Source organism: Kitasatospora sp. NPDC058063 (assembly GCF_042885395.1).
In the GTDB taxonomy this organism is placed as follows: domain Bacteria; phylum Actinomycetota; class Actinomycetes; order Streptomycetales; family Streptomycetaceae; genus Kitasatospora; species Kitasatospora lactacystinica.
Genome location: NZ_JBHVSD010000002.1, coordinates 227195 through 283119, shown reverse-complemented (window position 1 = coordinate 283119; position 55925 = coordinate 227195). Strand labels below are relative to the sequence as shown.

Annotated in this window: 49 protein-coding genes (1 of these 49 cut by a window edge); 26 read left to right on the top strand and 23 right to left on the bottom strand. The window is 73.7% G+C overall.

The annotated features are described in order from the left end of the window. Positions 1-206: 206 nt before the first annotated feature. Both ACFVUY_RS04975 and ACFVUY_RS04970 read right to left on the bottom strand, forming a co-directional pair. Positions 207-578, bottom strand: coding sequence for a hypothetical protein (locus tag ACFVUY_RS04975; RefSeq protein WP_387727415.1), 372 nt, complete (start codon positions 576-578; stop codon positions 207-209). 85 nt (positions 579-663) lie between these two features. Continuing rightward, positions 664-1851, bottom strand: coding sequence for an acyl-CoA dehydrogenase family protein (locus tag ACFVUY_RS04970; RefSeq protein ID WP_359900452.1), 1188 nt, complete (start codon positions 1849-1851; stop codon positions 664-666). A 173-nt stretch (positions 1852-2024) separates the two neighbouring features. Here ACFVUY_RS04970 and ACFVUY_RS04965 point away from each other — a divergent pair, with 173 nt between their 5' ends. Then, positions 2025-2351: a hypothetical protein gene (locus tag ACFVUY_RS04965; protein WP_387727413.1), complete on the top strand. Its 327-nt coding sequence runs from the start codon at positions 2025-2027 to the stop codon at positions 2349-2351. A gap of 121 nt (positions 2352-2472) precedes the next feature. On the opposite strand, the gene ACFVUY_RS04960 is transcribed toward ACFVUY_RS04965, so the two are convergent. Both ACFVUY_RS04960 and ACFVUY_RS04955 read right to left on the bottom strand, forming a co-directional pair. Further along, positions 2473-2781 (bottom strand): AzlD domain-containing protein, encoded by a 309-nt coding sequence (locus ACFVUY_RS04960; RefSeq protein WP_387727791.1) that lies wholly within the window; start codon positions 2779-2781, stop codon positions 2473-2475. Beyond that, on the bottom strand, positions 2781-3518 hold the full coding sequence (locus ACFVUY_RS04955; protein WP_387684831.1) for an AzlC family ABC transporter permease: 738 nt from the start codon (positions 3516-3518) through the stop codon (positions 2781-2783). Before ACFVUY_RS04955 ends, ACFVUY_RS04960 begins: the two co-directional genes overlap by 1 nt. 161 nt (positions 3519-3679) lie before the next feature. Here ACFVUY_RS04955 and ACFVUY_RS04950 point away from each other — a divergent pair, with 161 nt between their 5' ends. Continuing rightward, the gene (locus ACFVUY_RS04950; protein WP_387727411.1) at positions 3680-4360 is read left to right on the top strand and encodes a helix-turn-helix domain-containing protein; all 681 of its coding nucleotides are present in this window, start codon (positions 3680-3682) and stop codon (positions 4358-4360) included. Positions 4361-4391: 31 nt separating this feature from the next. Here the strand turns inward: ACFVUY_RS04950 and ACFVUY_RS04945 are convergent, their stop codons facing one another. Next, positions 4392-6395 (bottom strand): cholesterol oxidase substrate-binding domain-containing protein, encoded by a 2004-nt coding sequence (locus ACFVUY_RS04945; RefSeq protein WP_387727409.1) that lies wholly within the window; start codon positions 6393-6395, stop codon positions 4392-4394. 363 nt (positions 6396-6758) lie between these two features. Here ACFVUY_RS04945 and ACFVUY_RS04940 point away from each other — a divergent pair, with 363 nt between their 5' ends. Both ACFVUY_RS04940 and ACFVUY_RS04935 read left to right on the top strand, forming a co-directional pair. After that, a complete protein-coding gene (locus ACFVUY_RS04940) occupies positions 6759-7604 on the top strand; it encodes a carbon-nitrogen hydrolase family protein (protein ID WP_387727407.1) in 846 nt (281 codons plus the stop codon). Between the two features lie 193 nt (positions 7605-7797). Further along, positions 7798-9204, top strand: coding sequence for a class II fumarate hydratase (locus tag ACFVUY_RS04935; protein ID WP_387727405.1), 1407 nt, complete (start codon positions 7798-7800; stop codon positions 9202-9204). A gap of 154 nt (positions 9205-9358) precedes the next feature. On the opposite strand, the gene ACFVUY_RS04930 is transcribed toward ACFVUY_RS04935, so the two are convergent. Then, a complete protein-coding gene (locus ACFVUY_RS04930; protein WP_387684821.1) occupies positions 9359-9832 on the bottom strand; it encodes an SPW repeat protein in 474 nt (157 codons plus the stop codon). Between the two features lie 185 nt (positions 9833-10017). On the opposite strand from ACFVUY_RS04930, the gene ACFVUY_RS04925 reads away from it, so the two are divergent. Both ACFVUY_RS04925 and ACFVUY_RS04920 read left to right on the top strand, forming a co-directional pair. Continuing rightward, positions 10018-10590 (top strand): PadR family transcriptional regulator, encoded by a 573-nt coding sequence (locus ACFVUY_RS04925; RefSeq protein ID WP_380348343.1) that lies wholly within the window; start codon positions 10018-10020, stop codon positions 10588-10590. Positions 10591-10711: 121 nt separating this feature from the next. Continuing rightward, the gene (locus tag ACFVUY_RS04920; protein WP_387727403.1) at positions 10712-12427 is read left to right on the top strand and encodes an acyl-CoA dehydrogenase family protein; all 1716 of its coding nucleotides are present in this window, start codon (positions 10712-10714) and stop codon (positions 12425-12427) included. A gap of 98 nt (positions 12428-12525) precedes the next feature. Here the strand turns inward: ACFVUY_RS04920 and ACFVUY_RS04915 are convergent, their stop codons facing one another. From ACFVUY_RS04915 to ACFVUY_RS04900, 4 genes are all read right to left on the bottom strand, one after another. Further along, positions 12526-13218 (bottom strand): response regulator, encoded by a 693-nt coding sequence (locus ACFVUY_RS04915; protein ID WP_387727401.1) that lies wholly within the window; start codon positions 13216-13218, stop codon positions 12526-12528. Between the two features lie 309 nt (positions 13219-13527). Further along, positions 13528-14214 (bottom strand): hypothetical protein, encoded by a 687-nt coding sequence (locus tag ACFVUY_RS04910; protein ID WP_387727399.1) that lies wholly within the window; start codon positions 14212-14214, stop codon positions 13528-13530. Positions 14215-14326: 112 nt separating this feature from the next. Then, positions 14327-14737 carry a hypothetical protein gene (locus ACFVUY_RS04905; protein ID WP_387727397.1) on the bottom strand — a complete coding sequence of 137 codons (411 nt, stop codon included), beginning with the start codon at positions 14735-14737 and terminating at the stop codon, positions 14327-14329. Further along, a complete protein-coding gene (locus tag ACFVUY_RS04900; protein ID WP_387727395.1) occupies positions 14734-15126 on the bottom strand; it encodes a hypothetical protein in 393 nt (130 codons plus the stop codon). The genes ACFVUY_RS04905 and ACFVUY_RS04900 overlap by 4 nt, the downstream gene beginning before the upstream one ends. 374 nt (positions 15127-15500) lie before the next feature. Here ACFVUY_RS04900 and ACFVUY_RS04895 point away from each other — a divergent pair, with 374 nt between their 5' ends. The 5 genes from ACFVUY_RS04895 (at position 15501) to fahA (ending at position 21827) form a co-directional block, all read left to right on the top strand. Then, positions 15501-16862, top strand: a complete 1362-nt coding sequence (locus ACFVUY_RS04895; protein ID WP_387727393.1) for a phosphoribosyltransferase family protein — start codon at positions 15501-15503, stop codon at positions 16860-16862. Positions 16863-17093: 231 nt separating this feature from the next. Next, complete coding sequence (gene hppD / locus ACFVUY_RS04890; RefSeq protein ID WP_359900421.1) at positions 17094-18308, top strand: 4-hydroxyphenylpyruvate dioxygenase; 1215 nt, start codon at positions 17094-17096, stop codon at positions 18306-18308. A gap of 164 nt (positions 18309-18472) precedes the next feature. Next, on the top strand, positions 18473-19675 hold the full coding sequence (locus tag ACFVUY_RS04885) for a homogentisate 1,2-dioxygenase (protein ID WP_387684808.1): 1203 nt from the start codon (positions 18473-18475) through the stop codon (positions 19673-19675). Next, the gene (locus tag ACFVUY_RS04880; protein ID WP_387727391.1) at positions 19672-20598 is read left to right on the top strand and encodes a hypothetical protein; all 927 of its coding nucleotides are present in this window, start codon (positions 19672-19674) and stop codon (positions 20596-20598) included. The genes ACFVUY_RS04885 and ACFVUY_RS04880 overlap by 4 nt, the downstream gene beginning before the upstream one ends. After that, the gene (gene fahA / locus ACFVUY_RS04875) at positions 20595-21827 is read left to right on the top strand and encodes a fumarylacetoacetase (RefSeq protein WP_387727389.1); all 1233 of its coding nucleotides are present in this window, start codon (positions 20595-20597) and stop codon (positions 21825-21827) included. Before ACFVUY_RS04880 ends, fahA begins: the two co-directional genes overlap by 4 nt. 150 nt (positions 21828-21977) lie before the next feature. Here fahA and ACFVUY_RS04870 read toward each other — a convergent pair whose 3' ends face one another. Continuing rightward, positions 21978-22757, bottom strand: a complete 780-nt coding sequence (locus ACFVUY_RS04870; RefSeq protein ID WP_387727387.1) for an SDR family oxidoreductase — start codon at positions 22755-22757, stop codon at positions 21978-21980. Positions 22758-22855: 98 nt separating this feature from the next. Here ACFVUY_RS04870 and ACFVUY_RS04865 point away from each other — a divergent pair, with 98 nt between their 5' ends. The 5 genes from ACFVUY_RS04865 to ACFVUY_RS04845 all read left to right on the top strand — a co-directional run bounded on the left by ACFVUY_RS04865 (position 22856) and on the right by ACFVUY_RS04845 (position 29501). Continuing rightward, positions 22856-23524 (top strand): TetR/AcrR family transcriptional regulator, encoded by a 669-nt coding sequence (locus ACFVUY_RS04865; protein ID WP_387727385.1) that lies wholly within the window; start codon positions 22856-22858, stop codon positions 23522-23524. Between the two features lie 281 nt (positions 23525-23805). Next, a complete protein-coding gene (locus ACFVUY_RS04860) occupies positions 23806-24879 on the top strand; it encodes an enoyl-CoA hydratase/isomerase family protein (protein WP_387727789.1) in 1074 nt (357 codons plus the stop codon). A 56-nt stretch (positions 24880-24935) separates the two neighbouring features. Beyond that, complete coding sequence (locus ACFVUY_RS04855) at positions 24936-25631, top strand: GntR family transcriptional regulator (protein WP_387727383.1); 696 nt, start codon at positions 24936-24938, stop codon at positions 25629-25631. A 203-nt stretch (positions 25632-25834) separates the two neighbouring features. Further along, on the top strand, positions 25835-28573 hold the full coding sequence (gene aceE, locus ACFVUY_RS04850) for a pyruvate dehydrogenase (acetyl-transferring), homodimeric type (RefSeq protein WP_387727381.1): 2739 nt from the start codon (positions 25835-25837) through the stop codon (positions 28571-28573). A gap of 142 nt (positions 28574-28715) precedes the next feature. Further along, positions 28716-29501 (top strand): enoyl-CoA hydratase, encoded by a 786-nt coding sequence (locus ACFVUY_RS04845; RefSeq protein ID WP_359900403.1) that lies wholly within the window; start codon positions 28716-28718, stop codon positions 29499-29501. Between the two features lie 205 nt (positions 29502-29706). Here ACFVUY_RS04845 and ACFVUY_RS04840 read toward each other — a convergent pair whose 3' ends face one another. Beyond that, a complete protein-coding gene (locus ACFVUY_RS04840; RefSeq protein ID WP_387727379.1) occupies positions 29707-31527 on the bottom strand; it encodes an NAD-binding protein in 1821 nt (606 codons plus the stop codon). Positions 31528-31761: 234 nt separating this feature from the next. Here ACFVUY_RS04840 and ACFVUY_RS04835 point away from each other — a divergent pair, with 234 nt between their 5' ends. Beyond that, a complete protein-coding gene (locus ACFVUY_RS04835) occupies positions 31762-32361 on the top strand; it encodes an HdeD family acid-resistance protein (protein WP_387727377.1) in 600 nt (199 codons plus the stop codon). A gap of 123 nt (positions 32362-32484) precedes the next feature. Here the strand turns inward: ACFVUY_RS04835 and ACFVUY_RS04830 are convergent, their stop codons facing one another. The 3 genes from ACFVUY_RS04830 to ACFVUY_RS04820 are packed head-to-tail and all read right to left on the bottom strand — an operon-like array spanning position 32485 to position 35399. After that, entirely contained in the window at positions 32485-33165 is a 681-nt protein-coding gene (locus ACFVUY_RS04830; protein WP_387727375.1) for a DUF6461 domain-containing protein, read from the bottom strand. A gap of 46 nt (positions 33166-33211) precedes the next feature. Further along, positions 33212-34747: a CoA transferase gene (locus ACFVUY_RS04825; RefSeq protein WP_387727373.1), complete on the bottom strand. Its 1536-nt coding sequence runs from the start codon at positions 34745-34747 to the stop codon at positions 33212-33214. Between the two features lie 22 nt (positions 34748-34769). Then, positions 34770-35399 (bottom strand): LysE family translocator, encoded by a 630-nt coding sequence (locus ACFVUY_RS04820; protein WP_387727371.1) that lies wholly within the window; start codon positions 35397-35399, stop codon positions 34770-34772. A 247-nt stretch (positions 35400-35646) separates the two neighbouring features. Between ACFVUY_RS04820 and ACFVUY_RS04815 the strand changes: the two genes are divergently transcribed. Next, positions 35647-36105 carry an Lrp/AsnC family transcriptional regulator gene (locus tag ACFVUY_RS04815; RefSeq protein WP_316524654.1) on the top strand — a complete coding sequence of 153 codons (459 nt, stop codon included), beginning with the start codon at positions 35647-35649 and terminating at the stop codon, positions 36103-36105. A gap of 58 nt (positions 36106-36163) precedes the next feature. Then, positions 36164-36871: an N-acyl homoserine lactonase family protein gene (locus ACFVUY_RS04810; RefSeq protein WP_387694509.1), complete on the top strand. Its 708-nt coding sequence runs from the start codon at positions 36164-36166 to the stop codon at positions 36869-36871. Between the two features lie 128 nt (positions 36872-36999). Here the strand turns inward: ACFVUY_RS04810 and ACFVUY_RS04805 are convergent, their stop codons facing one another. After that, positions 37000-38187: a cytochrome P450 gene (locus tag ACFVUY_RS04805; protein ID WP_387694523.1), complete on the bottom strand. Its 1188-nt coding sequence runs from the start codon at positions 38185-38187 to the stop codon at positions 37000-37002. A gap of 804 nt (positions 38188-38991) precedes the next feature. On the opposite strand from ACFVUY_RS04805, the gene ACFVUY_RS04800 reads away from it, so the two are divergent. Next, on the top strand, positions 38992-39927 hold the full coding sequence (locus ACFVUY_RS04800; protein ID WP_387727369.1) for a hypothetical protein: 936 nt from the start codon (positions 38992-38994) through the stop codon (positions 39925-39927). Between the two features lie 310 nt (positions 39928-40237). On the opposite strand, the gene ACFVUY_RS04795 is transcribed toward ACFVUY_RS04800, so the two are convergent. Then, positions 40238-40504 (bottom strand): zf-HC2 domain-containing protein, encoded by a 267-nt coding sequence (locus ACFVUY_RS04795; RefSeq protein ID WP_387727368.1) that lies wholly within the window; start codon positions 40502-40504, stop codon positions 40238-40240. Positions 40505-40559: 55 nt separating this feature from the next. Between ACFVUY_RS04795 and ACFVUY_RS04790 the strand changes: the two genes are divergently transcribed. The 4 genes from ACFVUY_RS04790 (at position 40560) to ACFVUY_RS04775 (ending at position 45414) form a co-directional block, all read left to right on the top strand. Beyond that, positions 40560-41123, top strand: coding sequence for a sigma-70 family RNA polymerase sigma factor (locus ACFVUY_RS04790; RefSeq protein WP_387727366.1), 564 nt, complete (start codon positions 40560-40562; stop codon positions 41121-41123). Between the two features lie 317 nt (positions 41124-41440). After that, on the top strand, positions 41441-42814 hold the full coding sequence (locus tag ACFVUY_RS04785) for an MFS transporter (protein ID WP_387727364.1): 1374 nt from the start codon (positions 41441-41443) through the stop codon (positions 42812-42814). Between the two features lie 104 nt (positions 42815-42918). After that, the gene (locus tag ACFVUY_RS04780; RefSeq protein WP_387727362.1) at positions 42919-44274 is read left to right on the top strand and encodes a cytochrome P450; all 1356 of its coding nucleotides are present in this window, start codon (positions 42919-42921) and stop codon (positions 44272-44274) included. Positions 44275-44412: 138 nt separating this feature from the next. Further along, a complete protein-coding gene (locus tag ACFVUY_RS04775; protein WP_387694503.1) occupies positions 44413-45414 on the top strand; it encodes an L-tyrosine/L-tryptophan isonitrile synthase family protein in 1002 nt (333 codons plus the stop codon). 18 nt (positions 45415-45432) lie between these two features. Here the strand turns inward: ACFVUY_RS04775 and ACFVUY_RS04770 are convergent, their stop codons facing one another. From ACFVUY_RS04770 to ACFVUY_RS04760, 3 genes are read right to left on the bottom strand one after another with little or no spacing between them, the layout of a single operon-like run. Further along, complete coding sequence (locus tag ACFVUY_RS04770; RefSeq protein ID WP_387727360.1) at positions 45433-46233, bottom strand: ABC transporter ATP-binding protein; 801 nt, start codon at positions 46231-46233, stop codon at positions 45433-45435. After that, a complete protein-coding gene (locus ACFVUY_RS04765; protein ID WP_387727358.1) occupies positions 46230-47318 on the bottom strand; it encodes a FecCD family ABC transporter permease in 1089 nt (362 codons plus the stop codon). The genes ACFVUY_RS04770 and ACFVUY_RS04765 overlap by 4 nt, the downstream gene beginning before the upstream one ends. A gap of 3 nt (positions 47319-47321) precedes the next feature. After that, positions 47322-48458 carry an ABC transporter substrate-binding protein gene (locus tag ACFVUY_RS04760; protein ID WP_387727356.1) on the bottom strand — a complete coding sequence of 379 codons (1137 nt, stop codon included), beginning with the start codon at positions 48456-48458 and terminating at the stop codon, positions 47322-47324. Between the two features lie 238 nt (positions 48459-48696). Between ACFVUY_RS04760 and ACFVUY_RS04755 the strand changes: the two genes are divergently transcribed. Next, entirely contained in the window at positions 48697-49521 is an 825-nt protein-coding gene (locus tag ACFVUY_RS04755; RefSeq protein WP_387694499.1) for a helical backbone metal receptor, read from the top strand. 174 nt (positions 49522-49695) lie between these two features. Here the strand turns inward: ACFVUY_RS04755 and ACFVUY_RS04750 are convergent, their stop codons facing one another. The 3 genes from ACFVUY_RS04750 to ACFVUY_RS04740 all read right to left on the bottom strand — a co-directional run bounded on the left by ACFVUY_RS04750 (position 49696) and on the right by ACFVUY_RS04740 (position 55316). Continuing rightward, entirely contained in the window at positions 49696-52155 is a 2460-nt protein-coding gene (locus tag ACFVUY_RS04750; protein ID WP_387727354.1) for a hypothetical protein, read from the bottom strand. A gap of 265 nt (positions 52156-52420) precedes the next feature. After that, positions 52421-53995 (bottom strand): lipase maturation factor family protein, encoded by a 1575-nt coding sequence (locus ACFVUY_RS04745; protein ID WP_387727352.1) that lies wholly within the window; start codon positions 53993-53995, stop codon positions 52421-52423. A 247-nt stretch (positions 53996-54242) separates the two neighbouring features. Next, positions 54243-55316: a GAF domain-containing protein gene (locus tag ACFVUY_RS04740; RefSeq protein ID WP_387727350.1), complete on the bottom strand. Its 1074-nt coding sequence runs from the start codon at positions 55314-55316 to the stop codon at positions 54243-54245. A gap of 411 nt (positions 55317-55727) precedes the next feature. Here ACFVUY_RS04740 and ACFVUY_RS04735 point away from each other — a divergent pair, with 411 nt between their 5' ends. Further along, positions 55728-55925, top strand: partial view of an acyl-CoA dehydrogenase family protein gene (locus ACFVUY_RS04735; RefSeq protein WP_380348387.1) — the 5' end (the start) only. The gene runs 1080 nt beyond the window's last position; the window shows 198 of its 1278 coding nt (coding positions 1-198); its start codon is at positions 55728-55730; its stop codon lies beyond the right edge, outside the window.

Genomic DNA, 55925 nt, shown 5'->3' with positions numbered 1-55925 from the left:
CCCACCGCCGAACGTCAGGTGTCCACGAAGTGTCGGACGGGCGTTCCCGCGCCCCGGGCGGAGCTCCGCCGCTGCCGTCCGGGGCGGGCACGGGGGCCAGGACTGCCGTCCGGGAGCGGGTCAGGAGGGTCCGGTGCGCGGCAGCCTGGAGCCGTCCGGGCAGACCGCGGGCGGCAGCGACTTGTCGGCGGGCGGCCGTCTCACGGCTACGGGCGGAACTCGTGGACGACCTCGATGCGGCCGACGATGTGCCGGTTGAACTCGTCCAACTCCTCGGCTGGAACCCAGAGTTCGAGGATCGTCCGGCCGCCCGCCCGCTGGACGGGGTAGCGCGCGAGAAAGGCGGTGTCGACCTCGAAGTGGGTGACGTAGCCGACGCCCGAGGCGGGCACGTTCCAGTCCCGGGCGATCCGGATCGCGTAGTCCTCGTTGAGGACGGGGTAGAAGATCGGCTGCTCGGGAAGGCGGGGCGGCCAGGCCCACCGGTCCGCGGCCTCGACCAGGGCGAGCTCCTCGGGACCGGTGGGGCGCCAGAGGGTGGTGGTCGGGGGCTGCGTCGGGACGAACCGGCTGGTCATGGCAGGGACGGTAGCCGGGCCACGACGGCCCGGCCACCGGTTTTCCCGGGCCGTGAGGGACGACGAGATGCGGCGAGGGCGGCCGTCAGCGGTAGGCGGACTCGCCGGTGATGGCCTCGCCGAGCACCAGGGTGTGGATCTCGCTGGTGCCCTCGTAGGTGAGCACCGATTCCAGGTTATTGGCGTGCCGCAGCACCGGGTACTCGGTGGTGATGCCGTTGGCCCCGAGGACGGTCCGGGCACTGCGGGCGATCTCCAGAGCGGTGCGGACGTTGTTGAGCTTGCCGAAGCTGATGTGCGGCGGGCGGGCGGCGCCCTGCTCCTTGAGCCGCCCGATCCGCAGGGCGACCAGGTACGCCTTCTCGACCTCCAGCATCATCTCGACCAGCTTCTGCTGGGTCAGCTGGAAGCCCGCGATCGGACGGTCGAACTGGATCCGGCTCTTGGCGTAGTCCAGGGCGGAGGTGTAGCAGTCGCGAGCGGCGCCGACGGTGCCCCAGAGGATCCCGTAGCGGGCCTCGTTGAGGGAGGAGAGCGGTCCGCGCAGGCCGACCACCCCGGGCAGCACGGCGTCGGCGGGCAGCACCACGTCGTCGAAGGCCAGCTCGCTGGTGACGGAGGCGCGCAGCGAGAGCTTGCCGTGCACATCGGTGGCGGTCAGGCCGCGGGCGCCGCGCTCGACCAGGAAGCCGCGCACGCCCTCCTCGGTCTGCGCCCAGACCACGGCGACGTCGGCGATGCTGCCGTTGGTGATCCACATCTTGCTGCCGGACAGCACCCAGTCGCCGCCCTCACCGCCCTTGCGCACCGCCCGGGTGCGCATGTTGGCCGGGTCCGAGCCGAAGTCCGGCTCGGTGAGGCCGAAGCAGCCGATCAGCTCACCGGCGGCCATGCCTGGCAGCCAGCGCTGCTTCTGCTCCTCGGAGCCGAAGGCGTGGATCGAGCGCATGGCGAGTGAGCCCTGGACGGAGACGAAGCTGCGCAGCCCGGAGTCGGCCGCCTCCAGCTCCATGCAGGCCACCCCGTACGCCACCGCGTCGGCGCCGGCGCAGCCGTAGCCGTCGAGGTGCATGCCGAGCACGCCCAGGGCGCCGAGCTCGGGGGCGAGTTCGCGGACCGGGAAGACCCCGCGCTCGAACCACTCGCCGATGTGCGGGCGGATGCGCTCCTCGGTGAACCGGCGGACGGTGTCGCGGATCAGCCGCTCCTCGTCGGAGAGCAGATCGCCGACGGCGAGCAGGTCGGACGGGTCGATCCGGGTCGGCTTCGTCACTGAAGCTCCTTGTACTCTCGGCGGGACACCGGCGGAACACCGGCGAGTATTCCGCACCCGGCCGGGTGGTGGGCGGGCGTGAACGAGTGAGGATGGCGACACGTTCGACGGCGCGCCCGAGGGCGCGTACGGCCGAGCGGAAGCGAACCGGAGGGGAAGGGGCGGGGCAGGACATGGCACGTTGGGCGCTGGTCGTCGAGGAGACGGTGGGCATGGGCCAGGATCGGATCTGGGGGAGCAAGGTGCTCGCCGAGGTCGAGGGGACCCGCGAGGAGGCCGTCGAGGAGCTGAGGCGGCTCGTCCCCTCCTACACCCCGGAGCACCCCTTCAACAGCCGACGGCGGACACTGCTCCGCGACGGGGACACCTACCTGCTGATCGCCCAGGGGAGCATGCGCGACTACCACTGCGTGTTCAAGGTGTGGGAGCTGCTGTGGGACAGCAAGCGGCCGGAGGTACAGGCGGAGCGACTGGCCGAGGGGCGCGAGGAAGGCCGCTGACGGCGAACGGGCGGCGGCCGACGAGCACCGGATCGCGGATCACAGCCGACGGATCACAGCCGACAGCCGACGAATAACAGATAACGGATAACAGCTGACAGATTTCAAACTCTGTCAGCTGTCACCCCACCCCGCAGAGCCGCAGCAGCGCCGTGGTCGCCGCACCCGCGACGACCACCAGCGGGAACGGTGCCCGGCGCAGCGCGAGCACTCCCGCGACCAGTACGCCCGCCGGACGGGCCCACCCCGCAAAGCCGTGCCCCTGGGTCAGCGCGCCGGTCGCGACCAGGGCCACCAGCAGCACCGCCGCCGCGACGGCCAGCAGGTGCCGCAGCCGCTCCGAGAGGGCGAGCCGACCGGCGAGCAACGGCCCGGCCAGTCGGTAGGCGTACGTTCCGGCCGCGAGCAGCAGAACGGCATACAGCGGCATCATCGGACCTCCTCCTTCTCCGCGTCCGCGGCGTTCGGTCCGTCCGCCGCCTTCCGACCCGATTCCCCGGCCGCCGACCGACCGGCGAACACCAGCCCGACCAGGGCGAGCAGCACCGGCAGCCCGGCGGGGACGAACGGGGTCGCCGCGACCGCGACCACCGCACCCGCCACCGCCGCCGTACGGGTGCGGCGGTCCGCGAGCGAGGGCAGGACGAGCGCGAGCAGCACCCCGGGGAAGGCCGCGTCCAGTCCGAACGCGTCCGTGTCACCGATCAGCCCGCCCGCGAGGGCGCCGAGCAGCACCGAGACGTTCCAGACCACGAACAGGGCGACCCCGCAGAGCCAGTACACGGCCCGGCGCCGACGGGGATCGCTCTGCTGCAGGGCGAAGGCGGCGGTCTCATCGGTGAGCAGTTGCGCTCCCACCAGCCGCCGCCACCACGGGCCGTCGGGCACGTCGGCCACGGTGAAGCCGAAGGGCAGCAGTCGGGCGTTGAGCACCAGTCCGGTGGCGACCGCGGCGAGGGCGCCGCCGCCGGAGAGCACCACGCCGACCGCCGCGAACTGGGAGCCGCCGGCGAAGACCAGGACGGAGAGGGTGATCGGCACCCAGAGGGGCAGGCCCCCGGAGACGCTGATCGCGCCGAAGGACACGCCGACCAGGGCATCGGCCAGGCAGACCAGGGCGACGTCCCGGAGGGTGGAACGCTCCAGTGTTCGAAGTAGCGAACGCATGTTCATTAGAGTGAACCGACTCGGCGTCGTTCGTCAAGGCGAACACTCGGACCGATCGGGCGAACTGCGGCCGATGCGACCGGCCGTGGCAGCATGAACGGCGACATCGGCCGCACCGGCGAGCCGTGGAAGGGGCCAGGAGGAAGCGTGAGGAAGCGTGAGTGGCGAGCATGAGTGACCAGAGCACCCCGGCCACGGACTCCGGCGGCTCCGACGGTTCCGGCAGCTCCGGTGACTTCGGCCGCTCCAGCAGCAGCGATAGCAGCGGCAGCACCGGCAGCGGTGCCAACGGCGGCGGCGAGCTGATCGGCCAGATCGCCGTCTCGATCAGGCGCGAGCGCGAGCGCAGCGGGCTGTCGATGGCCGAGCTGGCCCGGCGCGCGGGCATCGCCAAGTCCACGCTGTCCCAGCTGGAGTCCGGCGCGGGCAACCCCAGCGTGGAGACACTCTGGGCGCTCGGCGTCGCACTGAACGTGCCGTTCAGCCGGCTCGTCGACCCGCCGCGCCCGGTGGTCAAGGTGATCCGGGCCGGCGAGGGCCCGGTGACCCACTCCGAGCGCGCCGACTACGCCGCCACCGCGCTCTCCTCCTGCCCGCCCAACGCCCGGCGCGACATCTATCGGATCGAGGCGCAGCCGGGTGAGGCCCGGGCCTCCGATCCACACATGCCCGGCACCGTCGAGCACGTGCTGATCGGTGCCGGGCGGGCGCTGGTCGGGCCGACGGAGGCGCCGGTGGAGCTGGGCCCGGGCGACTACGTGAGCTACCCGGGCGACACTCCGCACGTGTTCCGCGCCCTGGCTCCGGACACCCTCGCGGTGATCGTCATGGAGCACATCTGACACCTCGCCGGCTCTGGCAGGGGGGCGCCTCCTACTTCAACAGTCCGTCCAGGAAGGGATTTCCGAAGACCCGGTGCGGGTCGTGGCGGTCCAGGACGGCGACCGCCTCGTCCCAGCCGGGCCCGCCGCCCGCCCGCAGACTGTCCGGAACGACCCGGCCGAGCAGGTCCGGATCGGACCAGGCGGCGGCGTCGGTGTACGCCCAGCCCTTGGACCACTCGACCCGCAGGCCCGCCCGGGAGCCGTCGAAGGTGCGCAGCAGCCACTGCTCCAACTCCCGTGCGAAGCGCTCCAGTCCGGGGGTGCCGGGGAAGGCGAGGACGTCCAGCCAGACGGCCGTGTCCCACTCCGGGCGGTCGGCGCGCGGTCGCAGCGCGGACAGCAGCGGGGGCCGGGCGCCGGGGACGCCGGAGGAGGCCGGGTCGTCCAGGCCGGTGACCCGGATCTCCACCGCGCCATTCACCGGGAACTCGCCCCGGGCCTGGTAGGAGGCGAGCAACTCCCGGTAGTAGGCGGCGAATTCACTCACCGCCCACTGGAGGTCGGAGCGCTTGAGGAGGATCGCGTAGCCGTTGGCGGTGACCCGCAGGGTGGTCGGGCGGACGTACTGGAGCAGGGTGCGCGAGGGTCCCCAGAGGTCGGACCGCAGTCCGCCCGCGAGCAGGTGGGTGAGCACCTCTCCGCTGAGCAGTCGGCGCAGCAGGGCTCCGGAGAGCAGGACTTCGGTGATGTCACCGGTGAGTCCCACCTTCGTGACCAGGTACTGGAGTTGGCCGAACAGCGGGGCCGAGGCCCAGGCGCCGGTGACGATCTCGCCGGCGAGCCGGGCGACCGGTTCCGGAACGCTGTCCGAGAACGGGTAGTTGTACGGGTGGTCGACGGACAGGGAAGCGAGCGGCTTGCTCGGGGTGACGCTCCAGGTCTTGAGCCACGGGTACTCGGTGTAGGCGAACCAGATCGCCTCGACCCGACCGTCGCGTTCCACGAAGTCGGCGAGGGTGCGCGGGCCTCCCCCGCTCCCGAGGACACCGCCGAGAACACCGCCCAGCACTCCCCCGAGCACTCCGCCGAGACCCCCGCCCCCGCCCCCGCCGGTACCCGCACCGGCCCCGGTGCCGGCGCCTGTTCCGGTTCCCGTCCCGGCCCCGGGGCGGGCGAAGAGCTCGCTCGCCGGGATGTCGAGTCGGCTGACGCAGCGCAGCGGCCGGTCGGCACCGGCCCGCAGCACCACCTCGGTCAGGAAGGCTCGGCCGAGGTGGACCAGGAAGGCGGCGCTGTCGGCCTCGGAGCGGTCGAAGGTCCGCAGCGTGTAGCGGCCGGTGGCCGGGTCGAGGACGACGGCGGTGAGCCGGACGACCTGGTTGCTGACCGATCCGTAGCCGTGCCCCTCCGGTCGCACCTCCCCTGCGGCCGGGACGGCGGTGCCGTGGCCGCCGATGGCTAGTACACCGCCTACGGTAATCTCGCCGGGGGCCGGGCAGGCGGTCAGGCCGAGGCCGCGGTCGGCGAGGTGGGCGAGCAGGGCCTCCATGGTGGCGCCGGTCTGCACCCGGACGGTGTCGGGCGAGTCGGCGCCGATCGCGGTGAGGTGCCGGGTGGTGTCCACCAGCAGCACCCTGGCGCTCTCCGGGGTCCCGGCGGCGACGGTGAGCGGTGCCCAGGTGTGCCGGTACCCGGAGGCGCGCAGCCGCCAGCCGTTGGCGTGCGCCCAGTCGGCGAGGGCCGGGACCTCCTCGGGGGTGCGGGGCGCGCAGGTCCACAGCTGGTCGGTGCGGATCTCGCCGGACCAGTTCTGGAAGACCCGCTGGTAGAGCTCGGTGCCGGGGGGCAGCGCGGGCGGTACCGGCGCGGCGGCCTCGGCGCTGTCCGGGCCGACGGTGCCGCGCAGCAGCCAGGCCGCGCCGCCGAGCGCCGCCGACGCACCCAGCAACTGCCGCCGGGTGAGGCCACCGGGGGCGGTCCTCGCCGAGGTCTTCGCCGGAGCGTCGGTCGGGGCATCGGTCGGGGCGTCCACCGGGGTATTCAGTGGGGTCATCCCCTCCCGTGCCGCTCCGTCACCCGTTCCGCCCATCGGGCCGTGTCCTGTGGTCATCCGTCCGTCCGCCCCCTCGTCCTGGTCCCCCGGGCCGAGCTGCGCCGATCCGGGTCCGGCCGGAGTCCGCCCGGCCCGGTCTGGAGCGTATGAAGGGGCGCACGGCAGTTTGAAGCGCCCGGCGGGGATCTCACTCCTTCGAGTGAGATCGGCCCGATCGGCCCCGGGCGCCCCGTCCACCTGCACCGCTCCTCGTCCCGGCTCCGTTGCCCACGTCCTCGACGGGCGCATAGGTTGATCACGGTCACGGTTGATCACGATCACCCCGCCTCACCTCACTCCACCCCGCCAGCCGGAGGCTTCGCCATGCCCTCGTCCACGCCCTCACCCGAGTCCTCGCGCGCCAACTCGCGCGCCAACTCGCCCGCGGACTCGCGGCCGGACTCGGCTACGGCCTCGGCCTCCGCCCCGTCCGCGAACCCGCCCGCCCGCGGAGCCCTGACCGTCGCCGTCGCCCAGCCCGTCTGCGCCGCCGCCGGCCGTCCGGACACCGTGTCCGAGAACGTCGCCCTGCACGCCGAGGCGGTACGGAGGGCGGGCACCCGGCTGGTGGTGTTCCCCGAGCTGTCGCTGACCGGCTACGACCTGACCGCACCGGCCGTCGACCCGGCGGACGCCCGGCTCGCGCCGCTGGTGGCCGCCTGCGCCGCGACCGGCGCCGTCGCCCTGGTCGGGGCACCCGTCACCGAGACCGACGGCCGCGAGTCCATCGCCACGCTGGTGGTCACCGGGCAGGGCGCCGAGGTCGCCTACCGGAAGATGCGCCTGCACGGCGCCGAGGTCGAGCGCTTCGCCCCCGGCGGGAAGCCCGGCGTCCTGGAGCTGGACGGCCTGCGGCTCGGCCTCGCCGTCTGCGCGGACGCCGCCGACCCGGCGCACGCCGAGGAGACCGCCGCGCTCGGCATCGACGCCTACGTCGCCTCTACCCTCTACGGGCCCGGCACCGCCCAGGCGGAGCGCCGGGACGGCCACGTCCGCGACCGGGCCGCCGCCCACGGGGTGTGGTGCGTGCTCGCGACCTGCGCCGGGGCGACCGGCGAGTACCCGGAGAGCTCGGGCGGCTCCGGCGTCTGGGCCCCGGGCGGCGAGCTCGTCGTCCAGGCCGGTACCGACCCGGGCGAGCTGGTCCGCGCCGAGCTGCCCCGCCGGTAGGAGCCGAGCCGGGGCCGGAAACCGGGCCGCACCGGCCGCGGGCACCCGCCCCCGCACCGAGACGGAACGGAACGAAACGGAAGGGAACGGAACCGGATCACCCCGACCGGAAATACCCGGGCCTCGTTCGCGGCTGTGCTGACCGAAGATCCGTTCCGGGCCGGTCGGGCCCGTACAGGAGGTGCAGCGCGCGATGGGTGGCGAGCAGGAGAAGGCGCAGTGGTACCGGATCGAGCACGACTCGATGGGCGAGGTCCGGGTGCCGGCCGACGCGAAGTGGCAGGCGCAGACGCAGCGGGCGGTGGAGAACTTCCCGGTGTCCGGCCAGCGGCTGGAGCGGGCGCACATCGCCGCACTGGCTCGGATCAAGGCCGCCGCGGCCCGGGTGAACGCCCGGCTCGGAGTGCTGGACGAGGAGACGGCGGAGGCGGTCGCGGCCGCCGCCGAGGAGGTCGCGGAGGGGCACTGGGACGACCAGTTCCCGGTGGACGTGTTCCAGACCGGCTCGGGCACCTCGTCCAACATGAACACCAACGAGGTGATCGCCACCCTGGCCGGGGAGCGGTTGGGCCGACCGGTCCATCCGAACGACCACGTCAACGCCAGCCAGTCGTCCAACGACGTCTTCCCGTCCTCGATCCACATCGCCGCGACCGCCGCCGTCACCCATGACCTGGTCCCGGCGCTGGAGCACCTCGCGGAGTCGCTGGAGCGCAAGGCCGCCGAGTTCGCCCGGGTGGTCAAGTCGGGCCGCACCCACCTGATGGACGCCACGCCCGTCACGCTCGGCCAGGAGTTCGGAGGCTATGCGGCCCAGGTGCGGCACGGGCGGGAGCGGCTGCTGGCCACCCTGCCCCGGGTGGCCGAACTCCCGCTCGGCGGGACGGCGGTGGGCACCGGCATCAACACCCCGCCCGGTTTCCCGGCGGCCGTCATCGCGGAGGTCGCCCGCGCCACCGACCTGCCGTTGACCGAGGCCAGGAACCACTTCGAGGCGCAGGGGGCACGGGACGCCCTGGTCGAGTTGAGCGGTCAGCTGCGCACGGTGGCGGTGGGCTTCACGAAGATCGCGAACGACCTGCGGTGGATGGGCTCCGGTCCGCGCACCGGGCTCGGCGAGATCAACCTGCCGGACCTCCAGCCCGGTTCGTCGATCATGCCGGGCAAGGTGAACCCGGTGCTGCCCGAGGTGGTGCTGATGGTCGCCGCCCAGGTGGTGGGCAACGACGCGACGGTCACGCTGGCGGGCGCGAGCGGCAACTTCGAGCTGAACGTGATGCTCCCGGTGATCGCCCGCAACGTCCTGGAGTCGGTGCGGCTGCTCGCCAACAGCGCCCGGCTGCTGGCCGACCGGACGGTGGACGGCATCACCGCCAACGTGGACCGGGCCCGGGAGTACGCGGAGTCCTCGCCCTCGGTGGTGACCCCGCTGAACCGCTACATCGGATACGAGGAGGCCGCGAAGGTCGCCAAGCAGTCGCTGGCCGAGCGCAAGACGATCCGTCAGGTGGTTCTGGAGCGCGGCTACGTCGAGCAGGGCAGGCTCACCGAGGAGCAGCTGGACGAGGCTCTGGACGTGCTGCGGATGACCCACCCCTAGCGGGTCGGAGTCGGGTCGGAGTCGGGTCGGAACGTGCCGGGCCCGCGCCCGGGTCACGCCTCGGGCGCGCGCCTTGGGTTCACGCCTCGGGCTCGCGCCGGGGCGCGGGGGGCACTCGCGCCCTCCGCGCCCCGGTCACGGGCTGCGGGGAAGATCAGCCCTTCGCGCGGCCGGCCCGGCCGCGCCGCATCGACGCCCCGTTCGACGTCATGGTCGCCATCGAGATCGCCGCGAGGCCGAGCAGGAACATCACGGCGCCCACGATGATGCAGGTCACGATGTTCTTGCCGTGCGCGACGGACCCGGAGACGACCCACGGGGAGATGATCGTCCAGACACCGAGCGCAGCGGCCGCCCAGGCCCGGGCGTGGGTGCGTTCGTAGGCCGATCCGTAGCCGGCCATCAGGGCCGTGTAGGCCAGACCCACGATCAGGCAGGTCACGGTCAGAGTGTTGTACGCGGTGAAGCCGACGATCCATGGCGAGGCCGCCAGGAAGAGACCGGCCAGGACGGCCAGGGCTTCGATGCCCTGGGCACGGGGGGTCGAGGTGACCCGCTCGTAGCGTTCGCGGAGTTCGACGATGTCCGGATGGTGCTCCATGCCCGTCGTCGGGATATGGGTTGCCACCGATACCACCTCCTGTGGTCGGAACCGGTAAGGCGCTTGCCCCGTACCCATTCTGGCGCTTATCCAACGTTTTGCACCCGATAGTCCGGAATGACCGATAACCATCCGGTCACGCCGGTGACCTGCGTCTCAACCGTCCGGGCCGCCATTGCCTATGCAACTCGTTGCATAGCAGGATGCGGGCCATGGCACTGGAGCACGCGATCCTCGTCTCGCTGCTGGAGCAGCCCGGCTCCGGCTACGAGCTGGCCCGGCGCTTCGACCGCTCGATCGGACGCTTCTGGACCGCCACCCACCAGCAGATCTACCGGGTGCTGCGGCGGATGGAGGCGGACGGCTGGGTGGCCGCGCAGGAGGTCCCCCAGGACGGGCGCCCGGACAAGAAGGTCTACTCGGCAGCCGGGGCCGGACGGGCCGCGCTGGCCGGCTGGCTGCGCGAACCGGTCGAGCCGGAGACCGTCCGGCACGAACTCGCGGTCAAGATCCGGGCCGCCGCCTTCGACGACCCGGCCGCGCTGGTCTCCGAGGTGGAACGACACCGCGAGAGCCATGCCGCCCTGCTCGCCCGCTACCTGCACGGCGAGCAGCGCGACTTCCCCGACACCACCGCACTCGATGCGCACGAGCAACTGCAGCACGTGGTGCTGCGCGGCGGCATCGAGTACGAGCGGATGACCCTCGCCTGGCTCGACGACGTGCTCGCCACCCTGCGCCGCCTCTCCGCCGACGGCGGACGGCGGCCGACGGATGACGACTGACGACTGACAGATGACGGCCGACGGATGACAACTAACAGAGTTTGAAATCTGTCACCCGACTCCTGTCACCCGACCCCTGTCACCCGCCCTCTTCACACCCTCGACCCCCGGGAGCCCCTCGATGCTCTTCAACCCGCGCAGCTACGACCCCGCACAGTTCGACGAGCCGACCCGCCGACTGCTGCGCGCGACGGTGGACTGGTTCGAGTCCCGCGGCAAGAAGGCGCTGATCGACACCTACATCGACCGCAGCTGGTACGCCGACTTCCTGGACTTCGCCGCGAAGGAGGGCCTCTTCGCGGAGTTCCTGACCCCCGCCGCGGCCGACCCCGACAAGCGCTGGGACACCGCGCGGATCGCCGAGCTGAACGAGATCCTCGGCTTCTACGGCCTCGGCTACTGGTACACCTGGCAGGTCACCATCCTGGGCCTCGGCCCGGTCTGGCAGAGCGAGAACGAGGCCGTCCGCGCCCGCGCCGCCCAGCTCCTCGCGGACGGTCACGTGATGGCCTTCGGCCTCTCCGAGCGCACCCACGGCGCCGACATCTACTCCACCGACATGATCCTCACCCCGGACGGCGAGGGCGGCTTCACCGCGACCGGCTCGAAGTACTACATCGGCAACGGCAACGTGGCCGGCCTGGTCTCGGTGTTCGGCCGCCGCTCGGACGTCGAGGGCCCGGAGGGCTACGTCTTCTTCGCCGCCGACAGCCGCCACGACGCGTACCACCTGGTCAAGAACGTGGTGAACGCGCAGATGTACGTCAGCGAGTTCCGCCTGGAGGACTACCCGGTGCGCGCCGAGGACGTGCTGCACACCGGCCAGGCCGCCTTCGACGCCGCGCTCAACACCGTGAACGTCGGCAAGTTCAACCTCTGCACCGCCTCGATCGGCATCTGCGAGCACGCGATGTACGAGGCCGTCACGCACGCCCACAACCGGGTGCTGTACGGCAAGCGGGTCACCGACTTCCCGCACGTCAAGCGGGAGTTGACCGACGCCTACGTCCGCCTGGTGGCGATGAAGCTGTTCAGCGCCCGGGCGGTGGACTACTTCCGCAGCGCCTCCCCCGAGGACCGCCGCTACCTGCTGTTCAACCCGATGACCAAGATGAAGGTCACCACCGAGGGCGAGAAGGTCATCGACCTGATGTGGGACGTCATCGCCGCCAAGGGCTTCGAGGCGGACACCTACTTCGACAAGGCCGCGAAGGACATCCGCGGCCTGCCGAAGCTGGAGGGCACCGTCCACGTCAACCTGGCGCTGATCCTCAAGTTCATGGGCAACTACCTGTTCGCCCCTGCCGACTACGCCCCGGTGCCGAGCCGGGTGGACGCCGCCGACGACGCCTTCCTCTTCCGGCAGGGCCCGGCCCGCGGTCTCGGCGCGATCCGGTTCCACGACTGGCGCACCGCCTACGACCGCCACGCCGAGCTGCCCAATGTCGCCCGCTTCCGCGAACAGGCCGACGGCTTCTGCGAGTTGCTGCTCCAGAACGCGCCGAGCAAGGAGCAGCAGGCCGACCTGGACTTCCTGCTGGAGATCGGCCAGCTGTTCGCGCTGATCGTCTACGGCCAGCTGGTGCTGGAGCAGGCCGAGCTGACCGGCCTGGCCGCCTCCGAGCACGGCGGCGACGTGCTGGACCGGGTCTTCGACGCGCTGGTCCGCGACTTCTCCGCGCACGCCACCGAGCTGCACGGCAAGGCCTCGGCCACCGAGCAGCAGGCGGCCTGGGCACTCGCGAACGTGCGTCGCCCGGTCGCCGACCCGGCGCGGGACGCGCGGGTGTGGACGCAGGTCGAGTCGCTCTCCGGCGCGTACGAGATGCGACCGTGAGCGGGACGCAGCCGTAGGGCGGGGACGGCAGGACTCCGGGGGTGCCGGTCGGCGGACCGGCACCCCCGGTTCACAGCTCCCCGCTCACGACACCCGATTCACCTCTCCGGGGTGGTCCGGTCGTCGCCGAGGCCCATGTCGCGGGCCCGGGCGACCGCCTCGGCGCGCGTCGCGACGTGCAGCTTCTCGAAGATGTGGGTGATGTGGTTGCGGACGGTCTTCTCCGCGACCACCAGCTCCCGGGCGATTCGCCGGTTGTCCAGCCCGCGCGCGACCAGGTCCAGCACCTCGGCCTCGCGGGCGGTGAGTTCGGGGAAGAGCTGTCCCGCCTCGCGCATCTTCGCCCCGGCGAGCAGGGCGGTGATCCGTCCCGCCACCTCGCCGCCGAACACCGCGCCGCCCGCCGCGACCGTCCGCACCGCGTGCAGCACCTCCTCCCGCCCCGCTCCCTTGACCAGGTAGCCGCGCGCGCCCGCCTGGAGGGCCGCGAGCAGGTTTCCGTCGTCGTCCGACATGGTCAGCATCAGCACCGGCGGCGGCGCCTCCTGGCCGGCGAGCTGCCGGACGGCCTCCAGCCCGGAGCCGTCGGGCAGCGAGAGGTCCATGATCACCACGGTCGGGCGGTGCCGGGCGACCGCCTCCGGGACATCGGCGACCCGCTCGGCCTCGGCCACCACGAGGACACCCTCGGCGCTCTCCAGTGCCGCCTTGAGCCCCTCCCGGAAGAGGGGGTGGTCGTCGACGATCAGCACACGGACGGCCGGAGTGCCACCCGGACCCACAGGTGCCAACGGCTGTTCTTCATCCACCCGGCCGACACTATCAGCGGCGATCGCGTGACTTTCCGTGACGTGCTCGTGAAGTCCTCAGCGTGTCGGGGCCGGGAGGAGCCCGGAGGGGCCCGGAGGAGCTGGGAGCAGCCGGGGCCGACCGCTCCGGCTCACGTCGGGACGGGATTCGAGACCGGACCCCGGCCACCCGGGACACCCGGGACACCCGGGACACCGGGCCGTCGAAACCGGATCTCACCCGGTACACGCTGCGGGCCGGCGTCCGCACTCGCGGACGCCGGCCCGTCGGCATTCCTTTCGCGCGGCCGATCACGGTCGATCGCTCCGGTCCCAACCCTGCGGACCGGTCCGCCCCGAGCGCACGGGCCGGCCCTCCCATTCCGGCCCCAGAGCGGCGCCGGGTGCGCCGACGCGGCCCAGCACGACGGTGACCGGTCCGCGCCGGCCGGCCCGCAGACCGTACCGCTCCCCCGCCCGGACGTAGACCAAGTCGCCGGAGAGCAAGAGGACTTCACCCAGCTCTCCGAGGAAGGCCGCGGCCCCGGTGAGGACCACCAGGAAGGCGTCGGCGGCGCGGTCCGTGTACGGTCCGCAGGTTCCGCACGGGTCGAGCCGTGCGGTGCCCACCTCCACCTGCCGCCGGCTCGCGGCGGGCGCGGAGTCCGACCGCTGGGCCGGGATGGCAGCCCGGGGCGGAACGGGCCTGACCGTGAGCACGGTGGTCGGCGTGCCGCGGACGGCGGCGATCCGGCAGGAGGTTCCGGGGCGGTGGTGCAGCGCCTCGCCCGGGGAGAGGATCCGGCCGGCCGCGAACAGCCGCCCGGAGAGCACCACGGTCACCGACTCGACCGATTCGTAAGGGAGTTGCTCGATCCGGACGCCCGGCGGAAGCGCCTCGACGGTGAGTCCGGCGCGGACGGCCGGCCGCTGCTCCGGGTCGATCAGCCGCTGGAACGCGGGCGCGGTGCGGGGGACGGCAGCGGGGACGAGGATCACGAGTGGTCACCTCCGAGGGGAACTGGAGGACAGGCAGGATTGGCAGCGCCGGTCGGCCCGGGTCAAGGCCGGTCAGCGCCGGTCAGGGACTGTCGGCGCCGGCCGGCCCGGGTCAGGGCCGGTCGCGGCGGGCGGCACGGCGCCGGGCCAGGGCTGCCCGGGTGCCGGCGGTGTGGCGGGGAACGGCGAGCGTCAGGCAGAGCAGTTCCGCGCCGAGCGGCCCGGCTTCCAGGTGCAGGGCGCGGCCGCGGCGGGCCAGCAGCAGGTCTCCCGCGGAGGCCAAGTGATCCGGCTCATCGGACAGTCGGCCGACGACGGCGGCGCCGCGCAGCACGTGCAGGACGGTCTCGGTGTCGGGCCGGCCCGGGAGGACGTGGTGGGCGCCCGGGCTCAGCCGCAGGTGGTCGAAGGCCTCGCAGGCGCTGGCGAGCATCGGGCTCCGGGCGAGGGAGCGGATCCGTACGCGCTCGCCGTTCGGGCCGATGACGACCATGGCCGCGCCGGTGTCGGTGGTGACGATCACCTGGGGTCACCTTCTTCGGGAGAGGCTTCGGTGCGGTGGACGGAGGGGGCGGGGACGGTGAGCAGGGCGTGGAAGTACTCCAGCCCGGCCGTCCCGGCGGTCAGGACGGTCCGCGAACCGAGCGGCAGCACGACCGCGGTGCCCTCGACCAGCGGCAGGCCGGCGTCGGCGCGCTCCGGGTGGTCCGGGTGCACGGCGCCCTCGGGCAGTTCGGCGAGCCCGGAGCCGGCGGTGACGTAGAGCGCGTGCTCGATGCCGTCGGCGGCCAGTTCGGTGCGGTGGCCCGGGTCGAGTCGTTGCAGGCCGACACCGCGCAGCGGTCCGGCGAGCAGGCGGCCGGGGTCGACGGCGCCTCGGCGGCGCAGGTCGGTGATGACGGTGCCCGACATGACGGGCTCCTTCCGGTCGCGGGCGGGCTCTGCGGTCCGCCTCTGCGATCCACGGTGCGCCGCCCGCTGTCCCGGCCACACGGGGGTGTCGTCCCGTCCGGCTCCCGATCCGATCCCGGCCTGATCCCGCCCCGGTTCCCGGCCCGATCCCGACCTGGATCCCGGTCCGATCCCGACACCGTCCCGGCCCGCCCCACCTGCGGTCCCCGCCCACCGTCCGGACCCGCGATTCCGTCCTGCTCCTGTCCTGGTCCGGGCCGGTTCCCGCCCCCGCGCGCCGCCCCGCGCGGTGACCTGCGCACGCACCCGGAGCCCCCGCCCGCGAACGCCCCGCGCCGACCGGAACGACGTACGGTGGAACCGGAGGCCGTGTCATGCACGTCACCGGAACCCACTTCACCCACTTCGCCGACCGCACCGAGGCGGGCCGTCGGCTGGCCGCCCGCCTGGGCCACCTGGCCGGCCCCGACACCGTGATCGTGGCGCTGCCGAGGGGCGGCGTGCCGGTGGCCGCCGAGGTCGCCGCGGTGCTCGGCGCGCCGCTGGACATCTGCGTGATCCGCAAGCTCGGCGTGCCCCACCAGCCGGAGCTCGGCATGGGGGCGATCGGCGAGGGCGGCGTCCGGGTGCTGAACGACCAGGTCATCCGGTTCTCCGCGGTCACCGACGAGCAACTGGCCGAGGTGGAGCGGCGCGAGCGCGCCGAGCTGGCGCGCCGGGCCCGCCGCTACCGGGGCGACCGGCCGCCCGCCGATCTGCGCGGGCGCACGGTGGTCGTGGTGGACGACGGCATCGCCACCGGGTCCACCGCCCGGGCGGCCTGCCGGATCGTCCGGGAGCGGGGCGCGGCCCGGGTGGTGCTGGCGGTGCCGGTCGCGCCCGCGGACTGGGCCGAACGGCTCGACGAGGTCGCCGACGAGCTGGTCTGCGTCGGCACGCCGTCCCCGTTCTACGCGATCGGCGAGTTCTACGCCGACTTCACGCAGACCGGGGACGAGGAGGTGCTGCGGCTGCTGACCGAGGCCGGCGGCGACCCGTCCTCGGCCTCCGCCGGGGTCGACCGCGAGCTGCTGCTGCCCGTCGCCGGGGTCCGCCTCGCGGGCCGGCTGACCGTCCCGGCCGGCGCGCGCGGGGTCGTCGTCTTCGCGCACGGCAGCGGCAGCGGCCGGCACAGCCCGCGCAACCGGCACGTCGCCGAGTACCTGAACCGCACCGGGCTGGCCACGCTGCTGTTCGACCTGCTCACCGAGGCCGAGGAGCCCGACCGGCGGAACGTGTTCGACGTGGCGCTGCTGGGCGGCCGGCTGACCGCCGTCGCCCGGCGGCTGGGCGCGGCACAGGACGGCCCGGACGCCGCCGTGCCCGAGACCCTGGGCCTGCCGCTCGGGCTGTTCGGCGCGAGCACCGGCGCCGCGGCCGCGCTGCACACCGCCGCCGAGCTGGGCCCGGCGGTGCGCGCCGTGGTCTCCCGGGGCGGTCGCCCGGACCTCGCCGCGCCCGACACGCTGGCCCGGGTCCGCGCTCCGACGCTGCTCGTCGTCGGCTCCCTGGACCCCACCGTGCTCGACCTCAACCGGCGGGCCCGGAGCCGGCTGCGCTGCGAGACCGGGCTCGCGGTGGTGCCGCACGCGAGCCACCTGTTCGAGGAACCGGGGACGCTGGACCGGGTCGCCGAGCTGGCCTCGGACTGGTTCCTCCGCCATCTCCCCCATCCCGTCGGCCCCGGAAGTACGTGACCGTCCCATTGCGCAGACTTCGGGCATCGTCCCCGGTCAGCAGCACATTTTGCGCAGCCGACAGCGGGATTTTCTGATCAGCTTGTACACATTGAGCAGTCAAAATCCGACCTGTTGCCCAACCACCCCGACAGGAGCAAGCTCTCCGCAACCACACCGCCCACCCGTACGCGGTGCGGTCGCGATCCAGCGGAAGCCTCGACGGCGAGGCCCGAAGTGGAGGAACGAGCGATGACCCCGCAGACCCACGCCCTTGAGCTGACCCCCGAGGAGCGCGAGGCCGGTCTTGACGCCGACCAGCTGCGCCGCCTCGTCGGCCTCGTCGAGCACGACGCCGCCGCCGACCCGTTCCCCGTGACGGCCCAGGACGCGGTCGTCTTCGTGGTCGGCAACGCCACCCAGACGGCCCATTTCTACCAGGTCGTCTTCGGCATGGAGCTGGTCGCCTACTCCGGCCCGGAGACCGGCCGTCGGGACCGCAAGGCGTACGTGCTCCGCTCCGGTTCCTGCCGCTTCGTGATCAAGGGCGGTGTCCAGCCGGGCAGCCCGCTGCTGGACCACCACCGCCGCCACGGCGACGGCGTCGTCGACCTCGCCCTGGAGGTCCCGGACGTGGACAAGTGCATCGAGCACGCCCGCGCGTCCGGCGCCACCGTGCTGGAGGAGCCGAACGACGTCTCGGACGAGAACGGCACCGTGCGCCGCGCGGCCATCGCCACCTACGGCGAGACCCGCCACACCCTGATCGACCGCTCCCGCTACCACGGCCCGTACCTGCCGGGCTACGTCGTCGCGGCGAGCAGGGTGACCCACCCCGAGGGCTCGCCCAAGCGCCTCTTCCAGGCCCTCGACCACGCCGTCGGCAACGTCGAGCTCGGCCGGATGGACGAGTGGGTGTCGTTCTACAACCGCGTCATGGGCTTCGTGAACATGGCCGAGTTCGTCGGCGACGACATCGCCACCGAGTACTCCGCGCTGATGTCCAAGGTCGTCGCCAGCGGCAACCACCGAGTGAAGTTCCCGCTCAACGAGCCGGCCGTCGCCAAGAAGAAGTCCCAGATCGACGAGTACCTGGAGTTCTACACCGGCCCCGGCTGCCAGCACATGGCGCTCGCCACCAACGACATCCTCACCACCGTCGACGTGCTGCGCTCGCGCGGCGTGGAGTTCCTCAACACCCCCGACGCGTACTACGACGACCCGGAGCTGCGCGAGCGGATCGGCAAGGTGCGCGTGCCGATCGAGGAGCTGAAGAAGCGCGGCATCCTGGTCGACCGCGACGAGGACGGCTACCTGCTGCAGATCTTCACCAAGCCGGTCGGCGACCGCCCCACCGTCTTCTACGAGTTCATCGAGCGGCACGGTTCGCTCGGCTTCGGCAAGGGCAACTTCAAGGCGCTCTTCGAGTCCATCGAGCGCGAGCAGGACCGACGCGGCAACCTGTGAGCGTCCGACGGCTCCGGCGAGCCGGCTCCCGACGGGCCGGCCTCCGACGGGCTGGCCTCCGACGGACCGGCTTCCGCCCGGCTCCGACGAGCGGGCCTTCGGCGGGCTCCGACGAGCTCTGACGAACACGGATCTCTGCCAGACGGTCGAGGAGGACCACGGAGATGGCGTACTACCGGCAGCTGGGCAGCATCCCGCCCAAGCGGCACACCCAGCACCGCACTCCCGAAGGCGGGCTGTACTACGAGGAGTTGATGGGCGAGGAGGGGTTCTCCTCGGATTCCTCGCTGCTCTACCACCGGGGCATCCCCTCGGCGGTGGTCAACGCGGTGCCCTGGGAGCTGCCGGACCAGTCCACGGTGCCCAACCACCCGCTCCTCCCCCGGCACCTCAAGCTGCACGAACTGTTCGCGGACCAGGACTGGAAGTCCGCGGACGTCGTCGGCAGCCGCCGGCTGGTCCTCGGCAACGGCGACGTGCGGATCTCGTACGTCGCCGCCGGGGCCCCGAGCGAGCTCTACCGCAACGGGCTCGGCGACGAGTGCGTCTACGTGGAGTCCGGCTCCGGCACGGTCGAGACGGTGTTCGGCTCGATCGAGGTCGGCCAGGGCGACTACGTGATCATCCCGCGCGCCACCACCCACCGCTGGGTGCCGGCCGGGGACGAGCCGCTGCGCGCGTACTGCATCGAGGCGAACAGCCACATCACCCCGGTCAAGCGCTACCTGTCGAAGTACGGGCAGCTGCTGGAGCACGCGCCGTACTGCGAGCGGGACTTCCGCGGACCGGTCGGCCCGCTGGTCGTCGACGCCCCCGGGGACGTCGACGTGCTGGTCAAGCACCGTGGCCCGAACGGGGTAGCGGGCACCCGCTACACCGTGCCGCACCACCCCTTCGACGTGGTCGGCTGGGACGGCTGCCTGTACCCGTTCGCCTTCAACATCAAGGACTTCGAGCCGATCACCGGCCGGATCCACCAGCCGCCGCCGGCCCACCAGGTCTTCGAGGGCAACGGCTTCGTCATCTGCAACTTCGTTCCGCGCAAGGTGGACTACCACCCGCTGGCGATCCCGGTGCCGTACTACCACGCCAACGTGGACAGCGACGAGGTCATGTTCTACTGCGGCGGCGACTACGCGGCCCGCAAGGGCTCCGGCATCGGCCAGGGCTCGATCTCGCTGCACCCGGGCGGGCACACCCACGGTCCGCAGCCCGGGGCGTACGAGCGCAGCATCGGCGCGGAGTTCTTCGACGAGCTGGCCGTCATGGTGGACACCTTCCGCCCCCTGGAGCTGGGCGAGGGCGGCCGGGCCAGTGAGGACGCGAACTACGCCTGGACCTGGGCCGGTCGGGGGCCCGGGCGATGAACACGCTGCCGCCGGGGGGCGTGATCCCCGAGCTGTTCCACGGGCTGTTCGACGACGCGGCGGTGTTCCCGCCGGGGAACCTGCCGCTCGTCGACGCGGTGCCCGCGCACCGGCTGCACCGCGCGGCCTGGTACGCCGAGGCGGTCGGCCCGCTCCTCTGCGGGGCGGGCCGGCTGGACGAGTTGGCCGCGGCGGTCGCGAACTCCCCGGAGACCGCCGCGATCCAGGGGCGCGCAGCGGGGGCGGACGGCTCGGTGGCGGCGGGCGGCCGGCCGCTCAAGGTCGGGCTGGTGCTGCCGGGGGGCAGCACCGAACTCGCCCCGGCGCTCGCCGCCGCCGCGCCGTTCGAGCTGGCCGGCGTCGAGCTGGCCACCCGGGACGCCGCGGAGGCGGTGGCCGCGCTGGACCGGCTGCTGCCACCGGACGTCCCGGCCGCCGTCGAGCTGCCGCGCGAACTCCTGCGCGGGGACGGGCTGGACGCCGTCCTGGACGTGCTGGTGGACAGCCCGTACCGGGCGAAGTTCCGCACCGGCGGGCTGGTGGCCGAGGCGTTCCCGGACGAGGACGAGCTGGCCGCCTTCCTCACCGGCTGCGCGCGGCGCGGGCTGCCGTACAAGTGCACGGCCGGGCTGCACAACGCCGTCCGGCACACCGACCCGGAGACCGGGTTCGAGCACCACGGCTTCCTGAACGTGCTGCTGGCCGCGCAGGAGACCGACCGGACGGCGGCCGCGGCGGTGCTGGCGGAGCGCGACGGCGAGGTGCTGGCCAAGGCGGTGCGTTCACTGACGGACCGTCAGGTTACGGTGATCCGCAACTCGTTCACCGCGTTCGGCACCTGTAGCATCGCCGAGCCCCTGGGCGACCTGGCCGCGCTCGGCCTGCTGTCGTCGCCCAGTCCACTGCACCAGGAGGACCGTTGAGCACCACCCCCAGCAGCCCCAGCAGCTGGCTCGCCAGCGCCCAGGACTCGCCGTTCGGCGTGCACAACCTGCCGTACGGTGTCTTCACCGCCGCCGACCGGCCCGGGCGGCGCCGGATCGGCGTGCGCGTCGGGGACTTCGTGCTGGACGCCGGGGCGGCCGCCCGCGCGGCCGGCGCGCCGTCGGCGCTGCTGGACGCGGACTCGCTCAACCCGCTGATGGCGGCGGGGCGGCCGGCCTGGACCCGGGTTCGGGCGGACCTCACCACCTGGCTCACCGACGAGTCCTTCCGCGAGGCGCTGTCGCCGTCCCTGCTGCCGGCCGGCGAGGTGGAGCTGCACCTGCCGTTCGAGGTCGCCGACTACGTCGACTTCTACGCCTCGGAGCACCACGCCACCAACCTGGGCCGGATCTTCCGCCCGGGCTCGGAGCCGCTCACCCCCAACTGGAAGCACCTGCCGATCGGCTACCACGGGCGGGCGGGCACGGTCGTGGTGTCCGGCACGCCGGTGGTGCGGCCGTCCGGGCAGCGCAAGGCGCCCGCCGACGCCGCGCCGACCTTCGGGCCGTCGCGCCGACTCGACATCGAGGCCGAGGTCGGCTTCGTCGTCGGCGCGCCGTCGGAGCTGGGCCGCCCGGTCGCACTGGACGACTTCCGCGAGCACGTGTTCGGCGTCTGCCTGCTCAACGACTGGTCGGCGCGCGACATCCAGGCCTGGGAGTACGTGCCGCTCGGCCCGTTCCTCGGCAAGTCCTTCGCGACCTCGATCTCGCCGTGGATCGTCCCGCTGGAGGCCCTGGAGCACGCCCGGGTCACGCCGCCGGAGCGCGACGTCGAGCCGCTGGCGTACCTGGACGACCGGGGCGGCGAGCCGTGGGGCCTGGACCTGGCGATGGAGGTCCGGCTGAACGGGCACCCGGTCTCCCGGCCGCCGTTCGCCACCATGTACTGGACGGCGCAGCAGCAGCTGACCCACATGACCGTCAACGGTGCTTCGCTGCGCACCGGCGACCTGTTCGCCTCCGGCACGGTCAGCGGGCCGGAGCGGGACACCCGGGGCGCGCTGATCGAGCTGACCTGGAACGGCGAGGAGCCGCTGAAGCTCCCGGACGGGACGACCCGGACGTTCCTGGAGGACGGCGACGAGGTGACCATCACCGCCACCGCGCCCGGGCCGGACGGCACCGTGGTCGGGTTCGGCGAGGTCATCGGGCGGGTTCGGGGCTGAGGGCCCGGACCGGAGGCCGGGGAGCCACGGCGAACCCGACCACGGACAACAGATCACCGATAACGGATGACGGATGACGGATGACGGATAACAGCTGACAGATTTCATCATCTGTCAGCTGTTATCCGTTTCCCGTTCGCCCGCCTCCGTCTAGAGCCCGGCTCCGCCCGTGGCGTCGACGACCCGCCCGGTCACCCAGCGAGCGTCGCCGGAGGCGAGGAAGGCGACGATGTCCGCGATGTCCTCCGGCTGCCCGACCCTGCCGAGCGCGGCCACCGAAGCCGCGTACGCCTCCGCCTCCGGGTTGCCCCGCAGCCAGCCGGCGTTGACGTCGGTGTCCACGATGCCGGGCGCGACCGAGTTCACGGTGATCCCGCGCGGGCCGAGCTGCTTGGCGAGGTTGAGGGTGAAGGTGTCCAGCGCCCCCTTGGTCGCGCCGTAGGCGATGATCTCGGGCATCGCCAAGCGGGCGGCCCCGCTGGAGACGTTGATGATCCGGCCGCCGTCCCGCAGCCGCTTCAGTCCGTACTGCACCACGAAGAACGGCGCCCGGACGTTGACCGCGAACACCTCGTCGAAGCCCTCCTCGGTCAGCGCTTCGAGGTCCGAACTGCGTCCGATCCCGGCGTTGTTCACGATGATGTCGACGCCGCCGTCCGGAGCGTGCGCTCCGATCCCGGCATCGAAGGCCGCCCAGAGCGCGGCCGCGTCGCCGTGCCGGCCGAGTTCGGCGCGCAGCGCGAACGCCCGCCCACCGTCGGCCCGGATGCCCGCCACCACCTCCTCCGCCGCGACCCCGTCCCGGGCGTAGCCGACGGCAACGGTGGCTCCGTCCCGCCCGAGCCGCCGGGCGATGGCCCGGCCGATCCCCCTGCTGCCGCCCGTGACCAGCGCCACCTTGCCCTGAAGCCCGTACGTGCCCGCACCCATGGCCGACTCCCCTCTCACCGCATCCGATAATTATTGAGTCATCGCTCAAGAAAGACGCTAGCACACACTTCTTGAGCGACTGCTCTAAAATTCGGGGCATGAGCGAGGCACAGCAGACGACCGGGACACCCGCGAAGGCAGCACCCGCAGGCGCAGCACCCGACGCCCCACCCCGCCCCCGGCGCGGCCGCCCGCCGGCCTTCGACCGTGCCGAGGCCCTGGCCGCGGCCACCCGGCTGTTCTGGCAGCTCGGCTACGACGCCACCTCCGTCTCCGACCTCACCACCGCCATGGGCATCCGCCCCGGCAGCCTGTACGCGGCCTTCGGCGACAAGCGCTCGCTGTTCGAGGAGGTGGTCCGCCAGTACGGCCGTTCGCCCGTCGGCGCGTTCGCGACCGTCGCGCTGACCGAGGAACCCACCGCGTACGGCGCCTTCGCCCGCATCCTGCGCGAGGCCGCCGCCATCTACCCCGACCCGTCCCATCCGGCCGGCTGCCTGGTGATCTCCGCCGCCACCAACGTCGCCCCGCAGGACGCCGGCGTCCAGGAGCTGCTGCGCGAGCTGCGCAACGCGAACCTGCGGACCTTCGAGGCCCGGCTGCAGCAGGCCCGGCAGGACGGCGAACTGCCGCCCGACGCCGATCCGAAGGCCCTGGCGGGATACCTCGGTACGGTCCTCCAGGGCATGTCCCAGCAGGCCCGGGACGGCGCCACCGCCGCCGACCTGGCCCGCACCGCCGAACTCGCCCTGCGCGCCTGGCCCTGAACCCCGGCCCCTGCCTCCCGGCCGCGCGCCCCGAACCTCGCTGTCCTCCCTGCCCACCCCTGCCCACCCTTGTGCGCCCCGCCCCGCCCCGGCCCGTACCGGTGATCGGGACACCTCCCGACCCCCGGTACGGTGGACGCCAGGATTCCGACGGGAACGAACGGCGGACGACGGCAACGGACGCCGACGGGCGGGGCGTCGACGGGCCGCAGCCGGGCCCGGCGGACACCGAACGGCGTCGACATCACCGAGGGACGGGAGCGGGCCCGATGAACGCAGAGGTGACGGAGGTCCAGGCCTTCCTGGACGGCAGTGTCGGACGGCTCGTGCTGAACCGCCCGAGGGCGCTCAACTCGCTGACCCACGGCATGGTCACCGCCCTGCGCACCGCCCTGGACGACTGGGCCGGGGACGACCGGATACACGCCGTCGTCCTGACCGGCGCGGGCGAGCGCGGACTGTGCGCGGGCGGCGACATCCGCGCGATGCACGACGACGCCAAGGCGGGCGGAGCAGGCACCCGGGCATTCTTCCGCGACGAGTACCGGCTGAACGCCCTGATCGCCCGCTACCCGAAGCCGTACGTCGCGGTGATGGACGGCATCACCATGGGCGGCGGCGTCGGCGTCTCCGCCCACGGCGCGGTGCGGATCGTGACCGAGCGGTCCACCGTCGCGATGCCCGAGACCCGGATCGGCATCGCCCCGGACGTCGGCGGCAGCCGGCTGCTCGCCCACGCGCCGGGCGAGTTGGGCACCCACCTCGGGCTCACCGCCGCCTCGATGGGCCCGGGCGACGCCCTGCTCTGCGGATTCGCGGACCACTTCGTGCCCTCGGCGCGCATCCCGGACCTGCTCGACGCCCTGAGCCGGGGCACCGCCGCGGCGAGCGGGAGCAGCAGCACCGAGGTCGCCGCCCTCGTCGCCGCCCTCGTCGCCGCGCACGCCGAGCCCGCACCGCCCGCCGCACTGGCCGACCGGCGCACCTGGATCGACGCCTGCTACGCGGCCGACACGGTCGAGGAGATCGTCGACCGGCTGCTGAACTCCGGTGTCCCGGAGGCGAAGGAGGCCGCCGTCGCCGTCCTGGCGAACTCCCCCACCGCCGTCAAGACCACCCTGGCCGCGCTGCGCCGCGCCCGCACGCTTCATTCGCTGGAGGCCGTGCTCGACCAGGAGTACCGGATCTCCTGCGCCGTACTGGAGGGCCACGACATGGTCGAGGGCATCCGTGCGCAGGTGGTCGACAAGGACCGCACCCCCCACTGGAAGCCTGGCACGCTCGCCGAGGTGGCGGAGGCGGACGTCGCCCGCTTCTTCGCCCCGCGCGAGGGCGACGAGCTGGGCCTGGCCTGAACCCCGTCCCGCCTCCATCCCCTCCATCTCCTCCACCGGCACGTCTGGAGCCCGTCATGAACCACCCGGTCCCGCCGCCGACCCCGGCCGGGGACACCGACCCGCTGTCCCGGGTGCCGCTGGGCGAGCAGGTGCGCGGGCTGCTGCTGGAGGGCCTGTTGAACGGCCGCTGGCAGCCCGGGGACCGGATCGTCGAGCGGCGCCTGGCCGCCGAGTTGAACGTCAGCCAGGCGCCGGTCCGCGAGGCGCTGCGCGCACTCCAGACGCTCGGGCTGCTCGACGCCGAGCCCAACCGGGGCGTGCGGGTGCGCGAGATCGGCCCGGCCGAGCTTCGCGAGGTCTACCAGGTGCGGGCCGCGCTGGAGCTGCTGGCAGCCGAGTCGGCGGTGGTCCGGCTGGCCGGGGACACCACCGCCCTGGAGCGGCACGCCGAACGGATGGCGGCGGCCGCGGCGGCGGGCGACGCGCTCGGCCAGGCCCGGCACGGGGTGGCCTTCCACCGCGAGATCGTGGCCGCCGCGGGCAACGGGACGCTGCTGCGGACCTGGGAGGGCCTCGGGATCGAGGTGTGGACGGTGCTGTCGCTGCACGAGGTCCGGCCGGAGCTGCACGAGAACGCCGCCGACCACCGGCCGCTGATCGAGGCCTTCCGGCGGCAGGACCCGGCGGTCGGGCGGATGCTGGCCGAGCACGTCCTGGAGTACGCCCGACACGAGGACGGCCGGCGCGAAGACGGCCGACGCTCCGACTGAGGCCGCCCTCGTCGGGGTGCCGACTCATCGCGCTCACATAAAGTGCGCACAAAGATGATCGATCATCGCTCAAACTACCCACCAGTAGCGGTTGACGCGCCACCCCCTTGCTCCCTACCGTCCAAGTAGTTCCATGGAGAGGAATACTATTCCGCATCCCGGAATATGAACCTCTGAAGCGCACCGACGAAGGGGAACGACCCGTGTCCCAGCTCGACCAGCTTCCCGACCAAGACCCCGAGGAGATTGCGGAGTGGCGCGCGTCCCTCGACGCCGCCCGCGACTTCGGCGGCCCGAACCGCGCCGCCCACCTGCTGCGCCGCCTCGTCGAGCACGCCGAACTGCAGCGGCTCGACGTCCCTCCGCTGCTGGACACCCCGTACGTCAACACCATCCCCACCGCCGCCGAACCGGAGTTCCCCGGCGACGAGGAGATGGAGCGCCGGATCACCGCCTGGAACCGCTGGAACGCCGCCGCCATGGTGACCAGGGGCAACCACCGCGGCGGCCTGGGCGGGCACATGGCCACCTACGCCTCCGCCGCCTGGCTGTACGAGGTGGGCTTCCAGCACTTCTTCCGCGGCAAGGAGGCCGACGGCTCCGGCGACCAGCTGTACGTCCAGGGCCACGCCGCCCCCGGCATCTACGCCCGCGCGTTCCTGGAGGGCCGGATCTCCGAGGCCCAGCTGGACCGCTTCCGCCAGGAGGCCGCCGGCGACGGCCTGCCCTCCTACCCGCACCCGCGCAGGCTGCCCTGGTTCTGGGAGTTCCCGACGGTCTCGATGGGCCTCGGGCCGCTCTCGGCGATCCACCAGGCCCGGTTCAACCGGTACTTGGGCGCACGCGGGATCAAGGACACCTCCGGCTCGCACGTGTGGGCCTTCCTCGGCGACGGCGAGATGGACGAACCCGAGTCCACCGCCGCGCTCGCGCTGGCCGCCCGGGAGAACCTGGACAACCTCACCTTCGTGGTCAACTGCAACCTGCAGCGCCTGGACGGGCCGGTGCGCGGCAACGGCAAGATCGTGCAGGAGCTGGAGCGCCGGTTCCGGGCGGCCGGCTGGAACGTGGTCAAGTCGCTGTGGGGCGAGGCCTGGGACGAGCTGCTGGCCCGCGACACCACGGGTGCGCTGGTCCGCCGGCTGGGCGAGGTGCCGGACGGGCAGTTCCAGACCTATGCCGCCTCGGACGCCGGGTACGTCCGCGAGCACCTCTTCCACGGCTCGCCCGAACTGCGGCTGCTCGCCGACACCCTGGACGACCGGCGGCTGATCGAGACCGTCGCCACCTCCCGGGGCGGCCACGAGCCGCGCAAGGTGTACGCGGCCTACCGCGCGGCGCTGGAGCACCGGGGCGCACCCACGGTGGTGCTGGTGCAGACCGTCAAGGGCTGGACACTCGGCCCCGGCTTCGAGTCCCGCAACGCCAACCACCAGATGAAGAAGCTCTCCGGCGCGGAGTTCCGGGCCATGCGCGACCTGCTCGAACTCCCGATCCCGGACAGCGCGTTGGCCGGCGAACTGCCCCCGTACGCCCATCCCGGCCCGGACTCGCCGGAGGCCCGCTACCTGCGCGAGCGCCGCGCCGCACTGGGCGGACCGGCACCCGCCCGCCGGGTGCGCTTCGCCCCGCTGCCCACCCCGCCCGCGAAGCCCTTCGAAACGCTGTTCAAGGGCTCCGGCAGCCAGGAGATCGCCACCACCATGGCCTTCGTCCGGCTGGTCAAGGACCTGATGCGGGACAAGGCGACCGGCCACCGCTGGGTGCCGATCGTCCCGGACGAGGCGCGCACCTTCGGCATGGAGTCGCTCTTCCCGACCGCCGGGATCTACTCCCCGCTCGGGCAGACCTACGACCCTGTCGACCGCGACCAGCTGCTCCACTACAAGGAGTCGGCGACCGGCCAGATCCTCAACGAGGGCATCACCGAGGCCGGTTCGATGGCCTCGCTGACCGCCGCCGCGACCGCGTACGCGACCCACGGCGAGCCGGTCGTCCCGTTCTACATCTTCTACTCGATGTTCGGCTGGCAGCGCACCGCCGACCAGATGTGGGCGCTGGCCGACCAGTTGGGCCGCGGCTTCCTGATCGGCGCCACCGCCGGACGCACCACCATGACCGGCGAAGGACTTCAACACGCCGACGGACACTCCCAGTTGATCGCCTCCACCAACCCGGCCGCGCTCTGCTACGACCCGGCGTTCGGCTACGAGGTGGCCGTGATCGTCCGCGAGGGCCTGCGCCGGATGTACGGCAGCAGCGCTCAACACCCGTATGGCGAGGACGTGTTCTACTACCTCACCGTCTACAACGAGCCGCTCCGGCAGCCCGCGCTCCCGGCCGGCGAGGAGGTCGCGGACGGCATCCTGCACGGCCTCTACCGCTACCGCACGGCGGACGCCGCCGCCCTGTCCCCCGCCCTGCCCACCGCCGTGCCCACCGACCCGGCCGCCGACCCACCGCGGCTCCAGCTGCTCGCCTCCGGCACCGCCGTGCGCTGGGCGCTGGCGGCGCAGCGGCTGCTCGGCGAGGAGTGGGGCGTGGCGGCCGACGTCTGGTCCGCCCCCTCCTGGACGGAACTGCGCCGCGAGGCGCTGGACTGCGACGCGGCCAACCTGGCGCGGGCGGCGGCCGGAACCGACGGGGCGGCCCGCGTCCCCTATGTGACCCGGGCGCTGGCCGGGGCACCCGGGCCGGTGCTGGCGGTCAGCGACTGGATGCGCGCGGTGCCGGACCAGATCAGCCCCTGGGTGGAACAGGACTGGACCTCGCTGGGCACCGACGGCTTCGGCCTCTCGGACAGCCGTACGGCGGCGCGGCGACACTTCGGGGTGGACGCCGAGTCGGTGACGGTCGCGGCGCTGGCCGCACTGGCCCGCCGGGGCGAGGTCGAGGCGGAGACCGTACGGCGGGCGGCGGAACGTTACGGCGTCCGCTTCTGACGGCTCGGCGTCCGCCCGCTCCACCGCCTGGTGACCGGCGTCTCGCATACCAAGACTGGCGCGAGGCGGGGCGCGTCGTAGATCGTTGGGTGGTCAGGGCGCGCCCACGGGCGCCGAGCAGCGGAAATGGGAGTCGACGGCGATGACCGAGACCGAGACCTACGAGACGATCCTGGTCGAGCGCAAGGGACGGGTGGGGCTGATCACGCTCAACCGGCCCAAGGCGCTCAACGCGCTGAACACCCGGCTCATGAACGAGGTGGTCGCCGCCGCGACCGCCTTCGACCGGGACCCGGAGATCGGCTGTCTGGTGATCACCGGCTCGGAGAAGGCCTTCGCGGCCGGCGCCGACATCAAGGAGATGCAGGGCAACCGGTTCCCGGACGTCTACCTGGACGACTGGCTGGGCCCGTGGGACCGGCTCGGCGCCGTGCGCAAGCCGGTGGTCGCGGCGGTGGCCGGGTTCGCACTGGGCGGCGGGTGCGAGCTGGCGATGCTGTGCGACATCCTGCTGGCGGCGGACACCGCGAAGTTCGGACAGCCGGAGATCAAGCTCGGGGTGATCCCCGGCATCGGCGGCTCGCAGCGGCTGACCCGGGCGGTCGGCAAGGCGAAGGCCATGGAGCTGTGCCTGACCGGGCGGATGATGGGCGCCGAGGAGGCCGAGCGGGCCGGACTGGTCTCCCGGATCGTCCCGGCGGACCAGCTGCTCGCCGAGGCGCTCGCGACCGCCGAGACGATCGCGGCGATGTCCACCCCGGCCGCGATCATGATGAAGGAGAGCGTCAACCGCGCCTTCGAGACGACGCTCGCCGAGGGCGTGCGCTTCGAGCGCCGGCTCTTCCACGCGGCCTTCGCCACGGCGGACCAGAAGGAGGGCATGGCGGCCTTCGCCGAGAAGCGCCCGCCGGAGTTCCAGAACCGCTGACAACGGAGGACGTCCGGCAGGCGACAACAGGCCGCGGACGACGGACAGAGGACGGCGGACAGCGGACAGATTTCAGATGATGAAATCTGTCCGCTGAACTCTGTCCACTGAAAGCCGTCGGCTGTCATCTGTCGGCTGTCATCCGTCCCCCGAACGCCCGCCGCCTGTTCGCCGAAGGCAGGCCGTTCGCGACCGGCCGCCGCGCTCAGTCCTCCTCCACCGCCACCGTGTTCAGCCGGGCGAGCCCACTGCGGGTGGCGGCGACCACGATCTCGTCGCCCGGGGCGAGCTGCCGGGTCCGGTCCGGGAAGTTCCACAGCAGCTGCCCGCCGTGGGCGAAGCGCACGGCGATCACCCGGACGCCGCCCGGGTCCTCCAGGTCGTGCCGGTTCAGCCCGATCAGCCCGCTGCCGTCCTCCACCTTCAACTCGGCGATCAGCAGCACGTGCCGGAGCACCGACAGCGTCCCGCGCACCTCGCGCCCCATCAGCGCCGCCGCGAAGGCCGGCGCGGCCAGGTAGGACACCGACCGGGAGGCCGCGTTGTCCAGCGTCTTGTAGAAGTGACTGGCGAAGTCGTCCTCGAACAGCCGCACCACCACCCGGACGTCGGGATTGCCGTGGCGCGCCTCCAGGGCTGCCTCCAGGTTGGTGGCGTCGTCCCCGCTGACGGCGACCAGCGCCCGGCTGTGCTTCAGCCGGGCCCGGCGCAGCTGCTGCTCGAACGGACCGTCGCCCATCACCACCGGGATCCCCAGCGCCCGGACGGCGGCGATGCCGCGGGCCTGCGGGTCCCGCTCCATGCAGACCACCGGCACACCCATGTCGTGCAGTTGGATCGCGACGCGGGTTCCGACGTTGCCGAGGCCGACGACGATCACGTGGTCCCGGGTGCCCGCCCCGGGGTTGCGCGGCTGCCCGCGCCGCCCGGAACCCAGGACCTCCACCGCGATCGCGGTGGCCACCGGCGCGAAGGTGATCCCGCAGATGGTGATCACCACCTGTGCGACCCGCTGCCAGAACCCGCCGGTGCCCGTCCCGGAGGAGATGTCGGAGAGCTGGTCCGGCTGGGCCGCGCCGGCCAGGTCGAGCAGCGCGATGTAGACGGTCCAGCCGAAGTTCCGGTTGAGGTACCAGAGCACCCCGAAGGCCAGCAGCACCGCCGCGAGGGCGGTGAGCAGCACCAGCCGCATCCGGGCGCTGGTGAAGAAGCGCATGGTGTCGAGCAGCCGCCAGCGCAGCCGTCGCTTCCAGTCGATCGGCTCCCGGGGTTCGATCCGCAGCACCTGGAGCGCCGCCCTGCCGCCCGGCTCCTCCTCCTGATCGGGGTCGGCCGCGGCCACCGGTTCGCGCCGAACGCCTCCAGGTCGGATCGGCCCGTCGCCGCCGAACTCGCTGGCGAGCCAGACGAATTCGGCCGAGTCGCCCTGCTGCTCGGGCAGCAGTCGGATCCTGCCGAGGTCCTGCCGGTCGATCTGGTCGGCGACCACGCAGATCCGGTCGGAGGTGATGTCGTCGTCGAACGCGATGTGCAGGTAACGCCCTTCGATCTCCACCGAGTTGGGCCGTCCGAGCGCCGCGGAGGCGAAGGCCGGGGCGGCGGTGGCGGAACCGGAGAGCGCGGCACCGTTCTTGAGCAGCCGTTCGATGTTCTCGCCGAGCCGTTGGTTGAACATCCGGAACACGATGCGGATGTCCGGGTTGTGGTTCTGGGCGCTGAGCGCGGCGTGGATGTTCTCCTGGTCGCTCCCCTCGACCAGGGCGAGACCGCGCGCGGTGCCGATGGACACCGCGCGCAGCGCCTCCTCGGTGATGCCGGCGTACTCCACGACCGCCGCGACGCCGGGCAGCTGCTCGATCTGCGGCGCGTGGTCGCGGGTCCGGTCGGCGACCAGGACGACGACCGGCACCTCGTAGTGCTCGACGAGTTCCAGGATCAGTCGATGGGCCAGCGCATTGCCCCCGCAGACGATGTAGTGCTGGCTGATCGGCTCGACCGGAGGGGTCCCCCACCCTTCAGAAGTCATACCGCCGGATGATATCGACGGGAAGTGTCCGGAGGGTGACGTTCCGGCGACCGCGGCGGATCCCCCGAACGGCCGTATCCGACGCGCGGTCCGGCCGTGGCGCGGAGATGCTGGGGTTCGTTCCCTGCCCGTCAGCCGGCCGACCCGACCCCACCCGTCCTGCGTCACACGACCAGGCAGGACACCGGTCACCGGTCACCCGTCGCCCGGCGTCAGCCCGAGGAGTACGCCACCGTGGCCCCTCCGATCATCACCCCCGACGGCAGCCCGGTCCAGGGCCCGCTCGGACTGCTCGCCAAGGCCGCCTGGCAGGTCCTGCTGGTCGCCGGACTCGCCTCGCTCGCCCTCGGGATCGTGGTCTTCGCCTGGCCCGAGGAGACGCTCCTGGTGGTGGGCGTGCTGTTCGGCCTCTATCTGCTGGTGATCGGCATCGTGCAGCTGATCGCCGCGTTCGGCATCCACTCCACCGCGGCGCTGCGGGTGCTGGCCTTCATCAGCGGTGCGATCTGCGTCCTGCTGGGCCTGCTCTGCTTCCGCAGCGCGGCGCAGTCACTGCTGCTGCTCGCGATCTGGATCGGGATCGGCTGGCTGTTCCGCGGCATCACCCAGCTCGCCGCCGCGATCTCCGACCCGCTGATGCCCGCCCGCGGCTGGCAGGCCTTCGCGGGCGCGGCCAACACCCTGGCCGGCGTGCTGCTGATGGTGTGGCCGGTCGGGTCGATCACCGCGCTGGCCGTGCTGGCAGGCTGCTGGCTGGTGATCCTGGGCCTGGTCGAGATCGTGACGGCGATCCAGGTCCGCGGCCGGGCCAAGCAGATCCCCTCGGGGGTCTGACCTCCGTCCGGTGCTGTGAGGCCGTGTCCCGCCGGGGCACGGCCTCACGGCTGGGCGGGGGCGCGGCAGGGCGCGGCACGGACCGGGCCCGTCACGGGCGCGGGGTGCCACCGGTGCGGGGCGTCACGGGCGCGGGGCGTAGCCGATCCGGAAGGTGGCGGCCTCCAGCCGATCCGGGGTGAGCCGGACGTCGGTCAGCCGCTCGGCGAGCGCGAACGCGGCCTCGGTGTGCTGCGCGTAGTCCTCCGTCTCCAGGTCGAAGCCGCAGGCGGTCAGCAGCTCGGGAATGCCGCGGGCTTCGGCGTCCGAGCCGTCCCGCTGACCAGGGAAGAGCGGCTCGAAGTGCAGCCGCCGGACGCCGTGTTCCCACCAGTGGAAGTGGTCCACGGCGTTGACGTTGCGGAAGTGCGAGACCAGCCGGGTGCCCTCGCCGAGCCGCGGGATCACCGTGTCCAGGGTGCCGAGGTAGCCGTTCGGCTCGATCGCGAGGGCCCAGCCGTCGAGTTCGGTGACCGCGACGAGCAGCCGGTCCTCGGCAGGGTCGAACAGCGCCCCGTCCCCCTCGTCCCTGCCGGCCGCTTCCTCGTCCTCGTTGTCGTCCTCGTCGCCGTCCGCTCCGTCCTGGTAGGCGTCCCAGCGGGCCATAACCGCCGTCAGGCCGACGGCGTCGCTCGCCGGCAGGGCGTCGAAGCGACTCAGCAGCTCGTCGGCCGCGAGGCCTTGGACCTGGGTGAGGCAGTAGGCCTCGCCCAGGTCGGGGTAACGGTCCTCGAACCAGGTGTAGTCGGTGGCGTGTGCGGTCATGACGGCGATGCTGTCAGACGCCTCGGACAGCGCTTGCCCGGGGCCGTCAGAGCCAGACCGGTTCGTCCGTCCCCCAGCGCCCCGGCGGGCGCGACCAGTCGGCGGGCGCCCCCTCGTACCCGATCGGCGGCAGGGCGTGACGCAGCCGCCCGTACGCGGAATCGGTCTCGGCCAGCCATCGGGAGGGGTCGTACGGCTCGGGCGAGGCTCCCTGCGGGGTTTCCGGTTCGATGCCGTGCAGCAGCCAGGAGGCCGTGCCGGCGAGGGAGAAGCGCAGGTGGCGGCCACCGGGGCGGCGGGTGCGCTGGTCGGTGAGGGCGCGCAGGACGGCGGCGGCGATGAGGTAGCCGGTGCCGTGGTCGAGGGCCTGGGCGGGCAGCACGCCGGGACGGCCGGCCGGGGCGGCCTCGTGCCCGGAGCCGGAGCCGGAGCCAGAGCCAGAGCCGGATGCTGAGTCCGAGGCGGAGACGGGAGCGGGAGTGGACTCGTGGGCGGCGATGCCGACGCCCGCCTGGACCAGGCTGTCGAAGCCGCGCCGTCCGGCCCAGGGGCCGGTCCAGCCCCAGGCGCAGAGCTGGGCGAGGATCAGGTCCGGGCGGCGGGCGAACAGCGCGTCGGGGCCGAGGCCGTGGGCGTCGAGGGCGCCGGGGCGGTAGGCCGTGACGACGACGTCGGCGGTGGTGAGCAGTTCCTCGAAGACCGCACGGTCGGCCGGCACGGCGAGGTCGAGCCGGGTGGAGCGCTTGCCGAAGCCGGTGTCGGCGTGGGCGTCGTCGGCCTCCGGCAGGCGGGGCGAGTCGACGCGCAGGACGTCGGCACCGAGCAGGGCGAGGGTGCGGGTGGCGACCGGCCCGGCGATCACCCGGGTGAGGTCGAGGACCCGTACCCCGGCGGCGGGCCGGTCCACGGGGGCCTCGCCGAGCGGACGGACCGGCGCGGTCCTGGCGGCGGCACCGAGGTCCCGGTGTTCCACGAGGGGGTGCACGGCCGGGCTCACCGGCGCGACGGCAACCGCGAGCGCTCCCGCCTCGTACGCGCGCTCCTGGATCCGCTCGGCCGGCAGTCCGCCGAGCGTCTCGGCGAGTTGCTCGGGCCCGGCATCGGCGGCGAGGCCGAGCGCGGAGAGCAGCCGGGTGCGGTGGTGCGGGTAGTTGGCGTGGGTGCGCACCCAGCCGTCGGCGGTGCGCCAGAAGCCGGAATGCGGGGCGAAGGTGACGGGCGTACGGCCGTCGACCGTCAGGTGCCGCTCGCTGACGAAGGCGGTGGCGACCGCGCCCTGGTCGACCCGGACCGCGGGGACGGCCGGGACCGCCGGGGCGACCGGAACCGCCGCGCCACCGCGGTGGGCGGCGAGCTCGGCGGCGGCCAGCGAGCAGACCGCCACGGTCGCACGGGCGAGCCGGCGCACCGGCAGACCGGAGGGCAGGACGTCGTCCGGCCCGTGGAAGGTCACCCGTTCCAGCAGTTCGGGCGGTCCGCCGAGAGCCGCCCAGGCGTGGGCCGTGGGGCCGTCGACGGCACCGGAGGTTCCGGTGGGTCCGGTGGGTCCGGTGGGTCCTGCTGGCAACGGACGATCGGTCATGCCCCGCATTGTGCTCCGGTTTTCAGGCGGTCGCCGTGACGCCCGCCACCAACATCAGCAGGACCGCCGAGACCACGGTCATCCGACGGGCCGCCTGCGGGGTGCCACCGAACCGGCCGCCGAGCCGTCCACTGGCGTGCGCGACCAGCCCGTACACCACCGCGCAGGCCAGCACGTTGAGCGAGCCGAGCGCGAGCACCTGCCCGCCGACCGGCAGTGCGGCGCCCGGATCCACGAACTGCGGTACCAGGGAGAGGTAGAGCAGCAGGCCCTTGGGGTTGAGCAGCGCGGTCAGCATGCTCTGGCGCAGCACCGTCGCGGTGGGCTGCGGCTTGGGCGCGGCCAGGGCGGCGGCGCCCCCGCCCTTGCGCAGCGCCAGCAGCATCATGACGGCCAGCACCAGCAGGTACGCGGCGCCGGTGAGGCGCAGCACCGGCAGGGCGGCCGGGACGGCGCGCAGCGCGGCGGCCAGGCCGGCGCTGGAGAGCAGGGTGTGGACGGCGTACCCAGTGCAGACCCCGCCGACCGCGATCAGTGCGGCATGGCGTCCCTGGCCGAGGCCTCGGGCGGCGATGTAGAGCCAGTCGGGGCCCGGGGTGCAGACCAGCAGCAGGTCGACTCCGAGGAAGAGGAGGAGGGCGTGGGTGTCCATGGGCGTGGCGTGGCCTGTCGTGCTCGTCGCGGTGTGGGCCCGGCGGGTCGGCCGGGAGGTGCCCCGGCGATCGGCCGGGGTTGTTCCGGCGATCGGCCGGAGGACTCCCGGCGGTCGGCCGGAGTGCGCCGGTGGTGGGCCGGGAAGGCCCGGTGGCCGGTGCGGTCACTGAAGGTAGCCGGGCAGGGCTGGCACGCGATGGCGACTTCCCGCTGGTCGGAGCCGCCTTTTGGCAGAATGTTGCGCCATGGACCGAATCGACCGCAGAATCCTCCGCGAGCTCCAGCAGGACGGGCGTCTGACCAACACCGAGCTGGCCTCCCGGGTGGACCTCACCCCCTCCCCCTGCCTGCGCAGGGTGCGCCAACTGGAGCAGGACGGCGTGATCCGCGGCTACCGGGCGGTGCTGGACGGCGCGGCGGTCGGACGCGGATTCCAGCCCTTCGTGACGATCACCATGCGTCACGAGGACCAGGTGACGGTCGCCGAGTTCGAGCGCCGGGTGGCCGAACTGCCGGAGGTGGTGGAGGCCCACCGGCTGTTCGGCGAGCCCGACTACCTGCTGCGGATCGCCGTGGCCGACATCGCCGCGTACGAGCGCTTCATCACCGACGTGCTCTCCGGCCTGCCGGGCATCGCGCAGGTCAACTCGCACCTGACGATGAAGCAGGTGAAGGCCGACCGGGGGCTGCCGGTCGGCGGGTAGGGTGCGAACCGGGGGCCCGTACGACCGTCCGTACGGGGGCAGAGCGACGCACCGCGACATGGGGGCTGAATTGCGCGTGATCCGCCGTCTCGACCTGGGCTACATCGTCCGGCCGGCCGCCGAGGCGGGCGGCCCGGAGCCGCGCGTGGAGCCGGTGCTCGCGTACCTGGTCCGACGCCCGGAGGGGCTGCTGCTGTTCGACACCGGGATCGGTGGCGGCGAGCCGGAGACCGAGGCGCACTACCGCCCGGTCCGCCGCCCGCTGCCGGAGGCGCTCGCCGCGGCCGGGGTCGCCGTCGGCGACATCGACCTGGTGGTCAACTGCCACCTGCACTTCGACCACTGCGGCGGCAACCCGCTGTTCGCCGGCACCCCCGTCCTGGTCCAGGCGGAGGAGCTGGCCACCGCCCGGCGCGGCGGGTACACCATCGACGCGCTGGTCGACTTCCCCGGCGCCGAGTACCGCGAGCTCGACGGCGAGGCCGAGGTCTGGCCGGGCGTGCGGGTGCTGCCCACCCCCGGCCACACCGGGGGCCACCAGTCACTGCTGATCGACCGCCCGGGCGGCGGCCCGGTCCTGCTGGCCGGGCAGGCGTACGACTTCGCCTCCCAGTACGGGCAGGCGATGCTCGCCCGGCGGGCGGCGCGCGAGGGCCTGGCCGCACCACTGCCCGGGTACCTGGCCTGGCTCGACCGGATGGCGGAGCACGAGCCGCACCGCGTGCTGTTCGCGCACGACCACGCGGTCTGGGAGGCGACCGACTAGCCGGGTGCGGGAGCGCCGGCCGCTCCAAGGGGGGGTCGGATCGATCGGAGGATTCGGGTCGACCCGAAGGTTCAGGTCGGCCTGAAGGTCCAGGCCGACCTGACGGACGGGTCGGGGCCGCCCGGGGATCAGAAGGTGAAGCGCAGCGAGCGGACCCGGTGGTCGAAGCTGGACGGCACGAGCTGCGGCTCGCCGACCGACCGCACCTCGGGCAGGCGGGTGAACAGCTCGCGGAACAGCGCCGTCATCTCCTGCCGGGCCAGGTGCGCGCCGAGGCAGTAGTGCGGACCGCCGCCACCGAAGCCGAGGTGGGGATTGGGCGTGCGGGTGATGTCGAAGGCGTCCGGGTCGGGGAAGACCTCCTCGTCGCGGTTGGCCGAGCCGTAGAACAGCGCGACCTTCTCGCCGGCGCGCAGCAGCGGCCCGCCGGATCCGCCCAGTTCGTGGTCGACGGCGAGGGTCCGGTTGAACTGGATGATCGGCGTGGAGTGGCGGACCATCTCGTCCACCGCGCCGCCGAGCAGCCCGTCGAGGTCGGCGAGCAGCAGGGCGCGCTGCTCGGGATGGACGGTCAGCAGGTGCAGGCCGTGGGCCAGCGCGTTGCGGGTGGTCTCGACCCCGGCGACCAGCAGCAGGCTGAAGAAGGCGCCGAGCTCGCGCCCGGTGAGCCGACGGCCGTCCACGTCGGCGGTGACCAGCGCGGAGATCAGGTCCTCCTCCGGCCGGCGGCGGCGCCGGCGACCGATCCCGGCGACGATGCCCTGCATCCGGGCGAGCGCCCGCAGCCCGCGCCCGGGCACCCGCAGGCGGCGGCGCAGCGGTCGGGCCACGCCGATGTCCTCGGAGGTGCGGTTGACCAGGTCGAGGATGGTGCGGCGCGGCCGCTCCGGGATGCCCATCATGGTGCAGATCACCTGGAACGGGAGCTCGGCGGCGACCGCGGTCACGAAGTCCTCCGGCCGCTCCCGCTCGATCCGGTCGACCAGCTCGGTGCTGATCCGCCGGACGTCCTCCTCGACCCGGTCGAGCAGCCGCGGGGTGAACGCCCGCGAGACGATCCGGCGCAGCTGGGCGTGACGGGGATCGTCCAGGTTGACCATCGAGTCGCCGAACAGCAGCCGGACCCAGCGCGCCGGGACGGGGGTGGTCACGCCGGGACCGCTGAGGAAGACGGCGGGGGTGCGGCTGGCCTCGACCACGTCGGCGTGGCGGACCAGGGCGTGGAAGCCCCGGCCGGACGCTCGGTCGCCGAAGAACACCGGGGCGGGGCGGCTGCGCAGCTCGGCGAAGGCGGCGGCGCGGTCGGGGGCCGGCAACTGCCAGAAGCGGGCGTCGGCGAGGTCTGTGGACCCGGGTGCGGCAGCGACCTCGGCCGGGGCGGGGGACTCGGCCGCGTCCGCGGAGCCGGGCGGAGTGGAGGGCTCGGCCGAGTCTGCGGGGTCGGACGCGTCGGCGGGGTCGGCGACCTCCGGCGAGTCGTTCTGCTCGGCGGGTTCGGCGAGTTCGGCGGGGGCAGCGGGTTCGGCGGGGGCAGCGGCCTCGGGCTGCTCGGCGGCTTCGGCCGGTTCGGCGGCCTCGTTCTGCTCGGCGGCCTCGGCGCGCTCGGCAGGCTCGGTCGTCCCGACGCGCTCGGCAGGCTCGGTCGTCTCGGCGGGGGCGACGGATTCAGCAGGTTCGGCGGTTGCGGCCGATTCGGCGGCTTCGGCCCGCTCGGCGGGTTCCTCGGCTTCGGCCGGAGCCGCCTCGGTCGGCGCCGCCCCTCTCGGGGCCGTCGCCTGCTGCGGGACGGTCGGCTCCGTGGGGGCAGCGGACTCGGCACTGTCGGCAATGGGCGCCGAGGTATCCGTCGGGGTCTCCAAGGCCGGACCTCCCTGCTTCTGAACGACGTCGTCCCGATACGCACCGTACTGGGTGCTGCACATTAAGTGAGTATGGAATGGGCGCTGTCAAACCGCCCCGATGGTCGTACGAGTGATGGCTCGGTTCGGCGCGCCGGGCCGATGGGCCGGGCCGGGCGGCGGTCCGGCGGGCCGCGGGGCGAGCGGCCGGGCATGGTCTCACGGCACAGAACCGGCCATGACCGGAGGGTGCGGTACGGGCCGGGCAGGGTGGGTGCGACGATGAGTGCCATCGTGATGACCGACCGGATCCGCCTGCTGCGCGCCGTGGTCTTCGCCGCGCTGTGCGTAGCGATGGCCGCCACCGCGCACGTCGCCATGGCCGGGCCCGGGGTCTCGCCGAGGGTGCTGGCCGGTGGGTTCGCGGCGGTCCTCGGGCTGACCTGGCTGCTCGCCGGAAAGCGGCGCGGACTCGGGGTGATCAGCCTCTGGATGGTCGTGGCGCAGACCGCGCTGCACCAGCTGTTCGAACAGGCCGGGGCGTTCTCCCGAGGGGGCGGCGGCCTCGGCCGACTCGCCACCACGGATTGGGCCGCCCTTCTGCTCTGCAACCCGGACCGGGCGCCCGGCGGGCTCTCCCCGGTCGAGCTGGCACGGATGGCCGGCATCGACCCGGACGTCCCGCCGCTCACCGGCAGCCTGCGGCCGACGGCGGGAACGCACCACGGGGCGCCGGGCCCGACGGGCGTGCACCCCGAGCTGTCCGGGACGACCGGGATGGCAGGCACGACCGGCATGCCCGCGGGGCCGCACGCGATGCCGGACGGAACATTCCACGGTGACGGGTCGTACGACGCGGCGCAGGTTCTGGTCGGCGGGTCGACGCAGGGGCCGGCGCACGACATGGCGCACGGGATGTCCCACGGCATGTCGCCGGGGATGACCGCCGCCCACGTGCTCGCCGCGCTGGCGTGTGCGCTCCTGCTCTGGCGCGGCGACGCGGCACTGGTCCGGCTCTTCGAGCTGCTCGGCGCGCTCGGCTCGGTGGTCGCGGGGGCCCTGCTGCTCCCGCTGCTGGCACTGTTCGCGCGCCCCTTCGGCCACCGGGCCCCGGCACCGCCCCGCCCGGTCGACGACCGGGCCCGGCCGCCCCGGGCGGTGCTGCTCACGCATGCCGTGGTCCGGCGTGGGCCGCCGGCGTTCGCCCTCGCCTGCTGACGCGCCCGCCGCACCCCTTCCCACCCCGGCCGCCTCCCGGCCATCGGGACTCTCGCGACGGGCAGGTCGCCCTGCCGTACGGCCAGGCCTTGTGCCGTCGTGCCGCCAGGGCGCGGGCCCGCGTCCGCCGCCGCGCCCCCTCAGGGCCGGCGTGCCGCGCGGCTGCCCCCGGACGCCGACGGTGCCGCGCTGCGCGGTGCCGCCCCCGCCTTCCCCTCGGGACCTTCCCATGCCTCACTTCGACGGCGCACCGGCTCCGGCCGGCGCCCCCGTCCCGCCGTTCCCGCCCCTCCGGGCGCCCTGGCCGCGCCTACCGCTCGACGGCCCGCGGACCGCTCGGAGCACGATCTCCCGGCCGGTCCTCGCCGAGGCCGGCCAGCAGCCGGGCCGACCACTCGGGCGAGGGCCCGTCGGCAGCGCCCGCCCGTACCCGAGCGCGCAGCTGTTCGGCCCGGGCCAGCCACTCCCGGCAGCCGTGGCAGCGCGCGACGTGCTTGTCCAGCCGGGCCTCCGGCAGGCCGCTCGGTTCGCCGTCGAGCCGGGCGGACAAAGCTGTCCGAAACTGCGCGCATCTCATATGACCATCGTCCCGCACGGCCGTGATGCCGGGACCGGCCGGGTGGGGGGCCACCGTGGATGACGATCAGCTCACCGCGCTGGCACTGATCGCCCGCTCCGGACGGGCGGCCGACGTCGAGGCCTTCGTCCGGGCGACCCAGCGGGACGTCTGGCGCTTCGTCGCCCACCTGACCGACGTGCAGTCCGCCGACGACCTCGCCCAGGAGACCTTCCTGCGCGCCCTGCGCGGCCTGCCCGCGTTCGCTGGGCGCTCCTCGGCCCGGACCTGGCTGCTGTCGATCGCCCGGCGCGCGGTGATCGACCGGTACCGGATGGCCGCCGCCCGGCCGCGCTGCGCGGCACTGCCGGACTGGCAGGAGGCGGCGGAGCGGCAGGGTGGCACACCGACGGCCGGGTTCGAGGACGGCATCGCGCTCGGCGACCTGCTCGACCGGGTGCCCGCCCAGCGGCGGGAGGCCTTCGTGCTGACACAGGTCGTCGGCCTGAGCTATGCCGAGGCGGCCGAGGTCGCCGGCTGCCCCGTCGGGACGGTCCGCTCCCGGGTCGCCCGCGCCCGGGAGGAACTGGTTGCCCGCCTGCGCGCCGCCGAGGCCGGGGAACTCGCGACCGCCTGCTGAGCGGCGGGAGGACGACGGGCCGTCGGCGGGCGGGCGAGCGGCGAACGATCGACGGCCGACGGCGAACAACCGACAGCGGACAGATAACAGCGAACAGATGACAGATTTCGAAATCTGTCATCTGTTCGCTGAAAGTTGTCACCCGCCACCGCCCTGCGCCGCACCCGCACCCGCACCCGCACCCGCACCCGCACCCGCACCCGCACAAGAAATCCCCCAGGTGTTCGGAACCGGAGCCCCTGCGCCACCGACTGCTGTACCGGACCCCGCCGCCGAGGCGGTGTCCGGTCCGGCAGCACGGGAGACGGAGGGACTTCATGACAGTGCAACCACCCCCGACCACCCAAAATCTGACGAACCATCAACGCGAGCCGGTGGACCGCTGGAGCCTGGTGGTGGCCGCCGGCCTGCTGTCCTTCGTCGCGATGCTCGACATGAACGTGGTCAACCTCGCGCTCACCGACATCGCGGCCGGCCTGCACGTCTCCCCCGGAGTCGCCCAGTGGGCCGCCCTGGGGTACCAACTCCCGCTCGTCGCACTACTGTTGCCCGCCGGGCGATGGCTGGACCAGGTCGGCACCCGCTCGGCCCTGCTGCTCGCCGTCGGCTGCTTCGCCCTGTGCAGCGTGCTGGCGGCCTGTGCCCCGTGGGCCGGGTGGCTGATCGCGGCACGGCTGTTCCAGGGCGCCTTCGGAGCCGTGCTCTTCGTCCTGATGCCGGTGCTCGCCGCCACCTCCGTCCGGCCCGAGCTGCGCGGCCGGGCGATGAGCGTGCCCGCGACGCTCGGTCCGCTCGGCGCCGTCACCGGGCCGGTGCTCGGCGGACTGCTGCTCGACCACCTGGGCTGGCGGGCGATCTTCCTCGTCAAGCTGCCGGTCTGCCTGGCCGCCGTCCTGCTCGTGCGGCGCCACGCCCCGCGCCGCGGCGGGCTGCGGCCGCCCGACCGGTCCTCGCTCGGCGACGCCGCGCTGATCGGCGCCGCCGTGGCCGCCATCCTGCTCGGACTCACCCTGGCCCCGCGGACGCCGCTGTGGCTGCTGCTCGCCCTGCCCGCCGTACCGCTGGTGCTGCTCTGGCTGCGCCGCCCGGGCGGCCGGCCGGTGGCCGAGGTACTTCGGGCCGCCGGGACCGCCGGGGCCAACGCCTCGGTGCTGGCCCTCGCCGCCGGATTCGCGGCCTGCCACTACCTGCTCGCCCAGCACCTGCGCGGACCCCAGGGCGAGAGCGCCACCGCCACCGCACTCACCATGCTGGCGTTCCCGCTCGGCATGGTGCTGGCCGGCCGGGTCGGCGGCCGGCTGGCCGACCGCTGGGGCGCCCGCCCGACCGCGCTCACCGGTGCCGCCGTCACCGCCCTCGGCCTGGCCCTGCTCGCCCCGCTGGACCCGAGCTGGTCCGCCCTCGACATCGCCGCGCGACTCGCCCTCGCCGGCGCCGGGATGGGCCTCAACGGCGGCCCCACCCAGGCCCTGGTGATGTCCGCCTCCCCGCCCGGAAAGCTCGCCACCGCCGGCTCCGCCGTCCAACTCGCCCGCAGCCTCGGCTTCGCGCTCGGCCCGGCCCTCGGCACCGCCGCCGCTCTCGCCGCGCCCCACGACACCACCGGGACGCGCGCCGGGATCGCCCTGGCCGCCCTGGTCGCGGCCACAGCCGTCGCCCTGCTCGCCCTGCACCGCCGCCCCGAGGCCTGAGCACCCCGCACCGCCCCGCATCCGCCCCCGCTCCGGCCCACACCCACAACACGCCATAACACGCCACAACACACCGCATCGCCCCGCATCGAAGGACCCCCCAGATGACCGACACGAGCCCCGACTCGATCACCGACACGGCCACCGCCCCGGCCGCCGCCGACGAAGCCCCGCACTGCCCGTACGGGTACGACCGGCTCCCCTCCCCAGTCCCGCTGTACGGCCCGGCGTACAAGCGCGACCCGTACCCGCTCTACCGGCGGATGCGCGAGGCCGGGCCGGTGCACCGGGTGGAGTTCCCGAGCGGCATCCACGCCTGGCTGGTCACCGGCCACCGGGCCGCCCACGCTGCCCTCAACGACCCCCGCCTGGGCAAGAACCACAGCCTGGGCAACGACAATTGGCGCCGCCTCGCGTCGATCATGCCCGAGCCGCAGCACTCGCAGCTCCAGGTCCATCTGCTCCACCAGGACCCGCCCAAGCACACCTCGATGCGCCGGCTCGTGCTCGACGCCTTCGCCCCGCGCCGGGTGGAGTCGCTTCGACCCCGGTTCCAGGAGCTGGCCGACGCGCTGGTGGACGAACTGCCGCAGTCCGGCGGCGCGGACCTGGTGGCGGGCTTCGCGGCCCACTACCCCTTTCGGGTGCTCTCCGAAGTCATCGGCCTGCCGCCCGAGTTGGCCGAGCGCTTCGACCGGGACTGGGGCAAGGTGGTCCAGCCGGTCGGCCCGCAGGACCCCGGCCGACCGGCGTACGAGGCACGGCTGCGCGGCCTCCAGACGTACATCGCCGATGTCGTCGCCCGCAAGCGCGTCGACTGCCTGGAGCCCGGCTGGGTGGCCCGGGAGGACCTGCTGGGCCGGCTCGTCCACGCCCATGACGCGGGCGAGTTGAGCCGCGCGGAGCTCGACTCGATGGTCTTCCAGCTGCTGGTCGCCGGACAGGAGCCGGTCACCAACCAGATCACCACCATGCTGGTCACCCTGCTGCGCCACCCCGAGCAGCTCGCCTGGCTGCGCGAGGGCGTCGACGAGCCCGGCCGACTCGCCCGGGCGGTGGAGGAACTGCTGCGCCACGACGCCGCGTTCGAGCTCACCACCTGGCGGTTCTTCGCCGAGGACAGCGACCTGTTCGGCACCGTCGTCCCGGCCGGCGACTCGGTGATCGTCTCGCTCTGCGCCGCCAACCGCGACGACGAGCAGTTCCGCGATCCCGACCGCCTCGACCTGGACCGCACCCCCAACGCCCACCTGGCCTTCGGCCACGGCATCCACTACTGCCCCGGCGCCGCACTCGCCCGGGCCGAGCTCCAGGTCGCCCTCGCCACTCTGCTCACCCGGCTGCCCGGCCTGCGCCCGGCCGAGGCGCCCGGCGACGGTCTGGCGAACCTGGCCTGGGTCCCTGCCGTCCTGGCGCGCGGAGTGAACCGGCTGCCGGTCGCCTACGACCGGCGCCGCTGACCCCAGGGCGCCTCGCACCCCCGGGACACATCGAACCCCCGCTCACGCGCCCCCGCTCACACACCCCGGCTCCGACCGCCCGGAGCCCGACACCTGACGCCCGAAGCCGCACCGCACCACCTTCCGTGGAGGACCCCCATGCCGCCCGTCGGCACCGCCCCTGCCGCCATCACCCCTGCCACCGCCGTCACCATCGCCGTCACCACCGCCACCGACCCCGCGGACCGCCCCGCGGCCGAGCGGCTCGCCGCCCGCGTCCTCGGTCTGCTGCTGCCGCACCGCCGGGCCGCGGACCCGGAGTTCGATGCCCGCCCGGAGCACTTCCCGCTCCAGCTGGCCCAGTTGGCGGACTTCATCACCGCCGGCGAACCGATCGTCCTGACCCTGCCCGGCTTCCCCTGCAAGTCGCCGAACCCCGCGAAGGTGCTCGGCCACCTGCCGGACGAGGGCGAACGGCTGTCGCTGACCTTCCTCGACGGGCTGTGCGCCGAGATCGGCCGCCTGTACGCTCCCGGCGCCCGGATCCTGATCTGCTCGGACGGGCACATCTTCGGCGACCTGATCAACGTCCCGGACGACCACATAGACGCGTACTCGGACGCCCTGACCGCCATGATCGCCCGCGAGGGCCTGACCCGCCTCGACACCTTCGACCTGCGGGCCGTCCTCGGCGACCTCCCGTACGACGAGAAGCGCGCCCGGGTGCACGCCCGGTACGCGCCGAGCGTCGAGGAGTTGCGCGAACAGGTGCTGACCGAGGAGGAGACCCTACGGCTCTACCGGGGCATCACCCGCTTCCTCACCGAGGACACCGTCGGCTTCACCGGCACCCGCTCCGCCCTCCAGCGGGAGTGCCGCCGACGCGCCTACGGCGTGATCCAGCGCAGCCGCGCCTGGGGCGAGTTGATCGCCGAGCACCACCCGCGCGCCGTCCGGCTGTCCATCCACCCGCAGCCGGCCGGGGCGTCCAAGTTCGGCATCCGGCTGCTGGCGGCGGCCGACGCCTGGATCACGCCCTGGCACTCCGCGGTGCTCCACCGCACCGGCGGCGAGCGCGAGTTGCTGCGCAACGCGGAGGCCGCGCGGCTCGGCCGGCTGGTCCTGCGGGACGGTCGGCCGAGCCACTACGAGTGCCACTAGCAGGAGCGCCGGTACGGGCTACCGCCCCGGCACGGCCGCCTGCGCCGCTGCCGGGGACCGGTGGTCGAAGGCGATCAACGGATCGCCGGTGAGGGGGTGTTCGACCACCGCCGCCCGTACGCCGAAGACCTCGGCCAGCAGCTCGGCGGTCAGCACCTCGCGCGGTGTCCCGGAGGCCACCAGGGCGCCGCCGTGCAGGACGTGCAGCCGGTCGCAGACCGAGGCGGCGGCGTTGAGGTCGTGCAGGGCGACCAGGGTGGTGCGGCGCTGTTCCCTGAGCAGGGCGAGCAGTTCCACCTGGTGCCGGACGTCCAGGTGGTTGGTCGGCTCGTCCAGTACCAGGACGTCCGGCTGCTGGGCGAGCGCCCGGGCCAGCAGCACCCGTTGCCGTTCACCGCCGGAGAGCTGGGCGAACCGTCGGTCGACGGCCTCGGTCATGCCGACCCTGGTCAGCGCCTCGGAGGTGATCCGGTGGTCCTCGGCGTCGTCGGCCGCGAAGGCCCGCTTGTACGGGGTGCGGCCCATCGCGACCACCTCGCGGACGCTCAACTCGAAGTCCCCGCCGCGCTCCTGGGGCAGTGCCCCGATGTGCCGGGCGGACTGCGCGGGTCGCAGCTCCGCGAGGTCCCGCCCGGCCAGCAGCACCCGGCCGGCGCTGGGCCGCAGGTGCCGGTAGACGGTGCGCAGCAGGCTGGACTTGCCACTGCCGTTGGGTCCGACCAGTCCGGCGATCTCCCCCTCCTCGGCGATCAGGTTGGCCCCGGCCAGCACCGTCCGGCCGGCCAGGGCGACGCTCAGGTCCTCGACGGCGATCCTCAACTGCGCTCCAGTCGTCGGTCCAGCAGGTAGAGCAGGGTGGGGGCGCCGAGGACGGCGGTGACCACGCCGATCGGCAGTTCCTGGCCGTCCAGGGCGGTGCGGGCCACCGTGTCGACGACGACCAGCAGCAGCGCCCCGGTGAGCGCGGACAGCGGCAGCAGCCGCCGGTGGTCGCCGCCGACCAGCAGCCGGCACACGTGCGGCACCATCAGCCCGACGAAGCCGATCGCCCCGGAGACGGCGACCAGCACCCCGGTGAGCACACTGGTGACCACGAAGACCTCGCGGCGCAGCCGGGTGACGTCCACGCCGAGCCCGGCAGCCGTCTCGTCGCCCATCAGCATCGCGTTGAGCCCCCGGGCGCGGGCCTGGAGCAGGGCCAGTCCGAGCGCCACGGCGACGGCGGGGACGGCTAGTTGGGCCCAGACGGCGCCGCCGAGGCTGCCCATCAGCCAGAACAGCACGCCCCTGGTCTGCTGCTCGTCGCGGGTCTGCAGGACCAGGTAGCTGGTGATGCCGCCGAGGAACTGGGCGATGCCGATGCCCGCGAGGACCAGCCGCAGCGGCGAGAATCCGCCGCCGCGCCGGGCCATCAGCCAGACCAGCGAGAACGCGGCGAGCGCGCCGGCGAACGCCGCCAGGGAGACGGTGAGGCCGAGCGCGCTGCCGAAGGAGAGCTGGAGCCCGAGGGTGGCGCCGAGGACGATGGCGGCGACCGCGCCCAGCGAGGCACCGGAGGAAATGCCGAGCAGGTAGGGGTCGGCGAGCGGGTTGCGGACCAGGGCCTGCACGGCGGTGCCGACCAGGCCGAGTCCGGCGCCCACCACGGCCGCCAACAGGGCGCGCGGGACTCGCAGTTGCCAGACGATGAGGTCGCGGGTGCCGGGTTCGGGGGCCCCGCCGGTGAGCCGGCGGGCGACCACCGACCAGACCTCGCCGGGCGGGACGTCCACCGAGCCGAGCGAGACGGCGACGGTCAGAGCGAGCACCAGGGCGACGGCGAGGGCGGCGGCCAGCGGCCCGGCCCGCAGGGTGCGGGCCGGGCGGGCTTCGCCGCGCTCGTTGCGAGCGATGGCCGACGTCACCGGCTACTGCCCGCTCTTGACGGGGTCGGGGCTCTTCGCGGGGTCCTGATTCTTGACGAGGTCCGGGCTCTTGACGAGGTCCGGGTGGACGGTGGCGGCGATCTGCCGGACGGCCTCGGCGTTGCGCACCCCCGCGATGGTGGTCACCTCGGAGCCGAGCCGGACGAAGTGGCCCTCCTGGACGGCCTTCAGGCCCTGGGTCGCGGGGAAGCCCTTCAGGAAGGCCTCGGCCTCGTCGAAGGCCTTGCGGGTGGCCTCTTCGCTGCCCCGGTTGCGCACGGCCAGCTGGATCCAGTCGGGGTTCTTGGCGACCACGTCCTCCCAGGAGCCGGGCTTGAAGTCGGCGTCGCAGTCGGCGAACACGTTGCGCGCCCCGGCCTGGGTGATCACGGCGTTGGCGACCTGCCGGCCGCAGACCGCCACCGGCTGCTTGGTGCCGGCGTCGAAGTCGAAGACGAAGTAGCTCGGCCGCTGCCCCTCCGGCACGGCGGCGAGCGCGGTGCGGACCTCGCCGAGCTGCTTCTCCATCCCGGCGACCAGTTCCTCCGCCCGCGCGGCGGTGCCGGTGACGGCGCCCAGCCGGCGGACGTCCTCCTCGATCCCGGCGAGGTCGGTGCGCGGCGCCTTGGCGGCCTTCGGCGTCCCGGCGCAGGCCGTGGAGAGCAGGTACACGTGCTGGATGCCGGCCGCCGCGTACTCCTCCTCGCTCGGCCCGGTGGCGCCGCCGCCCATCATCGGCATCGCGCCGAAGGTGTCCACGTAGAGGTCGGCACCGGAGCCGAGCAGCTTCTCCTTGGGTATGCCCTTGTCCCCGAGCACCGGCACCTTGGCGCCCTGCTCGGCGACGGCGGCGGGCAGGGTGCCCTTGCCGGGCGGGAAGCCGGTGCCGATCACCCGCTCGCCCGCGCCGAGTTGGAGCATCAGCTCCAGGCCGGCGGCATTGCTGGTGACGATCCTGGAGGGCGCCTTGGCGATGCTGGTCTCCTTGCCCGCGCAGTCGGCGACCTTGACGGGGAAGCCACCGCCCGGGTCGTCCCGGACGGTGACGGAGGCGCTCGGCCCGCCCCCGGTCCCGCTTCCGCAGGCCGTGGCGAACAGGGCGACGGCGGCTGCGATTCCGCAGGCGACGCGAGGGCGCATGACAACTCTCTCCTGGTCGGTGACCGTGCTCGGTGACGGTGCTGGTGACCGCGTTGGTGACCGTGCTCGGTGCTTGTCGTGGGTGGGTCGTGGGTGGGTCGTGGCTGGTCGTGCCGAAGGCCCGTACTGCGGACCCGGACCAGGTAGTCGGGCGGCCGGGCCGATGGGTTCCCCGCGATTCGCGCCCGGTCGTCGTCGGCGCACCCCCTCGCCCCGGAGCCGGACGTAGGCTGGCCGGATGGCCGCCCCCACCGTCCCGCGCGACGATCTCGACCTCCCCGTCCGGCTCGGGCCGCGTCCGCCCCGCCGGGTGGTCTCGCTGGTGCCTTCGCTGACCGAGGCGGTCGCCGCCACCGCGCCCGGGCTGCTGGTCGGCGCCACCGACTGGTGCAGCCACCCCGCCGACCTGTCCGTCACCCGGATCGGCGGCACCAAGAACCCGGACGTCCCACGCATCCTCGCGCTCACGCCGGACCTCGTCCTCGCCAACGACGAGGAGAACCGGCGCCCCGACCTGGACGCGCTGCGGGCGGCCGGCGTCCCGGTCTGGGTCACCGACATCCGCACCCTGGACGACGCCCTCCGCTCCCTGCACCGGCTGCTGACCACCGCCTGCGGACTGCCCAGGCCGCTCTGGCTGGACGAGGCGGAGGCGGCCTGGGCCCCGGTCGGGAGCGGCGGCACTCCCGCGCTGGGCGACGGCCCGCGGACCGTCGTGCCGATCTGGCGCCGCCCGTGGATGGTCCTCGGCCGCGACACCTTCGCCGGGGACCTGCTGCGCCGCCTGGGCCTGCGGCTCGTCCACGCCGACCACCCCGAGCGCTACCCGGCCGTTCCACTGCCCGAACTGCTCGCCTGCCGACCCGAGTTGGTGGTCCTGCCGGACGAGCCGTACCGCTTCACCGCCGAGGACGGCCCGGAGGCGTTCCCGGGCACGCCGGCGGCGCTGGTCAGCGGACGGCACCTGACCTGGTACGGCCCCTCGCTGGTGACCGCCCCCGCCGTGCTGCGGCGGGCCCTCGACCACCCGTACGGTCCGGGCGGCGGAACGGGCGCCTCGTAGGACGACCGCCACTCACCGACGGCCGCCGATGACACGGGGGGTACGAAGGTTGAGCGAGGGCGGGAGGGAAAGCACCGACTGAGGGCGGGTGCCCCGGAACGTGACAGCCCGGGACGCGTGTTCGCGTCCCGGGCCCTGTGCCCTGCGGCCTTGCGGCCGTAGCGGCTTGTTTCGTCAGCCGCGCGCGGCGGTGACGGCGGCGCCCAGCGCCTCCTTGATCCGGGGACCGAGGCGGGCGAAGCCCAGCTCCTTCATGGCCGCCCGCAGCAGTTCCTCGTCGGTCCGCTCGACGCCGTCGCCGTCCACCCACCGCACGACGGCGAGCAGCTCGTCGGCGGAGTAGGCGGTCACGGGGCGACCGGGCGTGAAGTCCGGCTTCACGGGACGGACGTCGGCCTCCGGCTCGGCGGCGGGGGCTTCGGCAGCGGCGACGGGCTCCTCGACAGCGGGCACGGGCACGGGCTCGGGCTCGGGCTCGGGCTCGGCCGCGACCTCAACGGCCGGCTCGGGCTCGGGCGCGACGGCAGGCTCCTCGGCCTCGACCACCGGCTCCGCCGCCTCCACGGCAACCGCCTCGGGCTCGGTCTCGGCGACGGGCTCCTCGGCCTCGACCACCGGCTCCGCCGCCTCCATGGCAACCGCCTCGGGCTCGGCGACTACGGCCTCAGCCGTCTCAACCTCAGCCTCAGCCTCGACCGCAACGGCAGGCTCGTCCACGTCCGCGGCCGGCTCGTCGACGGTGGGCTCCACCGCGACAGCCACCGACTCGGCCTCGACCTCAGCCTCGGCCGCGGCCTCGGCGGCACTCTCGGCAATCTCGATCGCCGGCGCATCGGTCTCGGCGGCGGGCTCCTCCACCACGTTCACCTCAGCCTCAACGGCGTCGATGACCTCGGCGATCGGCTCCTCGACGGCGGGCTCCGTCACGACGGACTCAGGCTCGGTCTCGGCCACCGGCGCGACCTGGACCTCGACCTCAACCACGGTCTCAGCCTCGGCCGCAACCTCGACGACCGGCTCCTCGGCCACGACCTCGGCGACCGGCTCCTCGACCTCAACGACCTCGGCGGCCGGGTCGGCCTCCGGTTCCGTCTCCGCCGGGGTCTCGTCCACGGCCTCGGCCAGGGCGGCGGTCGCGGCCGCCACCAGGTCGTCGGCCGCCGGGGAGGGCGCCGGGAGGGTGACCACCGCGGCCTGGGCCTCCTCGTCGGCCTGCTCGGTCGCCGGCTCGTCGTCCGCGACACCCGTGTCCGATGACGTCTCCGCCTCGGCCTCGGCGTCGGTCTCGACCTCAGGCTTGATCTCCGCCTCGACCTCGGCGTCGGTCTCGACCTCAGGCTTGACCTCGGCCTCGACCTCAGTGTCGGTCTCGACCTCGGCCTCTGCCTCAACGGCCGCGGGCGCCTCGTCGGCCTCCTCCACCGGAGCGGTCGCCGGAGCCGGGGTCTTCTCTCCCAGCCCGTCCCGCTGCCCACCGGCCAGCGCCTGCAGGGCAGCCGCCTCGGCGTCAGCCAGGTCCGCCGACTCCTCGGCCCCGGCCTTCTCGGCCACAACCTCCTCGGCACCGGCCTCGCCGTCGACCTCGGCAGCGACCTCGGCGGCGACCTCGTCCGTCGCCTCGGCAGCCTCCTCGGCCTCCGGCAGCTCCTCGACCACGGCGTCCCCGGTGGCGGTGGCCTTCTCCCCGAGCCCGTCCCGCTGCCCGGCGACCAGCGCCTGGCGGGCCGTGTACGCGGCCTCGGCGGCGCGGCGGTCGGCCTTGGCTGCGGCGAGTTCGGCGAGCAGGTCGGCGAGGCCGGCCTCCTCCAGGCCGACCCGCAGGCCGCGGATGGTGGGCAGGCGGTAGAGGGTGCCCTCGTCGGCGGCGAGCCGCTCGACCAGGTCGATCAGCTCGGCGAAGGGCAGCCCGTCCAGGTCGTGGTCGGGCAGCAGGCGGGCGAGGCCGCGCAGGCCGGTGTTGATCGCTTCGAAGGCCTGGGCGGTGCGGTCGACCAGGGCGCCGTCGCCGGGCACTCGCGGGAGGGTGCCGGCCGGGGCGAGCGCGGTCCAGGCGCGACGCTCGATCTCGGCGGAGATGAGGGCCTCGTGCAGGTCCTCCCGGCGGATGCGGCGGTCGGTGGCGAGTGCGACGGCCTGCTTGCGCAGCGAGCGGCCGCGCAGCCAGGAGAGCTTGACGCCGTTCTCGCGGCGCCAGGTGCTGTCGGCGGTGGCGGCGGCGAGGGCGCCGAGGTCGGCGTCGTAGGCGGCGGGGAAGAGGGCCGTGGAGGTGCGGTGCACCCGCTGGAGCATCTCGACCAGCAGCGCGGTCTTGGCGACGGTGTCGGGCTCGTCCAGCTTGACGTCGGCGGCGAGGGCGGTGACGGCCTCCCAGGTCTGCTGGAGGTCGCTGCCGCGCAGTTCGGCGAGGGCCGTGGAGGCGGCGCGGGCGTCCTCGGGGGTGGCGACGGTGTCGACGGCCGCGTACCAGGCGTGGGTCTCGGCGGTGAGCGTGAAGGCCCCGAGCTCGGCGTAGCGGCCGAGGTCCTCGCGGAGGTCGGGCTCCGCGGCGGCGTCCTGGGGGTCCTTGACGTCTGCGGCGTCGGCGACGTCCGCCGGGTCGGCTGCGTCGGCGTTGCGCGAGTGAAGCACTGTCATGTGAGGTCCGGTTCTGGGCGACGACGGCGGGGCTGGCGGCGAGGGGGCGGCGGACCGGTTGCGCGGGGTCGCCCCTGAGGCGGGGCTGGGGGGCGCGCGGGCGGGCTGCCGGTTGTGGAGGCCCAGAATACGGGTGCCCGTTCGAGGCTTGCACGCACCCACCGCCCCGACGGGCGGGTGTCGTGTGCCATACCGCCCGCCTGGCCGCCACTCGGGCGGTCCGCCCGGGTGGTCGGGCGTTGGTCCGGACGGGTGTCTCCGCTGCTCACGGCTCCTCGCGCGGCCCCCCGACAGGCGGCTCCGGCCGACGGCCCTCGGCCCGACGGTCGCCCCGGCGGAACCGCTCCATCGGCACCTCCCGGACGCCACGTCCCCGTACCGGGCCCGGCCGGCCGGGCGGCGGCCGGTAGCCGGCCCGGCCGAGGGCCCGCAGATCGACCGGCGCGAGGTATTCGCCGAGCGCGGTGCGGTGCCACCACGCGCCGGTTTCCCGCAATTCGCGCCAATCGGTGAACCGGTAGAGGTAGAGGGTCGCCCGGACGTGGGTCGGCGGGGCGTCCGGGAAGGGGTTGTGGCGCAGCAGGCGCAGGGTGGCCCGGTCGCCGGACAGCAGGCGGGCGACGAAGGGGAGGAACCAGGGGCGGGCGTAGGCGGAGGAGATGCCGGCGAACCACATCAGCCAGTCGAGCCGCAGGTGGTAGGGCGCGAACTGGCGCGGGCGGCGGCGCACGTCGCCGGGCTTGCCCTTGAAGCCGTACTCGCGCCAGACGGTGTGCGGGGTGAGCACCGTCTCGTCGGTGCCCTCGACCACCACCTCCTGGCGGAACCGGTTGACACTGCCGAAGGCGCCGTAGGTGTTGACGAGGTGCAGGCGGTTGAAGGAGCGGTTCATGGCCTGGCCGCGGGAGATCATGTTGCGCACCGGCCAGTAGCTGAGCACCACGACGGCGGCGGTCAGCGCGATCACCACCGCCTCGTACCAGACCGGGGTGCCGGGGTAGGCGCGGGGCTGGACGGACAGGCCGAGGCGGGCCGGTTCGACGGCGGCGAGGGCGAGGGCGATGGTCAGCCAGTTGAGCCAGGCGAAGTTGCCGGACGCGACCAGCCAGAGCTGGGTGGCGATGACGGCGCAGGCCGCGCCGCTCGCGACCGGCTGCGGCAACAGCAGGCCGACCGGTACGACGAGTTGGACGATGTGGTTGACGGCGGCCTCGACCCGGTGCAGCGGGGCGGGCAGGTGGTGGAAGAACCAGCTGAGCGGTCCGGGCATCGGCTGGGTCTCGTGGTGGTACTGGAGGCAGGTCAGGTCGCGCCAGCAGCTGTCGCCGCGCAGCTTGATCAGTCCGGCGCCGAACTCGACCCGGAAGGCCAGCCAGCGCATCAGCCACAGCACCGGGGTGGGCGGGGCGGTGTCGGCGTCGCCCAGGAAGGCGGCGAGGAAGCCTGCTTCGAGCAGCAGGGACTCCCAGCCGAAGGAGTACCAGGTCTGCCCGACGTTGACGATGGAGAGGTAGAGGGTCCAGAGCACCGCCCACAGCAGGATCGACGCCCAGAGCGGGACGGCGTCGCCGAGCCCGGCCGCGACGGCTGCGGCGAGCGCGGCGCCGCTCCAGGCGACGGCGGCGAAGAACCGGTCGCTGTAGTGGAGGTGGAACAGGCCGGGCGACCGGCGGAACGGGACCCGCGCGGTGAAGCGGGGCACCGGCAGCATCCCGTCGGCGCCGATGAGCGCGCGGAACTGCCCGGCGGCGGCCAGGAATCCGATCAGGTAGAGGGCGGCGAGCAGGCGTTGGACGAGCAGCCGGCTCAGCCAGTAGTCGGGGGCGGCGAACCAGTCCATGCGGCCCATGCCTACCATCCGGTGCCCCGGGCACGGGCCCGGTCGGGGCGGTGGAGCGGGGAGGGTTCACCCGCTCGGCCCGGGCGGCGGGCCTCCGGCAGTGCCCGGCGGACACGGACCGGCACGGGAAGGGCACCCGGCGGACTTCCGGCGGACTCCCGGCGCCGGACGGCAGCGTGGCGGGGTCCTCTCCACGGGGGTGAGAGGCGCCCCGCCACGGTGGTGGACGGTCCGCACCCGGCCGGGTTCAGGCGGGCAGGCCGGGTCCGGCCCCGCCGGCGACGGCGGAGCGGCCGGGCACGGAGGCACCGCTCTGCTGGAGCCGGTCGACGAGCAGGGCGGCCAGCGTGCCGAGCTCCTCCTCGGTGCGGGACTGGGCGGTGATGTCCATGCCGACGGTGAGGACGCCGTTGATCCGGCCGGTGAGCGCGGCCCGCAGCGGGGTGCAGGTGAAGCTGAACACCTGCCGCCCGCGCTGCGCGTCGGGACGGGCGGAATCGAGCCGGACGCCGTCGAGGACGGCGGTGCGACCGGTGTGGTACGCCTCCACGACGGTCTGTTCGAGGCCGGCGGCGCCGAGCTGCGGGTAGGCGGCGCCGATCGTCCCGTAGGCCGTCGGCGCGCCGAAGGTGTCGGTGTGCTGGGCGTTGGCGTACCGGATTTCCTGGACCGGGCCCTCGGTGAGCATGATGGGGAACGGCGAGCCGTCGAAGGCGGCGAACATCTCCTGGCGCTGGGCGAGCAGGCTGTCGCGCAGCCGGATCTCGGAGAGCAGCGCCTCGGCGAGGTGCTGGATGTCGCGCAGCCGCTCGCGCCCCCACTGCCGGGGTTCCCGGTCGAGGACGCAGACGGTGCCGATGACGGTGTTGGTGTCGTCGACGAGCGGAGCGCCGAGGTAGGCGCGGACGCCGAGTTCGTCCACCACCGGGTTCCCGGCGAACCGGGGGTAGGCGAGGATGTCGTCGAGGGCGAGGGGGGAGCGCTGGGCGACGACGTGCGGGCAGAAGCCGTGGCTCAGCGGCATCTCGCGGGTGGGGAGGTCGAACGCGATGCCGCGGTCCGCCCAGGACGATCCGTTCTCGGCCCTGGCATCGGTCGAACTTGGCGGAATGTAGAGCCCGCGGAACATCTGGCGTTCGTCATTGATGAAGTTGACCATCGCGATGGGAGCGCGCGTGATACTGGCTGCGAGGTGGGCGAAGCGGTCGAAGGCCTCGTCCGCGGACGGGTCGTTGAGCCCGAGGCCGCGCAGCCTGCGGGTTCGCGCGGACTCGCCGGAGGCACCCGGGAACTGGCCTTGAGTGCTCATCACATCAGTCATGGCGCACATGTAACCAGACATCAGAACAGCCGGACCGTCCCGATCGACCGTTCCTCAGCCTTGCCGATGGCCAGTCAAAACTGCACGTGAACGACCGGTCGACGGACCGTCACGGAAGCGAAGATCGATTCCCGGCCGGGGGCGGGGCGAAACCCCTCCGGGCGGGGACGGGCCGAATCGCGCCAATCCAAGATCGACTCTGGGCTGCCCCGGCACCCCATACAACAATGAGCCCTGCCGAAGACACGGACGATGCCCGCCACCGGGACACCGCCCGGTGACGCATGCGCCGATCGCACCGGGGCGACCGGCCGGAACTCCCGCACACCCACCGCCCCCCGCGGGGTTGCCGGAGCGGCATCGACGGCACGAACGGAGGCACGGCACCGCACACACCGAGAGGACCGGAGCATGGCGATGGACTACTTCACCGACGACCGTCACGAGGAGCTTCGCGCCGAGGTCCGTGACTTCGCGGAGAAGGAGGTGCGTCCGCGGGTGGCCGGGATGGAGGCCGAGCGGAAGATCGAGTTCGAGCTGGCCCGACAGATCGCCCGCCAGGGCTGGATCGGCGTGACGATCCCGCGGGAGTTCGGCGGCCTCGGCCTG

What these genes read in the sequence shown, in the direction of transcription:
- ACFVUY_RS04975 (WP_387727415.1), bottom strand. Translation starts at nt 578, where the DNA reads ATGACCAGCCGGTTCGTCCCGACGCAGCCCCCGACCACCACCCTCTGG.
- ACFVUY_RS04965 (WP_387727413.1), top strand. Translation starts at nt 2,025, where the DNA reads ATGGCACGTTGGGCGCTGGTCGTCGAGGAGACGGTGGGCATGGGCCAG.
- ACFVUY_RS04960 (WP_387727791.1), bottom strand. Translation starts at nt 2,781, where the DNA reads ATGCCGCTGTATGCCGTTCTGCTGCTCGCGGCCGGAACGTACGCCTAC.
- ACFVUY_RS04955 (WP_387684831.1), bottom strand. Translation starts at nt 3,518, where the DNA reads ATGCGTTCGCTACTTCGAACACTGGAGCGTTCCACCCTCCGGGACGTC.
- ACFVUY_RS04945 (WP_387727409.1), bottom strand. Translation starts at nt 6,395, where the DNA reads ATGACCCCACTGAATACCCCGGTGGACGCCCCGACCGATGCCCCGACC.
- ACFVUY_RS04940 (WP_387727407.1), top strand. Translation starts at nt 6,759, where the DNA reads ATGCCCTCGTCCACGCCCTCACCCGAGTCCTCGCGCGCCAACTCGCGC.
- ACFVUY_RS04935 (WP_387727405.1), top strand. Translation starts at nt 7,798, where the DNA reads ATGGGTGGCGAGCAGGAGAAGGCGCAGTGGTACCGGATCGAGCACGAC.
- ACFVUY_RS04925 (WP_380348343.1), top strand. Translation starts at nt 10,018, where the DNA reads ATGGCACTGGAGCACGCGATCCTCGTCTCGCTGCTGGAGCAGCCCGGC.
- ACFVUY_RS04920 (WP_387727403.1), top strand. Translation starts at nt 10,712, where the DNA reads ATGCTCTTCAACCCGCGCAGCTACGACCCCGCACAGTTCGACGAGCCG.
- ACFVUY_RS04900 (WP_387727395.1), bottom strand. Translation starts at nt 15,126, where the DNA reads ATGTCGGGCACCGTCATCACCGACCTGCGCCGCCGAGGCGCCGTCGAC.
- ACFVUY_RS04895 (WP_387727393.1), top strand. Translation starts at nt 15,501, where the DNA reads ATGCACGTCACCGGAACCCACTTCACCCACTTCGCCGACCGCACCGAG.
- hppD (WP_359900421.1), top strand. Translation starts at nt 17,094, where the DNA reads ATGACCCCGCAGACCCACGCCCTTGAGCTGACCCCCGAGGAGCGCGAG.
- ACFVUY_RS04885 (WP_387684808.1), top strand. Translation starts at nt 18,473, where the DNA reads ATGGCGTACTACCGGCAGCTGGGCAGCATCCCGCCCAAGCGGCACACC.
- ACFVUY_RS04880 (WP_387727391.1), top strand. Translation starts at nt 19,672, where the DNA reads ATGAACACGCTGCCGCCGGGGGGCGTGATCCCCGAGCTGTTCCACGGG.
- ACFVUY_RS04870 (WP_387727387.1), bottom strand. Translation starts at nt 22,757, where the DNA reads ATGGGTGCGGGCACGTACGGGCTTCAGGGCAAGGTGGCGCTGGTCACG.
- ACFVUY_RS04865 (WP_387727385.1), top strand. Translation starts at nt 22,856, where the DNA reads ATGAGCGAGGCACAGCAGACGACCGGGACACCCGCGAAGGCAGCACCC.
- ACFVUY_RS04855 (WP_387727383.1), top strand. Translation starts at nt 24,936, where the DNA reads ATGAACCACCCGGTCCCGCCGCCGACCCCGGCCGGGGACACCGACCCG.
- ACFVUY_RS04845 (WP_359900403.1), top strand. Translation starts at nt 28,716, where the DNA reads ATGACCGAGACCGAGACCTACGAGACGATCCTGGTCGAGCGCAAGGGA.
- ACFVUY_RS04840 (WP_387727379.1), bottom strand. Translation starts at nt 31,527, where the DNA reads ATGACTTCTGAAGGGTGGGGGACCCCTCCGGTCGAGCCGATCAGCCAG.
- ACFVUY_RS04830 (WP_387727375.1), bottom strand. Translation starts at nt 33,165, where the DNA reads ATGACCGCACACGCCACCGACTACACCTGGTTCGAGGACCGTTACCCC.
- ACFVUY_RS04825 (WP_387727373.1), bottom strand. Translation starts at nt 34,747, where the DNA reads ATGACCGATCGTCCGTTGCCAGCAGGACCCACCGGACCCACCGGACCC.
- ACFVUY_RS04820 (WP_387727371.1), bottom strand. Translation starts at nt 35,399, where the DNA reads ATGGACACCCACGCCCTCCTCCTCTTCCTCGGAGTCGACCTGCTGCTG.
- ACFVUY_RS04815 (WP_316524654.1), top strand. Translation starts at nt 35,647, where the DNA reads ATGGACCGAATCGACCGCAGAATCCTCCGCGAGCTCCAGCAGGACGGG.
- ACFVUY_RS04810 (WP_387694509.1), top strand. Translation starts at nt 36,164, where the DNA reads ATGGGGGCTGAATTGCGCGTGATCCGCCGTCTCGACCTGGGCTACATC.
- ACFVUY_RS04800 (WP_387727369.1), top strand. Translation starts at nt 38,992, where the DNA reads ATGAGTGCCATCGTGATGACCGACCGGATCCGCCTGCTGCGCGCCGTG.
- ACFVUY_RS04795 (WP_387727368.1), bottom strand. Translation starts at nt 40,504, where the DNA reads ATGAGATGCGCGCAGTTTCGGACAGCTTTGTCCGCCCGGCTCGACGGC.
- ACFVUY_RS04785 (WP_387727364.1), top strand. Translation starts at nt 41,441, where the DNA reads ATGACAGTGCAACCACCCCCGACCACCCAAAATCTGACGAACCATCAA.
- ACFVUY_RS04780 (WP_387727362.1), top strand. Translation starts at nt 42,919, where the DNA reads ATGACCGACACGAGCCCCGACTCGATCACCGACACGGCCACCGCCCCG.
- ACFVUY_RS04775 (WP_387694503.1), top strand. Translation starts at nt 44,413, where the DNA reads ATGCCGCCCGTCGGCACCGCCCCTGCCGCCATCACCCCTGCCACCGCC.
- ACFVUY_RS04760 (WP_387727356.1), bottom strand. Translation starts at nt 48,458, where the DNA reads ATGCGCCCTCGCGTCGCCTGCGGAATCGCAGCCGCCGTCGCCCTGTTC.
- ACFVUY_RS04755 (WP_387694499.1), top strand. Translation starts at nt 48,697, where the DNA reads ATGGCCGCCCCCACCGTCCCGCGCGACGATCTCGACCTCCCCGTCCGG.
- ACFVUY_RS04750 (WP_387727354.1), bottom strand. Translation starts at nt 52,155, where the DNA reads ATGACAGTGCTTCACTCGCGCAACGCCGACGCAGCCGACCCGGCGGAC.
- ACFVUY_RS04745 (WP_387727352.1), bottom strand. Translation starts at nt 53,995, where the DNA reads ATGGACTGGTTCGCCGCCCCCGACTACTGGCTGAGCCGGCTGCTCGTC.
- ACFVUY_RS04740 (WP_387727350.1), bottom strand. Translation starts at nt 55,316, where the DNA reads ATGACTGATGTGATGAGCACTCAAGGCCAGTTCCCGGGTGCCTCCGGC.